51 protein-coding genes, 1 tRNA gene, 1 other RNA gene and 1 pseudogene (1 of these 54 only partly in view) are annotated in these 56,688 nt (G+C 55.2%); 37 read left to right on the forward strand and 17 right to left on the reverse strand.

Annotated features, from left to right (window positions below):
- Positions 1-135: 135 nt before the first annotated feature.
- The gene (locus tag B9Y90_RS19290) at positions 136-1,200 is read right to left on the reverse strand and encodes a hypothetical protein (protein ID WP_085542213.1); all 1,065 of its coding nucleotides are present in this window, start codon (positions 1,198-1,200) and stop codon (positions 136-138) included.
- Between the two features lie 92 nt (positions 1,201-1,292).
- On the opposite strand from B9Y90_RS19290, the gene B9Y90_RS19295 reads away from it, so the two are divergent.
- The 22 genes and pseudogenes from B9Y90_RS19295 (at position 1,293) to selO (ending at position 20,119) form a co-directional block, all read left to right on the forward strand.
- Positions 1,293-1,928 (forward strand): phage baseplate assembly protein V, encoded by a 636-nt coding sequence (locus B9Y90_RS19295; protein WP_085542261.1) that lies wholly within the window; start codon positions 1,293-1,295, stop codon positions 1,926-1,928.
- Complete coding sequence (locus B9Y90_RS19300; protein WP_085542214.1) at positions 1,925-2,272, forward strand: GPW/gp25 family protein; 348 nt, start codon at positions 1,925-1,927, stop codon at positions 2,270-2,272. Before B9Y90_RS19295 ends, B9Y90_RS19300 begins: the two co-directional genes overlap by 4 nt.
- A 5-nt stretch (positions 2,273-2,277) precedes the next feature.
- Complete coding sequence (locus B9Y90_RS19305; protein ID WP_085542215.1) at positions 2,278-3,186, forward strand: baseplate assembly protein; 909 nt, start codon at positions 2,278-2,280, stop codon at positions 3,184-3,186.
- Positions 3,179-3,724, forward strand: a complete 546-nt coding sequence (locus B9Y90_RS19310) for a phage tail protein I (protein ID WP_085542216.1) — start codon at positions 3,179-3,181, stop codon at positions 3,722-3,724. The genes B9Y90_RS19305 and B9Y90_RS19310 overlap by 8 nt, the downstream gene beginning before the upstream one ends.
- A pseudogene (locus tag B9Y90_RS27570) lies at positions 3,721-4,428 on the forward strand (phage tail protein); the annotation flags it as partial. The gene B9Y90_RS19310 and the pseudogene B9Y90_RS27570, both read left to right, overlap by 4 nt.
- Before the next feature lie 673 nt (positions 4,429-5,101).
- On the forward strand, positions 5,102-5,656 hold the full coding sequence (locus B9Y90_RS19320; protein WP_085542218.1) for a tail fiber assembly protein: 555 nt from the start codon (positions 5,102-5,104) through the stop codon (positions 5,654-5,656).
- Positions 5,657-5,786: 130 nt separating this feature from the next.
- The gene (locus B9Y90_RS19325) at positions 5,787-6,974 is read left to right on the forward strand and encodes a phage tail sheath protein (RefSeq protein ID WP_085542219.1); all 1,188 of its coding nucleotides are present in this window, start codon (positions 5,787-5,789) and stop codon (positions 6,972-6,974) included.
- Positions 6,975-6,987: 13 nt separating this feature from the next.
- On the forward strand, positions 6,988-7,506 hold the full coding sequence (locus tag B9Y90_RS19330; protein WP_085542220.1) for a phage major tail tube protein: 519 nt from the start codon (positions 6,988-6,990) through the stop codon (positions 7,504-7,506).
- A 64-nt stretch (positions 7,507-7,570) separates the two neighbouring features.
- Positions 7,571-7,870 carry a phage tail assembly protein gene (locus B9Y90_RS19335; protein ID WP_085542221.1) on the forward strand — a complete coding sequence of 100 codons (300 nt, stop codon included), beginning with the start codon at positions 7,571-7,573 and terminating at the stop codon, positions 7,868-7,870.
- Positions 7,867-8,022: a GpE family phage tail protein gene (locus B9Y90_RS19340; protein ID WP_085542262.1), complete on the forward strand. Its 156-nt coding sequence runs from the start codon at positions 7,867-7,869 to the stop codon at positions 8,020-8,022. The genes B9Y90_RS19335 and B9Y90_RS19340 overlap by 4 nt, the downstream gene beginning before the upstream one ends.
- Positions 8,015-10,483, forward strand: coding sequence for a phage tail tape measure protein (locus B9Y90_RS19345; protein ID WP_085542222.1), 2,469 nt, complete (start codon positions 8,015-8,017; stop codon positions 10,481-10,483). Before B9Y90_RS19340 ends, B9Y90_RS19345 begins: the two co-directional genes overlap by 8 nt.
- 15 nt (positions 10,484-10,498) lie before the next feature.
- The gene (locus B9Y90_RS19350; RefSeq protein ID WP_085542223.1) at positions 10,499-10,993 is read left to right on the forward strand and encodes a phage tail protein; all 495 of its coding nucleotides are present in this window, start codon (positions 10,499-10,501) and stop codon (positions 10,991-10,993) included.
- Positions 10,993-12,168, forward strand: a complete 1,176-nt coding sequence (locus B9Y90_RS19355) for a phage late control D family protein (RefSeq protein ID WP_085542224.1) — start codon at positions 10,993-10,995, stop codon at positions 12,166-12,168. Before B9Y90_RS19350 ends, B9Y90_RS19355 begins: the two co-directional genes overlap by 1 nt.
- A 78-nt stretch (positions 12,169-12,246) precedes the next feature.
- A complete protein-coding gene (locus tag B9Y90_RS19360) occupies positions 12,247-12,468 on the forward strand; it encodes a DNA-binding transcriptional regulator (RefSeq protein WP_085542225.1) in 222 nt (73 codons plus the stop codon).
- A gap of 232 nt (positions 12,469-12,700) precedes the next feature.
- Positions 12,701-13,654, forward strand: coding sequence for a bifunctional helix-turn-helix transcriptional regulator/GNAT family N-acetyltransferase (locus B9Y90_RS19365; RefSeq protein WP_085542226.1), 954 nt, complete (start codon positions 12,701-12,703; stop codon positions 13,652-13,654).
- A gap of 108 nt (positions 13,655-13,762) precedes the next feature.
- Positions 13,763-14,743, forward strand: coding sequence for a vitamin B12 ABC transporter permease BtuC (gene btuC, locus B9Y90_RS19370; RefSeq protein ID WP_085542227.1), 981 nt, complete (start codon positions 13,763-13,765; stop codon positions 14,741-14,743).
- A gap of 26 nt (positions 14,744-14,769) precedes the next feature.
- A complete protein-coding gene (locus tag B9Y90_RS19375) occupies positions 14,770-15,321 on the forward strand; it encodes a glutathione peroxidase (RefSeq protein ID WP_039292394.1) in 552 nt (183 codons plus the stop codon).
- Between the two features lies 1 nt (position 15,322).
- Complete coding sequence (btuD, locus tag B9Y90_RS19380) at positions 15,323-16,069, forward strand: vitamin B12 ABC transporter ATP-binding protein BtuD (RefSeq protein ID WP_085542228.1); 747 nt, start codon at positions 15,323-15,325, stop codon at positions 16,067-16,069.
- Positions 16,070-16,145: 76 nt separating this feature from the next.
- Positions 16,146-16,607, forward strand: coding sequence for a C40 family peptidase (locus B9Y90_RS19385; protein ID WP_039292396.1), 462 nt, complete (start codon positions 16,146-16,148; stop codon positions 16,605-16,607).
- Positions 16,608-16,734: 127 nt separating this feature from the next.
- Positions 16,735-17,709, forward strand: coding sequence for a LacI family DNA-binding transcriptional regulator (locus B9Y90_RS19390; protein WP_085542229.1), 975 nt, complete (start codon positions 16,735-16,737; stop codon positions 17,707-17,709).
- Between the two features lie 168 nt (positions 17,710-17,877).
- A complete protein-coding gene (locus B9Y90_RS19395; RefSeq protein WP_085542230.1) occupies positions 17,878-18,609 on the forward strand; it encodes an EAL domain-containing protein in 732 nt (243 codons plus the stop codon).
- A 64-nt stretch (positions 18,610-18,673) separates the two neighbouring features.
- Positions 18,674-20,119: a protein adenylyltransferase SelO gene (gene selO, locus B9Y90_RS19400; RefSeq protein ID WP_085542231.1), complete on the forward strand. Its 1,446-nt coding sequence runs from the start codon at positions 18,674-18,676 to the stop codon at positions 20,117-20,119.
- On the opposite strand, the gene B9Y90_RS19405 is transcribed toward selO, so the two are convergent.
- The 8 genes from B9Y90_RS19405 to ppsR all read right to left on the reverse strand — a co-directional run bounded on the left by B9Y90_RS19405 (position 20,120) and on the right by ppsR (position 28,231).
- The gene (locus tag B9Y90_RS19405; protein ID WP_085542232.1) at positions 20,120-20,899 is read right to left on the reverse strand and encodes a heme ABC transporter ATP-binding protein; all 780 of its coding nucleotides are present in this window, start codon (positions 20,897-20,899) and stop codon (positions 20,120-20,122) included.
- A complete protein-coding gene (locus B9Y90_RS19410; RefSeq protein ID WP_039296715.1) occupies positions 20,896-21,855 on the reverse strand; it encodes a FecCD family ABC transporter permease in 960 nt (319 codons plus the stop codon). Before B9Y90_RS19410 ends, B9Y90_RS19405 begins: the two co-directional genes overlap by 4 nt.
- 35 nt (positions 21,856-21,890) lie before the next feature.
- The gene (locus tag B9Y90_RS19415) at positions 21,891-22,706 is read right to left on the reverse strand and encodes a heme/hemin ABC transporter substrate-binding protein (protein ID WP_085542233.1); all 816 of its coding nucleotides are present in this window, start codon (positions 22,704-22,706) and stop codon (positions 21,891-21,893) included.
- Positions 22,703-23,734, reverse strand: coding sequence for a hemin-degrading factor (locus tag B9Y90_RS19420; RefSeq protein ID WP_085542234.1), 1,032 nt, complete (start codon positions 23,732-23,734; stop codon positions 22,703-22,705). The genes B9Y90_RS19415 and B9Y90_RS19420 overlap by 4 nt, the downstream gene beginning before the upstream one ends.
- A gap of 11 nt (positions 23,735-23,745) precedes the next feature.
- Positions 23,746-25,725 (reverse strand): TonB-dependent hemoglobin/transferrin/lactoferrin family receptor, encoded by a 1,980-nt coding sequence (locus tag B9Y90_RS19425; RefSeq protein WP_085542235.1) that lies wholly within the window; start codon positions 25,723-25,725, stop codon positions 23,746-23,748.
- Positions 25,726-25,828: 103 nt separating this feature from the next.
- Complete coding sequence (gene hemP / locus B9Y90_RS19430) at positions 25,829-25,993, reverse strand: hemin uptake protein HemP (protein ID WP_039292411.1); 165 nt, start codon at positions 25,991-25,993, stop codon at positions 25,829-25,831.
- A gap of 187 nt (positions 25,994-26,180) precedes the next feature.
- Positions 26,181-27,227 (reverse strand): 3-deoxy-7-phosphoheptulonate synthase AroH, encoded by a 1,047-nt coding sequence (gene aroH, locus B9Y90_RS19435; protein ID WP_085542236.1) that lies wholly within the window; start codon positions 27,225-27,227, stop codon positions 26,181-26,183.
- Positions 27,228-27,397: 170 nt separating this feature from the next.
- Positions 27,398-28,231, reverse strand: coding sequence for a posphoenolpyruvate synthetase regulatory kinase/phosphorylase PpsR (gene ppsR / locus B9Y90_RS19440; RefSeq protein ID WP_085542237.1), 834 nt, complete (start codon positions 28,229-28,231; stop codon positions 27,398-27,400).
- 327 nt (positions 28,232-28,558) lie between these two features.
- Here ppsR and ppsA point away from each other — a divergent pair, with 327 nt between their 5' ends.
- Complete coding sequence (ppsA, locus tag B9Y90_RS19445) at positions 28,559-30,937, forward strand: phosphoenolpyruvate synthase (RefSeq protein WP_085542238.1); 2,379 nt, start codon at positions 28,559-28,561, stop codon at positions 30,935-30,937.
- Between the two features lie 78 nt (positions 30,938-31,015).
- Here the strand turns inward: ppsA and B9Y90_RS19450 are convergent, their stop codons facing one another.
- Positions 31,016-32,578: an alpha/beta hydrolase-fold protein gene (locus B9Y90_RS19450; RefSeq protein ID WP_085542239.1), complete on the reverse strand. Its 1,563-nt coding sequence runs from the start codon at positions 32,576-32,578 to the stop codon at positions 31,016-31,018.
- 151 nt (positions 32,579-32,729) lie between these two features.
- On the opposite strand from B9Y90_RS19450, the gene B9Y90_RS19455 reads away from it, so the two are divergent.
- Positions 32,730-34,892: a TonB-dependent siderophore receptor gene (locus B9Y90_RS19455; protein WP_139827419.1), complete on the forward strand. Its 2,163-nt coding sequence runs from the start codon at positions 32,730-32,732 to the stop codon at positions 34,890-34,892.
- Between the two features lie 9 nt (positions 34,893-34,901).
- Complete coding sequence (locus B9Y90_RS19460; RefSeq protein WP_085542240.1) at positions 34,902-35,804, forward strand: alpha/beta hydrolase; 903 nt, start codon at positions 34,902-34,904, stop codon at positions 35,802-35,804.
- On the opposite strand, the gene rprA is transcribed toward B9Y90_RS19460, so the two are convergent.
- Positions 35,801-35,907, reverse strand: an RNA gene (rprA, locus tag B9Y90_RS19465) — antisense sRNA RprA. The two genes, B9Y90_RS19460 and rprA, sit on opposite strands and share 4 nt — an antisense overlap.
- Before the next feature lie 882 nt (positions 35,908-36,789).
- The gene (gene ydiK, locus B9Y90_RS19470; RefSeq protein ID WP_085542241.1) at positions 36,790-37,908 is read right to left on the reverse strand and encodes an AI-2E family transporter YdiK; all 1,119 of its coding nucleotides are present in this window, start codon (positions 37,906-37,908) and stop codon (positions 36,790-36,792) included.
- Between the two features lie 203 nt (positions 37,909-38,111).
- Between ydiK and ydiJ the strand changes: the two genes are divergently transcribed.
- The 3 genes from ydiJ (at position 38,112) to B9Y90_RS19485 (ending at position 42,533) form a co-directional block, all read left to right on the forward strand.
- The gene (gene ydiJ, locus B9Y90_RS19475; RefSeq protein ID WP_085542242.1) at positions 38,112-41,168 is read left to right on the forward strand and encodes a D-2-hydroxyglutarate dehydrogenase YdiJ; all 3,057 of its coding nucleotides are present in this window, start codon (positions 38,112-38,114) and stop codon (positions 41,166-41,168) included.
- Positions 41,165-41,575 (forward strand): 1,4-dihydroxy-2-naphthoyl-CoA hydrolase, encoded by a 411-nt coding sequence (gene menI, locus B9Y90_RS19480; protein WP_008456522.1) that lies wholly within the window; start codon positions 41,165-41,167, stop codon positions 41,573-41,575. The genes ydiJ and menI overlap by 4 nt, the downstream gene beginning before the upstream one ends.
- A 133-nt stretch (positions 41,576-41,708) precedes the next feature.
- Entirely contained in the window at positions 41,709-42,533 is an 825-nt protein-coding gene (locus tag B9Y90_RS19485) for a CPBP family intramembrane glutamic endopeptidase (protein ID WP_085542243.1), read from the forward strand.
- A gap of 42 nt (positions 42,534-42,575) precedes the next feature.
- On the opposite strand, the gene B9Y90_RS19490 is transcribed toward B9Y90_RS19485, so the two are convergent.
- Positions 42,576-44,216: an ABC1 kinase family protein gene (locus tag B9Y90_RS19490; RefSeq protein WP_085542244.1), complete on the reverse strand. Its 1,641-nt coding sequence runs from the start codon at positions 44,214-44,216 to the stop codon at positions 42,576-42,578.
- 385 nt (positions 44,217-44,601) lie between these two features.
- Here B9Y90_RS19490 and sufA point away from each other — a divergent pair, with 385 nt between their 5' ends.
- From sufA to ldtE, 7 genes are all read left to right on the forward strand, one after another.
- Positions 44,602-44,970, forward strand: coding sequence for a Fe-S cluster assembly scaffold SufA (gene sufA, locus B9Y90_RS19495; RefSeq protein ID WP_039292468.1), 369 nt, complete (start codon positions 44,602-44,604; stop codon positions 44,968-44,970).
- Between the two features lie 8 nt (positions 44,971-44,978).
- Positions 44,979-46,460, forward strand: coding sequence for a Fe-S cluster assembly protein SufB (sufB, locus tag B9Y90_RS19500; RefSeq protein WP_008456512.1), 1,482 nt, complete (start codon positions 44,979-44,981; stop codon positions 46,458-46,460).
- Between the two features lie 16 nt (positions 46,461-46,476).
- Positions 46,477-47,223: a Fe-S cluster assembly ATPase SufC gene (gene sufC, locus B9Y90_RS19505; protein ID WP_085542245.1), complete on the forward strand. Its 747-nt coding sequence runs from the start codon at positions 46,477-46,479 to the stop codon at positions 47,221-47,223.
- Positions 47,198-48,478 carry a Fe-S cluster assembly protein SufD gene (sufD, locus tag B9Y90_RS19510; protein WP_085542246.1) on the forward strand — a complete coding sequence of 427 codons (1,281 nt, stop codon included), beginning with the start codon at positions 47,198-47,200 and terminating at the stop codon, positions 48,476-48,478. Before sufC ends, sufD begins: the two co-directional genes overlap by 26 nt.
- On the forward strand, positions 48,475-49,695 hold the full coding sequence (gene sufS, locus B9Y90_RS19515) for a cysteine desulfurase SufS (RefSeq protein ID WP_085542247.1): 1,221 nt from the start codon (positions 48,475-48,477) through the stop codon (positions 49,693-49,695). The genes sufD and sufS overlap by 4 nt, the downstream gene beginning before the upstream one ends.
- An 11-nt stretch (positions 49,696-49,706) precedes the next feature.
- Positions 49,707-50,123 carry a cysteine desulfuration protein SufE gene (sufE, locus tag B9Y90_RS19520; protein WP_085542248.1) on the forward strand — a complete coding sequence of 139 codons (417 nt, stop codon included), beginning with the start codon at positions 49,707-49,709 and terminating at the stop codon, positions 50,121-50,123.
- A gap of 109 nt (positions 50,124-50,232) precedes the next feature.
- Positions 50,233-51,231: a L,D-transpeptidase LdtE gene (gene ldtE / locus B9Y90_RS19525; RefSeq protein WP_085542249.1), complete on the forward strand. Its 999-nt coding sequence runs from the start codon at positions 50,233-50,235 to the stop codon at positions 51,229-51,231.
- Between the two features lie 66 nt (positions 51,232-51,297).
- Here ldtE and B9Y90_RS19530 read toward each other — a convergent pair whose 3' ends face one another.
- From B9Y90_RS19530 to B9Y90_RS19540, 3 genes are all read right to left on the reverse strand, one after another.
- Positions 51,298-51,534: a major outer membrane lipoprotein gene (locus tag B9Y90_RS19530; protein WP_008456504.1), complete on the reverse strand. Its 237-nt coding sequence runs from the start codon at positions 51,532-51,534 to the stop codon at positions 51,298-51,300.
- A gap of 309 nt (positions 51,535-51,843) precedes the next feature.
- Positions 51,844-53,256: a pyruvate kinase PykF gene (gene pykF, locus B9Y90_RS19535; RefSeq protein WP_039292473.1), complete on the reverse strand. Its 1,413-nt coding sequence runs from the start codon at positions 53,254-53,256 to the stop codon at positions 51,844-51,846.
- 371 nt (positions 53,257-53,627) lie between these two features.
- Positions 53,628-53,704 (reverse strand) — tRNA-Val (locus tag B9Y90_RS19540).
- A 215-nt stretch (positions 53,705-53,919) separates the two neighbouring features.
- Between B9Y90_RS19540 and B9Y90_RS19545 the strand changes: the two genes are divergently transcribed.
- Positions 53,920-55,029, forward strand: coding sequence for an FAD-dependent oxidoreductase (locus B9Y90_RS19545; protein WP_085542250.1), 1,110 nt, complete (start codon positions 53,920-53,922; stop codon positions 55,027-55,029).
- Positions 55,030-55,057: 28 nt separating this feature from the next.
- Here B9Y90_RS19545 and B9Y90_RS19550 read toward each other — a convergent pair whose 3' ends face one another.
- Positions 55,058-55,981: a LysR family transcriptional regulator gene (locus B9Y90_RS19550; RefSeq protein ID WP_085542251.1), complete on the reverse strand. Its 924-nt coding sequence runs from the start codon at positions 55,979-55,981 to the stop codon at positions 55,058-55,060.
- 72 nt (positions 55,982-56,053) lie between these two features.
- Between B9Y90_RS19550 and B9Y90_RS19555 the strand changes: the two genes are divergently transcribed.
- On the forward strand, positions 56,054-56,688 hold the 5' portion of the coding sequence (locus tag B9Y90_RS19555; protein WP_085542252.1) for an alpha/beta hydrolase. 298 nt of this gene lie beyond the right edge of the window; only the first 635 of its 933 coding nucleotides appear in the window; its start codon is at positions 56,054-56,056; its stop codon lies beyond the right edge, outside the window.

Below are 56,688 nucleotides of genomic sequence, written 5' to 3' on the forward strand. Positions count from 1 at the left end.
GCATCGAATTTTAAAAATATTTTGCACTCCATTTTAAGCTTGTGTGAGTGCAAAATATTTTAGAAAAAAGTGCAAAAACGTTTTCCGCTCTACATGCGCCGAGTCGCTGCAAAAGGAAGTGAATGGGTTATCCACTCACTTCCCTTTTATAGATGCCACCAGGTTTGCTAGTTGCTCCAGTCCATCAAATGTCGAAGGTATCTTCTCTTCTGATGTCATAATATTAGAGAATACAACTTCTTCAAACTTTATGAGTAATTCTTTATCTTTTCCTTTAATATCTTGGGCATATTCAGCATAACTCTGGATGAATTGGCAAAGGCTTTTTCTTAATTCAATTTGAATGAGCTGTGCTCTTACTGAGTTAAAATTATTAAGTGATACCCGGAAGAAATAGGCAAGAATTACAGTGATCGAAAAAATAGGCACTAAAGCTATATAGTGATATATGTTGTTTTGAGCGGCGGAGTTAAAATACAAATAAATTGCTTCAATTAGCAAAGGGATTGGAAGGACAAAACCAAGAGTAAGCATTAGCCGTTTGCCTATATTAAGTTCGCCTTTCTTTTTCTCACCTAACTCTGAAAAGCCTTGATACAAACCTACAAAGTTAAATGCAGATGAGTGCTTCTCAAGTGTTTCTTTTAGTTTGTCGACCTTTTCTATCTTTGAATTCAGTTCTTTATCCCATTCAGACTGAATTGCATTTAGGTTTTTTATATTGTAATTATACTCATTATAGCTTTTTATGGCTTCGCTGCTTAATAGTTTCCTCATTACTGAGAGTGGCATTTCCTTGAGCGTGTATGTGATTTGTATTGATGCTTCTTCATCAAAATCATCTTGCCTGTATATAATAAAGTTCTTCACTGCATTAGTTAGTTGGTAGCTATCGTCACTCTCAAAAATGTAACTTTCCAGAAAAAATCTAGCGCACATTACAAATAAAATATTTGTACTTTTGGGACTGTTATCTCCATTGCTTAGCTCGTGCAAAAAAACACCATTGATATTTTCTATGTTGAACTGAGATAGGTCATCCCATTTTTGTGGGGCATGTAAAAAACTATCAATCATATGAGTGAGTAGTGTTATTTTTTCAAGCTCAAAGCCATGCTTAGATTGATCTTTGGATAAAACCTTCTCTCTATATGATGTTAGAGATATTTGGGTTGTTTTGTTTACAAAAAAACTAATCATCAAATTTTTCCTGAAAAAAGAGGTTTGTTGTGTGATTTACCACAAAGCATAACATGATTTTTTTTGAGGCATTGCCGAGTCATTATGCATTCATGAATATACAACTCAATGAAACTCTACGGCTTATTCGCAATCTCATCCGCACCGGTGTCGTTGTTGAAGTCGACACGGCAACGGGGCGATGTCGCGTCCAGACCGGAGGCAACGTAACAGACTGGCTCCAGTGGCTCACGTCCCGCGCCGGGCGATCCCGTACATGGTGGGCTCCCTCTGTCAACGAACAAGTCATGATTCTGGCCGTTGGCGGTGAGCTCGATACGGCGTTTGTGCTGCCCGGTATTTATTCCGACGACAATCCCGCCCCCTCGGCCTCTGCCGATGCGCTGCATATTTCGTTCCCGGACGGCGCGGTGATTGAGTACGAGCCTAAAACCAGCGCCCTGACCGTGAGCGGGATTAAAACCGCTGATATCACGGCATCTGAATCGCTGACCGCCTCGGTACCGGTGGTGACCATCAAAGCCGATACCCGCGTCACGCTCAATACACCGGAAGTGGTCTGCACCAATAAGCTGACATGTGCCACGCTGGACGTGCAGAAAGGCGGGAAAATGGGCGGCAACATCACGCATTCCGGCGGCTCGTTCACCTCCAACGGCGTGCAGGTTGATAAGCACGCTCACGGCGGCGTCCAGCGCGGCGGCAGTATGACGGAGGGCACCCAATGACCGCCCGTTATCTCGGCATGAATCAGACCACCGGCCTGAGCGTCAGCGACGCGGAGCACATCCGGCAAAGCATCCGGGACATTCTTATTACGCCGGTCGGCTCGCGGGTCATGCGTCGCCAGTATGGCTCGCTGTTGTCTGCCCTGACTGACCAGCCGCAAAACGAGGCGCTGCGCCTGCAAATTAGCGCCGCCTGCTATATGGCGATCCTGAAATGGGAGCCGCGCGTCAGGCTGAACGGCATCACCTTTGAAACCCGGTTTAACGGCGAAATGGTCGTCGATATCACCGGCGAATTTACCGACTCGGGCGCAAGCCTTTCCCTTTCCATTCCGCTGAGCTGATACCTATGCCAACCATTGACCTGAGCCAGCTCCCCGCGCCTGAAATCGTTGAGGATCTCGATTTTGAAACCATCCTGGCCGAGCGCAAGGCGACGTTAATCTCGCTTTACCCGGAAGATACACAGGACGCTATCGCGCGCACGCTCGAGCTGGAATCCGAGCCCATCGTCAAGCTGCTGCAGGAGAACGCTTACCGTGAGGTGATTCTGCGCCAGCGTGTGAACGAGGCCGCCCGCGCGGTCATGCTGGCCTACGCAAACGGCACCGATCTCGATGTGATGGCCGCAAACAATAACACTGCGCGCCTTGTGCTTACTCCGGCAGACGATACGACCATCCCGTCGACACCTGCTGTCATGGAGTCCGATAGCGATTTACGGCTGCGGGCGCAGCGGGCATTTGAGGGAATGAGCGTGGCGGGTCCGGTCGGGGCATATGAATATCACGGCCTGAGCGCCGACGGTCGGGTCGCCGATATTGCGGTTGAGAGTCCATCCCCGGCGTGTGTCACTGTGACCGTGCTGTCGCGCGAGGGCAATGGCACTGCAGGGGCTGACCTGATTGCCGTTGTGACCCGCGCGCTCAACGATGAGGACGTGCGCCCGGTGGCTGACCGTGTGACCGTGCAGGCCGCCGAGATTGTTCCCTACCAGATTGACGCCACGCTGTATTTTTTCCCTGGTCCCGAAGCCGCGCCGATTAAAGCCGCCGCCGAAAAACAAATCCAGCGCTATATCTCGGCACAACACCGACTCGGGCGGGATATCCGGCTGTCAGCCATTTACGGGGCGTTGCACGTCGAGGGCGTGCAGCGTGTCGAGCTGGCTTCCCCGCTGGCCGATATCGTGCTCGCAAAGCATCAGGCTTCTTACTGCACCGCCTACGTGCTGAAAGACGGGGGATCCGATGAGTGATAACCGCCTGCTGCCGGTCGGCTCGTCGCCGCTGGAGGTCGCCGCCGCCCGCGCCCTGGCTGATATCGCGCGAACGCCGATTCAGTTACGCACGCTATGGAACCCCAACACCTGCCCGGTGAGTCTGCTCCCGTACCTGGCGTGGGCGTTTTCCGTCGACCGATGGGACGAGAACTGGACGGCAGAGACAAAGCGGAACGTGGTGCGTACCGCGTATTTCATCCACCGGAGCAAAGGCACTATCGGTGCCATCCGGCGCGTGGTCGAGCCTCTGGGTTACATGATTAAGGTTACCGAGTGGTGGGAGACCGACGACGAGCCCGGCACTTTTCGCCTGGATATTGGCGTACTGGAAAGCGGTATCACGGAGGAAATGTATCAGGAAATGGAGCGCCTTATCGCTGATGCCAAAGCCGCAAGCCGTCACCTGATTGGCCTGAACATCATTCAGGAAATTGCGGGTGATTTGTACGTCGGCGGCACGACTTACGACGGCGAGATTGTGACGGTTTACCCCGAAATGGAGCTACTGAAATGAGTCAAAAATTTAAAACTATTCTCACCAATGCCGGGGTGCAAAAGCTGGCTGCCGGTTTACCACCTGACGGGAAGAAAGTTATTTTTACCGCAATGGCCGTAGGGGATGGTGGCGGCTCGCTGCCCGAGCCCAAACCGGAGCAAACCGCCCTGGTGCGTGAGGTGTGGCGCGCACTTATCAACACGATCACCCCGCACCCCAAATATGCTAACTGCGTGGTGGTCGAGCTGATTATCCCGCCGGAGGTGGGCGGCTTCTGGACGCGAGAACTTGGGCTTTATGACAGCGAGGGCGTGCTCATCGCGGTGGCTAACATGGCTGAGAGCTACAAACCGCTACTCGCCGAGGGATCCGGGCGCGCACAAACCGTGCGCATGGTGATTGCTGTCAGCAATATTGCCTCGGTCGAGCTGCAGGTCGACAGCTCCACGGTGATGGCGACTAAAGAGTACGTTGACGATGCGCTCGACAAACACGCCAAATCACGCAATCACCCTGACGGCACGCTGAAAGATAAAGGGTTTGTGCAACTGAGCAGCGCCACCGACAGCGACAGCGAGACGCTGGCCGCCACGCCGAAAGCCGTTAAAGCTGCTTATGCCCTGGCTAAACAGGCTGATGAAAATGCCGGTAAGCGCCTGCAGGCTGACAAGAATCTTTCTGATGTTAAGGACGCGGCTGAGGCGCGTAAAAATATTGGGTTGGGTGATATCGCCACGCATGACGTAAAAGAGTTTGTGGCTGTCGGGGGTGGTGATGCTGGTTATATCAATAATGCTGAGCATTACAACATCAAAGATAACGTCTGGCCTGGCGGGGGGATGTTTCAAAATCAAGTCAATGACCGCCGCGCGCTGCTTTATTCAGCTAACTTTGATGCAAGCGGCAATGTCTATTTGCCCATGACAAAGGCGACAGTGACAACAGCAGGAAAGGGCTACCGGGCAGCAATTAGTCAAGGCGTACTTGTATCGGGTAATGCTGATTATCCGAGCTATTGCATTCATGTATGCAAGCAGCTTGGGGACGGGTCATTTAGAGACAGCACGCTTGTATTTAACCCGAATGATAATTCGCTATCTTTCCCTGGTTCAGTTTATGCAGGCGACGGTATTCTCGAGAAAAATGGTGATGTTTACGGCCCGGTGTGGGGCGGCTGGTTGAGTCAATGGCTGGGTAACAACATGGCGACGACCGGCTGGGTTTATCAGAATTTTGTGCAGAACATCGACCTTACAGCCGCGACTGAAATTCAGTTTTGGGATGGCAGAGGTTACCCGAAGGGAACGGATGGCGGTGCTATGTATAACTTTTCTATGGTCGGCGGCGCGAACAACGTCGGCGCATTTCATATTCGCTATCTTCGCAAGCTGATAAATGGCCAATGGATTGTTATTAACTGAGGAAAAAATGATGCAGCAATTCGGGAAGTTTTCGCAGTACACGCCTAAAGGGAAAGCGCTTACTGTCGATGGTGGCAAGGTGATTTATTTGCAGGATGAACAGGGAAACGACTGGTACGACGTACAAAAGCAATTTAGTGAAAACACGCTTAAAGTTGGCTATGACGAAGATGGCCGGGTAAGAACATTTTGTACTGATGTTTATGCGTTCTTTCCGATGAACCTGAGCGCCGTTGAATTGCCCGCGACAAAAGCAAATATGCGTGTAAGCCTGGGCGATGACTGGTTTTATAAAGACGGTAAATTGCAGCAGATTCGCGATCAGCTTGCTATCGCCACAACTGAGCGTGACAACCGCATGAGTGAGGCGACAAGGCGCATTGACTGGCTCGCCGGTGCGCTCGAGGATGGCGATATTTCAGAAGATGAAGCTGTTGAGCTTGAAGCGCTTCGGACTTATCGCGCCGCGCTGCGTCGGTTAGACCTGACCGCCGCGCCTAAAATCACATGGCCTGTGCTTCCCGCCTGATAAAGCGCTCCCGACCGGGGGCGTTTTTTCTTTTCCCGGTTGTGTCACCGACAGCAAAACCCCAACCGCTCGCCCCCTCCCGCCCCGCGTCAGAAAATATCACTCACCCAACCACCACGGAGTAAACCGGATGAGTGACTACCACCACGGCGTCCAGGTCGTCGAAGTTAACGACGGCACACGCGTCATTTCCACTGTCTCGACGGCAATTATTGGCATGGTATGCACCGCCAGTGATGCCGACGAAAAAACATTCCCGCTCAATGAGCCGGTGCTGATTACCAAAGTGCAGGACGCGATTGCCAAAGCCGGTAAAAAAGGCACCCTGGCCGCGTCCCTGCAGGCTATCGCCGACCAGGCTAAACCGGTGACCGTTATTGTGCGTGTCGCCGAGGGAACCGGCGACGATGAAGAGGCCGCGCAGGCTGAAACCATCTCGAACATCATCGGCACCACGGATGAGAACGGCAAATACACCGGGCTTAAAGCGCTGCTGACCGCTGAGGCGGTGACCGGCGTCAAGCCGCGCATTCTCGGTGTGCCAGGGCTCGATACAAAAGAGGTGGCAATCGCGCTCGCGTCGGTCTGCAAAAAGCTCCGCGCGTTCGGCTATATCAGCGCCTGGGGCTGCAAAACCGTTTCAGACTGCATCAAGTACCGCGAGAATTTCAGCCAGCGTGAATTAATGCTCATCTGGCCGGACTTTATTGCCTGGGACACCGTGACCAGCACAAGCGCCACGGCATACGCCACCGCCCGTGCAATGGGGCTACGTGCTTACATCGACCAGACGGTCGGCTGGCATAAAACGCTGTCTAACGTTGGCGTCCAGGGCGTGACCGGCATCAGCGCGTCTGTGTTCTGGGATTTGCAGGAATCCGGCACCGATGCCGATTTGCTGAACGAGGCCGGGGTCACCACGCTGATTCGTAAGGACGGTTTCCGATTCTGGGGTAACCGCACCTGCTCTGATGATCCGTTATTCCTCTTTGAGAACTACACCCGCACCGCGCAGGTTATCGCCGACACGATGGCTGAGGGGCATATGTGGGCGGTTGATAAACCCATTTCCCCGACGCTTATCCGCGACATTGTGGACGGCATCAATGCCAAATTCCGCGAGATGGCCACGGCGGGTTATATCGTCGGCGCGACCTGCTGGTTTGACGAAAGCGCCAACGACAAAGAAACCCTGAAAGGCGGCAAACTCATTCTTGATTACGATTTTACGCCGGTGCCACCGCTCGAAAATCTGACGCTGCGCCAGCGTATTACCGACAAATATCTCGTCACCCTGGCCGCTGCGGTCAGCCGATAAGGAGCCCGATTAAATGGCAATGCCACGCACACTAAAAATGATGAATGTATTCATCAACAGTGTTAGCTACCTGGGCGTCGTAACCTCGCTGACGCTGCCGAAGTTGACCCGCAAACTGGAAATGTATCGCGGTGCCGGAATGAGCGGCGCAGCCCCGATTGATTTCGGCCTGGACGATGATGCGCTCTCAATGGAGCTGAGTCTCGGCGGTTTCCCGGATGAGGCGATCTGGACAATGTACGGCGCGGTTGGCACCGGTGAAGCACTGCGTTATGCAGGCTCCTACCAGCGCGACGACACCGGCGAAATTGTGCCGGTTGAGGTGGTGACCCGCTTCAAAATGAAGGAAATGGACACCGGCGAAAGCAAGCAGGGCGAGAAAGCCGAGAGCAAATTACCGGTTATCTGCACTTACTTCAAACTGACCATCAACGGGAAGGTAGTCATTGAAATCGACGTGCTGAACGGTATTGAGAAGGTGAACGGCGTCGACCGACTGGCCGAACACCGCAAAAATATCGGTCTGATTTAACCCCTGCACCGGCGGGAATAACTCGCCGGGAACCCCCAAAATTCTGACAAAAGAGAGCAACGACATGGGTAAAGCAAAAGAAGTATTAACCAATCCTGAAAATACGATCACCCTCGATACGCCGATTAAACGCGGTGAGCAGGTTATTGCCGCAGTTACGCTGATTAAACCCAATACCGGCACGCTGCGCGGCGTCTCGCTGGCTGATGTGGCTAACTCTGATGTGAATGCGCTGATTAAAGTGCTGCCGCGCATGACTTACCCGAACCTGACGGAGCAGGAAGTCGCGGCGCTTGAGCTGCCGGATATTCTGGCGATGGCCGGGAAGGTGGTCGGTTTTTTGGCACCGAATTCGGCGGCATAGTATTTCCTGAAAAATTCTCGGTCGACGATCTCATCGCAGATATTGCGGTTATCTTCCACTGGCCGCCGTCCGAGCTTTACCCGATGAGCGTGACCGAGCTCCTCTCATGGCGCGACAAAGCGCTCCAGCGAAGCGGAAACACAGATGAGTAATAACGTTAAGTTACAGGTATTACTCAAAGCTGTTGACCAGGCGACCCGCCCGTTTAAATCCATCCAGACAGCGAGCAAATCGCTGTCGGGTGATATCCGGGAATCACAGAAATCATTACGCGAGCTGAACGGCCAGGCCTCAAAAATTGAGGGATTCCGTAAAACCAGCGCACAGCTCGCGGTCACTGGTCAGGCTTTGAAGCAGGCTAAACAGGAAGCCGCCGCGCTGGCTATCCAGTTTAAAAACACCGAACAACCCACACTCGCGCAGACACGCGCAATGGATGCCGCGCGCCGCAGCGCTAACGAGCTACAGCTCAAACAAAACAGCCTTCGGCAATCGGTGCAACGTCAGCGCCAGGAGCTGGCGCAGGCTGGTATAAATACCCGCACCCTGGCCAGCGACGAGCGCCGCCTGAAAAACTCCCTCAGCGAAACAACGGCGCAGCTAAATCGACAGCGGGAGGCACTGGCGCGAGTCAGCGCGCAACAGGCCAAACTCAGCGCTGTCAAACAGCGCTATCAATCCGGCAAGGAGCTCTCAGGCAGTGCGGCTGCCGTTGGGGCTGCCGGGGTCGGTATCGCCACGGCGGGAACGATGGCCGGTGTGAAACTGCTGATGCCAGGGTATGACTTTGCGCAGAAAAACTCTGAGCTGCAGGCCGTGCTCGGGGTGGATAAACAATCCCCGGAAATGCAGGCGTTACGCAAACAGGCGCGCCAGCTCGGCGATAATACCGCGGCGTCGGCTGACGATGCGGCCGGAGCTCAGATTATTATCGCGAAGGGTGGTGGGGATGCCGCAGCCATTCAGGCGGCGACGCCGGTCACGCTGAATATGGCGCTGGCTAACCGCCGGACGATGGAAGAGAACGCCGGGCTTTTAATGGGGATGCGCTCGGCATTTCAGCTCTCTAACGATCAGGTGTCACACATCGGCGATGTGTTGTCTATGGCAATGAACAAGACCGCCGCCGACTTTGACGGCCTCAGTGATGCGCTGACCTATGCGGCACCGGTGGCGAAAAATGCCGGGGTCAGCATCGAGCAAACCGCCGCAATGGTGGGAGCTCTGCATGATGCAAAAATTACTGGTTCAATGGCGGGGACGGGTAGCCGTGCGATTCTGAGTCGCCTGCAGGCACCGACCGGGAAAGCATTCCAGGCAATTAAAGAGCTCGGCGTTAAGACGGCTGATAGCAAAGGCAATACACGACCAATCTTTAGCATCCTGAAAGAAATGCAGGCAAGTTTCATAAAAAATAATCTCGGAACGAGCCAGCGCGGTGAGTACATGAAAACTATTTTCGGCGAGGAGGCCAGCTCTGCCGCCGCCGTGCTCATGACCGCAGCGGCCAGCGGTAAGCTCGACCAGTTAACCGCCGCGTTTAAAGCCTCGGACGGCAAGACCGAGGAGTTGGTCAAAGTCATGCAGGACAACCTCGGGGGCGACTTTAAAGAGTTTCAGTCTGCTTATGAGGCGGTAGGCACTGACCTTTTCGACCAACAAAATGACTCGTTGCGCAGCCTGACCCAGGCCGCGACGGGCTATGTGTTAAGGCTCGATAAATGGATAACGGACAATAAAAAGCTCGCGCAAACCCTCGGCCTGATTGCCGGAGGCGCGCTGGCGCTGATTGGCACTATTGGGGCTATCGGTCTGATTGCCTGGCCGGTTGTGGCGGGTATTAATGCGATCATCGCGGCTGCCAGTCTGCTCGGGACAATTTTCAGCGTGGTAGGCGGTGCCATTGTCACGGCTATCGGGGCTATCACCTGGCCGGTGGTCGCCGTGGTGGCGGCCATCGTCGCCGGGGCTTTGCTAATCCGCAAATATTGGGAGCCCATCAACGCCTTTTTCGCTGGCGTGGTTGAGGGACTTAAAACGGCCTTTGCGCCGGTCGGTGAAATGTTTGCCCCTCTGATGCCGGTGTTTGACTGGCTGGGCGAGAAATTAAAGGCCGCGTGGGAGTGGTTTAAAAACCTGATTGCGCCGGTGAAATCCACGCAGGAAACGCTCGACTCCTGTAAAAGCGCCGGGGTGATGTTCGGTGAGGCGCTGGCTAATGCGCTGCTCGCCCCACTCAACGCCTTTAATCTGCTGAGGAAGGGCATTACGTGGGTGCTCGAAAAGCTCGGTGTCATCAACAAGGAATCGGGAGATATCAACAAAGCGGCGGGTGACCTTGCCACCGGCGGGGCAAATGCGCCGGGCGGGAACGGGAGTTACTCACCCGCCACCGGTAGCGCATACATCCCGGCCACCGCTGGCGGGGCATACCAACCCATCGGCGTGCCTGGTGGCCGTTCGTATGTCGACAACAGCCGGAGCGAATACAACATCACTCTGCAGGGCGGCGGTATGCCAGGGCATGACCTTGACCGCCAGATGCGCGAGGCGGTGGAAAGAATCGACCGGGAAAAACGTGCTAAACAGCGCTCTGGCATGCGGCATGACTGACAGGAGGAATTAACGATGATGCTCGCACTAGGTCTTTTTGTTTTTATGCGTCAGACGCTGCCGTACCAGTCGATGCAACATGATATTAGCTGGCGCTGGCCGTCAAACAGCCGCGTCGGTGAGCGCCCCGCGTTCCAGTTTCTCGGCGTGGAGGAGGAAAAAATCACGCTGAGCGGGACACTTTACCCGGAACTTACCGGCGGGCGGTTTTCGCTGCTGACATTAAAGCTCATGGCTGATGAGGGGAAAGCCTGGTCACTGATTGAGGGAACCGGCACGATTTACGGGATGTTTGTCGTTAACTCGGTGCGTCAGACCAATGCGGAATTTTTTAACGACGGCACAGCCAGAAAAATAGATTTTACGCTGGAGCTTACCCGCGTGGATGAGTCGCTCGCAAATATGTTCGGGGATATTGGTAAGCAGGCCGAGAGCCTGGTCGGGAAAGCCCGCGATGTGGCCGGGGATGTGGTTTCGAAAGTGAGTGGCGCAGCCGGAGGCTTATTCTGATGCTCAATACAGTTTTATCTGATGTCGGGGCAACCGCGACACCGGCCTTTTTACTCCGGTTGGAAAATAAAGACATTACGCAGAATATCAGCGACCGACTCATCAATCTGAGCATGACTGACAACCGCGGATTTGAAGCCGACCAGCTCGACATTGAGCTCGATGACAGTGACGGCCTGATTGAGCTCCCGTTACGTGGCGCGGTGCTGACTTTATTCCTCGGCTGGAAAGGTGAGGCGCTTATCGGTAAGGGGCAATTTACGGTTGATGAGATTGAGCACCGGGGCGCGCCGGATGAAGTTACGATCCGGGCGCGTAGTGCTGATTTTCGTGGCTCGCTTAACTCGCGCCGGGAAGCCTCATATCACGATACAACCCTGGGGGAAATTGTGGCGACCATTGCCGGGCGAAACAAACTGGAGCCAGCGGTCGCCGATGTACTGAAAGGGATTAAAATTCCGCATATTGACCAGGCGCAGGAATCCGACGTCAAATTCCTTACCCGACTGGCCGAGCGGAACGGCGCGGAGGTGTCAGTCAAGGCCGGTCGCCTGATGATGCTCAAGGCCGGGAACGGGGTCACGGCCAGCGGCAAACCTATTCCGGCCATTACCATCAAGCGCAGCTCTGGCGATCGTCACAGTTTCTCTATCGCTGACCGGGGCGCATACACCGGTGTTACGGCTAAATGGCTGCACACCAAAGACCCGAAGCCGGAGAAGCAAAAGCAGCAGGTGAAGGTGAAGCGCAAACCCAAAGAGCGGCATTTGCGCGCGCTGGAGCACCCGAAAGCGACGCCGGTGAGCAAGGCTAAGGTGAAGAAAGTCAAAGAGCAGGAAGCCCGCGAAGGGGAATACATGACCGGCACCGAGGATAATGTTTTCGCTCTGACCACGATTTATGCGTCAAAGGCGCAGGCCATGCGCGCCGCCCAGGCAAAGTGGGACAAGCTGCAGCGCGGGGTCGCCGAGTTTTCTATCTCGCTGGCTTTGGGGCGGGCTGATATTTACCCGGAAACCCCGGCGCGTGTCTCGGGCTATAAGCGCGTTATAGACGAGCAGGACTGGACGATCACAAAGGTAACTCACTCATTAAGCAATAGCGGCTACACGACGTGCTTAGAGCTTGAGGTGAGGTTAAAGGACGTTGATTACGAAGTTGATGATGAATATTAGAGGGGTTGTTTTAATTCATTGTTTTTGAATGTTATTTTGTTAAAATAAAGTCATCAAGCTAATCACCCGAGGTGTTAGATGTTTCATTGTCCATTATGCAAAACTGCCGCCCATGCCCGAACCAGCCGCTATATGGGGGACACGACCAAAGAGCGTTATCATCAATGCCAGAACGTGAATTGTAGCGCTACCTTTGTAACGTTTGAGACCGTAAAGCATTACATCGTAAAACCAGGGGAAATAAACCCGGTGCTGCCTCATCCAGCGACTGGCGGCCAGCAACAAATTCACTGGATGTAAAAATGAAACCCCTCAGAAGAGGGGTTTTATGCTGATGTGGTCAGTATGTGGACGTGACCAGAAATAAATCCTTTTATTTCAATTTGCTAAGTTTAAAAATGAAGACCGCATTCGCGGCCTTTTTCTTTTTCTTTTTCTTTTTCTTTTAAGCTCTATTGCTTAACGACATACGCTTGACAAACATTCTCGTCAAATGGTTGTATTGTACAACCATATTTCAACGGTATCGATTATGTCTGACAGCACCCTTATCGAATCTATTCGCGCCTCGTCGCGCCAGGTTGTGCGCGAGCTTGGTTTCCTGAACTCAACGCTTGCCGCGACGAACTACTCGGCTTCTGCGGTTCATGCCCTACTGGAAATTGATACGCGAGAGAAGGTCACTGCCGCCGATCTGGTTCAGATACTTGGCCTGGAAAAGTCGAGCGTCAGCCGAATGATAGGCAAACTGCGAAAGGCGGGAGAACTGTTCGAGAGCGTTTCAGACGAAGATGCCAGAGCCAGGCGGCTCCAGTTGACTCCCCAGGGTAAACAAACGGTCAGGGAAATCCACCGATACGGCAGAATGCGCGTAGAGAAGGCGCTGGTGCACCTGAATGCTCAGGCGCAGCAATCTGTAGCGGATGGCTTGTTCAACTATGCTCAGGCGCTGAAAGCCTGTCGTGGTGAGTTGACGGGCGACGAGGGAAGAAAAAACTTCGAGATAATGACGGGATACCAGCCGGGTGTAATTGGCCGCGTGGCGGAAATGCACGCTAACTATTACTCAAAGCACTATGGCTTTGGCCATTTTTTTGAGGGGAAAGTCGCCGCCGGGCTGGCGGAGTTTTCAGGGCGGCTGGATCGCCCGTGTAACCGCATCTGGGTGGTGTTCCGCAATGGCAAAATAGTAGGCTCTGTATCCATCGATGGCGAGGACCTGGGCAATCACGAAGCCCATTTACGCTGGTTTATTCTCGACGATGAGTGCCGTGGCAGCGGTATCGGGCGGGCGCTATTACACGAGGCCATGTGCTTTTGCGATGAGTATGGGTTTTCCGCCGTGCAGCTGTGGACTTTTAGCGGCCTGAATGCGGCTCGCCATCTTTATGAATCGATGGGATTTGAACTAACCCGGCAATGGCAGGGTGAGCAATGGGGAAGCTCAATGCTGGAGCAGCAGTTTACGCGGAAACGACCGGCATAAGAGTAATTCGGGACAAGCGTGCTATTACGGTCTTTTCTTTGCTTGTTCTCTTCGGCGAACTCCCCGTAAAATCAGGCGCATAAACGGGGCAGGGGGAGCCTTTACGGAATGCTGAATTTTGTAACCAGACAACGCCGCTTTGAGCGACACTGGCTAATAGCCCTGGTCTTTGCCACGGTGGCTATGCTTGTCCTGAGCCTGTGCGCCGGGGATGTCTGGTTTTCACCTCTTTCCTGGTGGAGTGACGAAGCTAAGCTCTTCATCTGGCAAATCCGATTGCCGCGAACGCTTGCGGTCCTGCTGGTGGGGGCAGCGCTGGCCGTGACCGGCACGGTTATGCAGTCGCTGTTTGAAAATCCTCTGGCAGAACCCGGTTTACTGGGCGTTTCCAATGGCGCTGGCGTCGCGCTGGTTATCGCTCTGCTGCTCGGGCAGGGGATGCTGCCAGGTTGGGCGCTGGGGCTGTGTGCCATTCTCGGTGCCTTAGCGATCACTCTTATTCTGTTACGTTTTTCCCGTCGTCATCTCTCTACCAGTCGTCTATTACTTGCAGGTGTCGCGCTCGGCATTATTTGTAGCGCCCTGATGACCTGGGCGGTCTACTTTAGCTCCAGCCTCGACTTGCGTCAGTTGATGTACTGGATGATGGGCGGTTTTGGCGGCGTGGACTGGCGGCAGAGCTGGCTGATGCTGACGCTGCTGCCGGTGGTGGTCTGGCTGTGTCGGCAGCATGCGCCGCTCAACCTGATGGCGCTGGGTGAAAACTCAGCTCGGCAGCTGGGGCTTTCCGTCTGGCTTTGGCGCAATATTTTGGTTGTAGTGACCGGCTGGCTGGTTGGTGTGAGCGTCGCGCTTGCCGGCGCGATTGGATTTGTCGGTCTGGTGATCCCGCACATGCTGAGGCTTGCCGGGTTAACCGATCATCGCGTTTTGCTGCCTGCCAGCGCGCTGGCAGGGGCCGCGGTCTTAACTGGTGCGGATGTGGTGGCAAGGCTTGCGCTAAGCTCTGCCGAGCTGCCCATTGGCGTAGTCACCGCTACGCTCGGCGCGCCGGTGTTTATCTGGCTATTATTGAAAGCCGGACGTTAATTCGGCTCACAGAGGAAGAGGATGATATGCAAAGCAATGTTCTGAATACCGAAGTCACTACCATTGACGGCGAAAACACCACGCTGGAGAGCTGGCAGGGAAAAGTGCTGCTGGTGGTGAACGTCGCGTCTAAATGCGGCCTGACGCCGCAGTATGAGCAACTGGAAAACCTGCAAAAAGATTTTGAAGCCCAGGGGTTCAGCGTGCTCGGCTTCCCATGCAACCAGTTCCTGGGGCAAGAGCCGGGCAGCAGCGAAGAGATCAAAACCTTCTGCAGCACCACCTATGGCGTGACGTTCCCGCTGTTCAGCAAAATCGATGTCAACGGCGAGCACCGCCATCCGTTTTATCAAAAGCTGATTGACGCGCGTCCGGCCGCTGTTGCCCCGGAAGGTAGCGGTTTCCTGGAGCGAATGAGCAGCAAAGGGCGTGGCCCGCTTTACCCTGACGACATCCTATGGAACTTCGAAAAATTCCTGATTGGCCGTGATGGCAAAGTGATTCAGCGTTTCTCACCGGACATGACGCCGGAAGATCCTGTGGTGCTGGACGCCATTAAACAGGCTTTGGCGAAATAATTTGTCCCTGCTGCAGCTGACAGGCGTCACCGTCGCGGGTCGGGTTGGGCCGATATCTGCGGCGGTGGAGCCCGGGGAACTTATCCATCTTGTCGGGCCAAACGGGGCAGGCAAGAGTACGCTGCTCACGCGGATGGCAGGATTAAGCGCCGGGCAAGGCAGCCTTTTGTTTAAACAGCAACCGCTTGACGGCTGGTTGCCTGCCGAGCTTTCCCGGCGTCGGGCCTGGCTAAACCAGCACCAGCTTCCTCCGTTTGCGATGCCTGTCTGGCATTACCTGCAACTGCATCAATCTTCGCCTGAATCCGAAGCGGCAATGCTGTGCCTGGCGGAGTCGCTTTGGCTCTCAGACAAACTGACCAGAGCGGTCAACCAGCTTTCCGGTGGTGAATGGCAGCGTGTTCGTCTTGCGGCCGTGCTGCTACAGGTTGATCCCTCGGTCAATCCAGAAGGGCAACTTTTGCTGTTGGATGAGCCGATGAATAGCCTCGATGTGGCCCAGCAGGCCGCGCTGGATCGTCTTCTGCACGCATTTTGTGAAGCCGGCATCGCGATAGTAATGAGCAGTCATGATTTGAACCACAGCCTGCGTCATGCCCACAAGGTATGGCTTCTGCGTGAAGGCAAAATGGTTGCTCAGGGTGCCAGGGATGAAGTGTTAACGCCGAAAAATTTAGAGGCTGCCTATCAAATGCCGTTTCGGTTATTGCGTGTCGAAGGGCACAGTATGCTGATAAGCCCGTTATAACATCGTGGAAAGCTTGCAATAATTCCGGGCGACAGGCTAAATTACTGGAAACAGTAAGACCGGGAGTTGTCTGAAAATGCGTTTGTGGCTTATTGCAGTGGCATGCATAGTGTTGGTGGGGTGTAGTCATAATGCCCCTCATCCGAACGCCAGGCTTTCCGATTCCATTACCGTTATCGCTCAGCTAAACGATCAGCTCCGCAGCTGGCATGGTACACCGTACACCTACGGCGGCATGAGTCGACGCGGCGTGGACTGCTCCGGCTTCGTGCTGATGACCTTCCGCGATAAGTTTGACCTGATGCTGCCGCGGATGACCAGCGAGCAGGCAGAAATCGGGACAAAAATTGACAAAGACGAGCTGCTACCGGGTGACCTTGTGTTCTTCAAAACCGGCTCGGGTGAAAGCGGCCTGCACGTTGGCATTTATGATACCGACAACACGTTCATTCACGCGTCCACCAGCCGCGGCGTAATGCGTTCCTCTCTGGATAACGTCTACTGGCGTAAAAAATTCTGGCAAGCCCGCCGTATATAGCCTTTTCTGATTTTACCTAAGTTGAAAAACCGTGACCGTTCCCGCAAATCTGCGGGCAACGTCAACGGTATTGGCAATATCAGGTAATATCGGGAGGCATTGTGCTTTTCCCGCTAAGGATTGTTTCATGGTCACCCTCGAAGATGTTGCTGCCCACGCCGGCGTCTCCCGCGCCACCGTATCCCGCGTGGTGAATGGCGACACTAAGGTTAAATCGCAAACCCGCATTAAAGTGGAGGCCGCGATTGCTGAACTTGGCTACTCCCCCAATCCTGCAGCCAGAGCGCTGGCGTCGAGCCAGAGCCATTCCATTGGTCTGGTGACCACGTCATACACCGGGGGTTTCTTCGGGGCGCTGATGGATACGGTGCAAAGCGAAGCGGAATCCAACGGGAAACAGCTTCTGGTGACGCAGGGGCGTGGCGTAGAAGAGAACGAGCGCAATGCTATTCAGCGACTCTACAACTTGCGCTGCGATGGGCTGATCCTCCATGTCCGTGCCATTGCCGACGAAACCCTGATTCAACTGGCGGAACGCGGTAACCGGTTTATCGTGCTCGACAGAGACGTGCCCGCATTAAGCTCACGCTGCGTGGTCTTCGATCATCGCCTGGCTAGCCACATGGCCACCCGCTATTTGCTGGATGCGGGCCATCTGGCAATAGCCTGCCTGCATGGCCCAACTCAGCGTGCCTCAAGTCTTTTACGGCGTCAGGGCTTTCTCGATGCCATGGAAGAGCAGGGGATTACTCCGGTTGCGGTGGTGGAAGGGGAGTACGATATGCCCAGCGGCTATCGGCAAACCTCGGCCTTGCTGGATGAATATAAAATCAGCGCCCTTTATTGTTGTAACGAAGAGATGGCCGTTGGGGCGATGCTGGCCATTACCGAGCGGGGGTTACGCATTCCTCTGGATATATCCCTTATTTGTTATGACAGTGGCGATCGCGCGGCATTTGTTCGCCCGGCGTTAACCAGCGTTTATTTCCCAATTGGTGATATGGCCCGCTACGCGACGCGTAAATTACTGAATGAGCAGTGTGAGAATGAATCTTTTTTACCTTGCATCATTGCTCGTGATTCCGTTCGGAATTTACGTTAAAAACTGGCTATGTACGGATATCCAGGATAAGCTAAAAGTTATTAAAACATAAAGCTTAAACGTTTCAGGGATGAGTGTGAAATTCACAGCGATAGCTGCTATCCGACTATTTTCGGATTGGCGCCGTATCTCTCTGCCGTCCAACCAGAAATCTACAGGGCTGGCAAAATGATTGTTTCACTTGATAGTGTTTATTGTTCTCACCTCTACTATCGCCCCGTCGTCAGGCCGGATGATAGCATTTTGGGCGTCGAAATCGTTGCAAACTTCGTGGGGGCCAGTGCGCCAGTTCGTATTCCAACCGAATTGTTAATTCCTCACCTTGCTCCGGAACAGCATCTCGAACTGTTTAGAGAAAAATTAACGCAAATAGAAGAACATCAGAATTTCTTTATCACCCGGCAACTTGTTGTCTGGGTTCATATTAATGAAACTATTATTGACGCGTTAATTAGCAATCAGGATTTATTTATCCGGCTAAAGGCTTTGCCGTTTATTGAATTAACGATCGGTGAAAGCTTTCCTGATTTAAATAGCGGTAAAACGAATTTAAGACTGGCCTGGCTGGCTGAACGTTTCTCGCTCGGTCTGGCTGACTTTGGTGCAGGCCATGCCACCACAAAATCTATTTTTGATGGCCTGTTTCGGCATGTGATTCTGGACCGTTTTTTTGTTCAGAAACAGCTTCCGGGTCGCACGTTCTCACCCTTTATGCTTGCCATTCTTGGGCAGGTTTCACCGTATTGTCAGGCTTTGCTGATTGCCGGGATAGACTCCGCCAGCGCACGGCGTAAAGTGCAGGGTTTGGGCTTTGCCGCTATGCAGGGTAAACTCTGGCCGCTGGTGCCGCCGGAGGAACTGGCCTCACTTTTCCCCCCTCATGAAGGTCTGGTTCACTAAAGCCCCTGCTGCTCGACCGTGTTTAAAATGCATTACTGGGGCTACACTGTCGGGCGGAGGAACCATGACCAATACTTTAGCTTTTCTGAATACCTGGCACGATGAGCTGCCGGGGTTCTACAGCGAATTAACCCCCACGCCGCTGAAAAATGCCCGGCTGCTTTATCACAGCCAGCCGCTGGCTGACGATCTGGGGATTAACGCCTCGTTTTTTGCCGCGTCGCAGCAGGGGATCTGGAGTGGCGAAACGCTACTGCCCGGCATGCAGCCACTCGCCCAGGTTTATAGCGGTCACCAGTTCGGCGTTTGGGCTGGGCAGTTGGGAGACGGGCGGGGTATTTTGCTGGGCGAGCAGCAACTGGCGGACGGACGCAAGGTTGACTGGCACCTCAAAGGTGCTGGCTTGACGCCATACTCACGCATGGGCGATGGCCGGGCCGTGCTGCGTTCCACGATTCGGGAATTTCTCGCCAGCGAAGCCATGCATGCTTTAGGCATCCCGACGACGCGAGCATTAACGATAGTCACCAGCGATACGCCGGTACAGCGTGAAACGGTTGAGCAGGGGGCAATGCTGCTGCGGGTGTCCGAAAGCCATCTGCGTTTCGGGCATTTTGAGCATTTCTACTATCGCCGCGAGCCGGAAAAAGTCCAGCAGCTTGCCGATTACGCCATTCGTCACCACTGGCCGCATTTTCAGGGGCTTGAAGAACGCTATGAGTTGTGGTTCAGCGACGTGGTGGCGCGTACCGCTGCGCTAATTGCAAGCTGGCAAACGGCAGGCTTTGCCCACGGGGTAATGAACACCGACAACATGTCGATTCTTGGCCTGACCATGGACTACGGCCCGTACGGCTTCCTCGACGACTACCAGCCTGAGTTTATCTGCAACCATTCCGACTACCAGGGCCGGTATGCCTTCGACAATCAGCCCGCGGTGGGGTTCTGGAACCTGAAGCGCCTGGCGCAGACACTGTCTCCGTTTATCAGTGCCGACAAGCTGAACGCGATTCTGGACGGCTATCAGCCGGCCATCATGCGTGCTTTTGGCCAGCGGATGCGTGCCAAACTGGGACTGTTTACCGAACAGCAGGCCGATAACCAAATCCTGAGTGAACTCTTCGCCCTGATGAGCAAAGAAGGCAGCGATTACACGCGCACCTTCCGTATGCTGAGCGTGACGGAGCAGCTCAGCGCGGCGTCGCCGCTGCGGGATGAGTTTATCGACAGGGCAAGTTTTGATGCCTGGTTCGGGCGCTATCGTGAACGGCTTCAGGCGGAGCAGGTGAGTGACGCAGAACGCCAGCAGAAAATGCAGGCGGTGAACCCGGCGCTGGTGTTACGCAACTGGCTGGCGCAGCGGGCAATCGAAGCCGCGGAGCAGGGCGATACTCGTGAACTGGCGAAACTCCACGAGGCGCTGCTCCAGCCGTTCTCCGATCGTGAGGACGAAATGACGCAACGTCCACCGGACTGGGGAAAACGGCTGGAAGTCAGCTGCTCAAGCTGATCACTGGCGCAGGCCTACCTGAGGAACCGGGTGTTCCGGATGTCGGAACACCCGCAGATCGGCCTGGTACCAGCGCTGTAACGTTTGCTCTTCCAGCACTTCATCAGGCGTGCCGTTCGCCACCAGCCTGCCTTTATGCAACAGCACGATACGGTCAGCCCAGAGTGCCGCCAGATTTAAATCATGCAGCACCACGCACACCGACAGCGTTCCCTGCTGCGCCAGGCGGCGCAGCAGGCGAAGCACGTGTTGCTGGTGGTAGAGATCCAGCGCCGACGTAGGCTCATCCAGAAACAGCCAGCCGTGAGGTTGTCCGTCGCACCAGAGCTGCGCCAGCGCCCGGGCAAGCTGCACCCGCTGCTGCTCACCGCCGGATAAGCGGCAAAAATCTCTGCCGCTAAGATCTTCACACCCGGTCAGCGCCATGACTTCCGCCACGACGCTGGCCGTTGACGCCTGCGGCCAGGGTGCGCGACCCATGGCAATCACATCTTCTACCGTCCAGCTAAATGCCATGCTGCTTTGCTGGCGCATCACCGCGCGTTTGCGGGAAAGCGCTTCGTTGGACCACTGATTTAAATCCTGGCCCGCCAGGGCAACGTGCCCGCTGTCAGGCTGTTGAAACCCGGTTAACAGCCGCAACAGCGTGGATTTGCCCGCGCCGTTTGGGCCAATCAGCGCCACAACTTCACCCGGCTTCAGGCTGACATTGACGTTATCAATCAGATAACGGTGGCCCAGCTTCAGTGAAATATCGTGCGTGGACAGAACTTCATTCATCTCGCGCTCTCCTTGCTGCGAAAGATCATCGCCAGGAACCAGGGGCCGCCTATCAGGCTGGTCAACAGGCCCACCGGCATTTCTGCTGGCGCGACAATCGTTCGCGCCAGCGTATCGGCTACTAACAGCAACATGGCACCGGCCAGCACGGAGCCGGGCACCAGCCAGCGATGATCGGATCCAAGCCACATGCGCACCAGATGCGGAACCACCAGACCAACGAAGCCGATAACGCCGCTGATGGCCACCGCAGCGGCAACCAACAAGGCGCTCAGGATTAGCAAATGCCGCTGCGTTGTTTTGACATCCACGCCCAGGTAATGTGCCTCTTCATCGCCAAGCTGGAGCAGGTTCAGGCGCTTTGAAAGCAGCCAGATGCCCACGCTTGCGGGAAGAATAAGCGACGCGGTGGCAAGCAGTGTTGACCATTGTGCCTGGCCTAGGCTACCCATTCCCCATAAAGAGAGCTGGCGCAGTTGAGCGTCATTGCTTATCCACGACAGCACGCCAACCGCCGCGCCGCACAGCGCATTGATGGCGATGCCCACCAGCAGCAGACGAGACAAACTGTTGGTGCCTTTCCTGCTAAGCAGGAAAATCGCCAGCGTCACCGCCAGGCTGCCGACAAACGCCGCCAGCATAGGGACATAAAGCGCCAAAACCGCCGGCAGAGCCAGCGGCATGACAATCGACAGACCCACCGCCAGCGCGGCCCCGCTGCTGATCCCAAGCAGACCCGGGTCGGCAAGCGGGTTACGGAACAACCCCTGCATCACGCAGCCCGACAGCGCCAGAGCGCCGCCGATCAGCGCCGCCAGCAGCACCCGTGGCAAGCGGATGTTAAGCCAGATGTCGCGCAACGCCTCGTCATGCGTCTGCCACAGCACGGCCACGGACAGCCGCATGGCGCCGAGATTAGCGGCAATAAGCGCCATTGCCAGCAGAACCAGCCCCATCAGACACAGGGCATGGTGAGGCAGAGGTCGGCGTATCACGGCAGTTGCTCCGCTTTTTTGCGCAGGGCGAGGATCGTTTGTGGGGTATCAATCCCAAAACCGAGTAGCGCCATGTCATCGACGACCATCAGCTGCTTATTTTTCCCGGCTGGCGTTTGTGCAAGCCCTGGTAACGCCCAGACGTTAGCTTCCCCGCCGAGGGTTTTCACCCCATCGGTGGTGACCAGGATCAGATCAGGTTTGCTGGCGATCACGCCTTCCTGGGACAGAGGCTGGTAGCGCTTGAAGCCCTGCATGGCATTGTCCAGCCCGGCGGCATGAATCGCAGCATCCGCAGCGGTTTCCTGCCCGGCAGCCATAGCGGTCATTCCGCCGTGGCTCATAATGAACAACACTTTTTTGCCCAAGGGTTTAGCCAGGATCGCCGCTAGCTGGTCGTGAAGCGTTTTGCGGAGTTTGTCGCCTTCGGCCGTTTTACCTAGCGCGGTAGCCACTGCGGCCACTTTGGCATCAATGCTCTCGAGAGTATTTTCCGCCGGGACGGTAACCACCTTCACTTTGCTGGCTTCTACTTGCTTCAGCGCCATGGAAGGCTGAGCCTGAGCGCTGGCGAGGACCAGCGTTGGGCGCATGGCGAGAATGCCCTCGGCATTAAGCTGGCGCAGGTAGCCCACATCCGGCAGTTTTTTCACGGCATCGGGATGGAGGCTCGTGCTATCACGAGCCACCACATCCTGACCCGCACCCAGAGCCCAGGCAATCTCGGTGACATCGCCACCGATGGTTACCACGCGCTCTGCCGCACCTGCCATTAATGGCAGGGCGAGGATGGCGAGTAGCAGGCGTTTCATGCCGCTAACCCTTTGCCGATCAGCGCTTCAATTTGCAGGCGCCACTGCTCTTGCTCAGGCTGGCCTTCAGTGCGCTGGCCGTACAGCTGGGCAATTTGCGTGCCGTCGGCGGCGAACAACTCAAGGCTGGTCACGTGGCCGTCGGCGGTTGGTTTGCGGGTTACCCAGCTTTCGGCGATGGTGTCGCCCATCAGGTGCAGGGTGAATTCCGGGTTGAAAACGTTGACCCAGTTTTCCATCGGCACCACTTTGCGGATTTCACCGGTGAAGATCTGCACGCAGCCGCGGTTGCCGACGAAAATCATGATCTCATTACCGTCTTCTTTCGCCTGGTTCAGTAACTGGGAAAGCGCTTCGTTGTCTACGCGACAGGCCAGATCGTCTTTCACCAGGCGGAAAGCCTGCTGACGAGTCAGCTGGTGGCGTTTCAGCAACTGGAAGAACTGGTGCACGTCGGTCATCGCGCGCCATTCAGCATCCACTTTGTCGGCTTCGACGGTTGGGGTCATCACCGCTTCTTCAGCGGCTTTGATCTCTAGCGCCGGGTTGTCGGTGTGGATGAAGCGGGTCAGGACTTCGCTCCAGGCTTCAACATGGGTGTTGTCGGTGGTGTACACCTTCAGCAGTGCGTCACCCTGATGGTCAAAGAATTGAATGCTTTGACGCTCACCGCGCGAAGTCTCTTCACGGACGTGGAACACGCTTGCCCACTGATTCAGGAACAAACGCAAATCCAGCGCGCGTGGGTTCAGCACCAGCCCGGCGTGGCCGTTCAGGTGCTGGTTCTCAAAGCGGCCTACCTGCTCGTGAACGGCATATTCGTTGCGGCAGATACACTTGGTTTCACCCACGGCTTCCAACGCGGCGAAGATCTCTTTCACATCGCCATTCAGGCGCCATGCGTCGTGTCCGACGCGGGCATGGGTCAGTTCCGCTTCACTGATTTGCATCAGTTTGGCGATATCCCGGGCATATTTCTTCGGGTGTTCTTGCTTAAGCTGGATCCAGCTGTCGTAACGCTGACTCATGAAAAACTCCTTTACCATTGATAGCTCACGAAAATTTTACCGTTACGGCCATCCTGCGGGAGACCCTGCGGTGACCAGTACTCTTTATCGAAGGCGTTGCCAAACACCAGCGTGGTGGTTAAACCCCGCAGCTGCTGCTGCCCTTTATAGCTGACATAAAAATCACTGACCGCGTAGCCCGGCTGCTGTGCATAGGAGCTGCTGATGTGGGTGGAACGCTCGGCGAAGGTGCCGACCCAGCCCACAGAGAAGCCGCTGTGTGACACAGGGATGTCCAGGGTGGTGGTGACGGTGTCCGGGTTCAGGCTGGAAATGTACTCGCCGGTATCTTCATCTTTACCGCGAGTGCGGTTATAGGCGGTATCCAGGCTGAACAGATCGGCGGTGTACTTCGCGGTTACGTCCCAGCCCCAAATTTTGGCTTTTGGCACGTTATAGGACATGGTGGTCGCTTTGGCGAAGTCCACGGTGGTAGAGATGTAATCTTTCGCTTTGGTATCGAAATAGCTGGCTTTGAATTCCAGGCCGTCGTTAGCCATCGCCAGATTGTCGAAGCGCAGACCGAAGCCGTATTCCTGCGTTTCATTGGTTTCCGGACGCAGGTTCGGGTTTGGTACCCAATAGTTGGTGTAACGAGTGCCGATAGAGAAGTGCTTGGAGTCGTTGTACATCTCGCCCATGGTCGGCGCACGGAACGCCTGCGCATAGGAACCAAACAGCATCAGCCAGTCGGTTGGCGTGACGGAAACCGCCCCGCGTGATGACCACTTGTCGGCATCCACGTCTTTATAGCCCTGGCTGCTGCCGCTGTAGTTGTCATAGCGCGTCCCGGCCAGGATAGAAATCGGCAGGTCGCGCAGGGTGATTTCATCCTGCAGCCAGCCGGAACCAAAGTTGATTTTCGCCTGTGGGAAGCCGGTCGTCAGGCCACCAGGAGCCTGCTCCTGACGGTAATATTCGCTGCCGTAGGTCAGCAAGTTGGCCGCGAAGCTGTCGTTAAACAGGCGGCTGCGGTTTTCGAGCTTGCCGCCTTTGGTCGTCTGTTTACGGAATTCACCGCCCTGGTTCGGGGTTTCGGCGTTGATACGAGCTTCAGACCAGTAGGCAGTTGCGGTGGCGTTCAGCCAGTCGTTATCCTGCGGGCCGAGGTGGTATTTCAGCTGCGCGTCACGCTGAATGGTGGAGCGATTGGTCATTGGGTTGCTGGAGGCTGAGGCATCCGGCGTCTGCGGGTTTTTCGGTTCCTGGGCATTATTATTGTAGTAACGCAGGGAGCCGGACAGCGACTGAGCCGAATCGATATACCAGGTGCCTTTGGTCAGCAGGTTGCCGATGTTTTCGTCATTCGGTGCGGTTTCGCCGTTGCTCTGGCGCAGATTACCGCGATCGCGGCTGGACCAGGCGACAACGCCGTCCAGGTTATCGGTACGGCCAAAGGCGCTGGCGCCCATGCCGATACTGTGGTCGCCGGTACCGCCGGTGCCGAAGACGCGGAAGCCGCTGTTTTGGCCGTCAAATAACAGATCGGCCGCATCGGCGGTTTCATAGGAAATAACGCCGCCCAGCGCGCCGCTGCCGTACAGCAGAGCTGCCGGGCCACGAACCACTTCAATACGTTTAATCAGCGCAGGATCGAGGAACGTGCTGTTCAGGTGGCCGGTGTCGGTGCCCTGACGAATGCCATCGACCAGAGTCAGCACGCCGCGGCGGTCGTAACCGCGCATATTGATGTCCTGGCCGTTGGTACGTCCGGTGCCGTCGATGGTGATCCCCGGTACTTTACGCAGCATGTCAGCGGCGGAAGTGGACGTCTGGCTCTCCGGTGAATTTGCGTCGATAACGCTCACCATCATCGGGGCTTCGAAAGTGCTGCGTTGGTTACCGGTGGCAACCACGGTCATTTGCTCGTCTTTCGCGAAAGCGGGCAGGGCGGTAAATACGGCTAACGTGAGTACAGACAGACGAAAACCTGCTGTGTTGGTGCAAGGCATAGCGCAACTCTCCTAAGGAATTTCGAAAGCGCTGGCTGCCTGGGGATGACCTGGGTGGCTGGCTAATTTCCCCTTTTTTGATTTGGGGAACGGTTTGTTTAATTTATTTGGTCAGGATCAGTTTCCCGGCCTGAGTCTGGCGTAACAGATATTGTTGCCCTTCATGGACGATAACAACGCGGCCTTCAACGCCGAGCAGCGCTTTGCTGTCCACCTGACGAGGCTCTGTCGCGGGCTGCGGGCGGGCGGGGGTGAATGGTTTGTCCATACGCTTCACTCTGTTTACAAATGACAATCAGTGTAACAATGAGAATCATTATCAGAAAAAGCCGAATCAGCAGCAAGCATTATTTGTAATAATTATGTGAATCAGGGAATTTCCTGGCGGGCGAGTTGTCGTGAGGCGTAATGCTATGATATCCGGCGGGTTATTCCGTTCCCGCCGGTAGCCTGAATTAGAAGCGTCGGTCAGTAGCCTGCGACAGCATAGCGACCAGCGTTTCCGTATCTTCCCAGTTAAGGCAAGGATCGGTGATCGACTGCCCGTAAGTCAGGGGCTGGCCGGCAACGATTTGCTGCGTCCCTTCTTTCAGGAAGCTTTCCGCCATGATCCCGGCAATTGCCCGAGAACCATTGCGAATTTGCGTGCAAACATCCTCGCAAACATCCAACTGGCGGCGGTGCTGCTTCTGGCAGTTTCCGTGGCTGAAATCAATCACCAGATGTTCAGGCAAGTCAAACGCGCTCAGCGTGTCGCAGGCGGCAGCAATGTCTTCCGCGTGGTAATTCGGCTGCTTGCCCCCGCGCATAATGATATGGCCGTAAGGGTTACCGCTGGTCTGGTAAATCGTCATCTGCCCTTGTTTATCTGGGGAGAGGAACATGTGGCTGGCACGCGCGGCGCGAATGGCGTCCACTGCTATGCGGGTATTGCCATCGGTGCCATTTTTAAAGCCGACCGGGCAGGAGAGTGCGGACGCCATTTCGCGGTGGATCTGGCTTTCGGTCGTGCGTGCGCCAATCGCGCCCCAGCTAATCAGGTCGGCGATATACTGCCCGGTCACCATATCCAGGAATTCTGTCGCGGTAGGGACACCCAGTTCGTTGACCTGCAGCAGCAGGCGGCGGGCCTGTTCGAGGCCATAGTTAATGCGGTAGCTGCCGTTCAGATCAGGATCGGAAATTAACCCTTTCCAGCCAACCACGGTGCGCGGTTTTTCGAAATAGGTGCGCATCACGATCTCAAGGCGATCCTGATGTTTTTCACGCAGCGTTTTGAGGCGGCGAGCATAGTCCATCGCGGCGTCAAGATCGTGGATCGAGCAAGGGCCGACGATCACCAGCAGGCGTTTGTCTTCGCCGGTCAGGATCTTTTCTATCCGGCGGCGGGCAGCGGTAACGTGCTGGGCAACCTCAGCGGAAACCGGGAAGCGCTCGGTTAACTCAGCCGGTGTCACCAGGCTGTCGATGCGCGCGGTTCGCAATTCATCTGTTTTGTTCATTGGGTGTCTCAGAAATTTTGTCTTCTCTGCGGCAGATTTACCGGGAAGTGATGGGGATCACAATAAACCAAAGCTGACCGATTTCAACATCAGGCCTGCTTTGGCGAAAGGATTGCCCCACCGCAGTCTGTACACCCTAGCATACACGCTTGATCTTTTGTACTAGTTTCTTAGTACATGCGGCGATTCAGTCCCATAATGTCGAGAATTTTGGTCGCCATCTCTTCAACAGAGTAGTTGGTACTGTTGAGGTAGCGAATCTGGTTTTTACGGAACAGGGCTTCCACTTCGGCGACTTCCAGACGGCACTGGCGGAGAGAGGCATAGCGGCTGTTTTCACGGCGTTCCTCTCGAATGGCGGACAGGCGCTCAGGGTTGATGGTCAGGCCAAAAAGCTTGTGCTGCAGCGGTTTAAGCACCGCAGGAAGCTGAATGTTGTCCATATCATCGGCAATAAAAGGGTAGTTCGCGGCGCGAATGCCAAACTGCATCGCGAGGTAGAGGCTGGTCGGGGTTTTGCCACAGCGTGACACGCCCAGCAAAATGACCTGCGCCTGATCGAGATTGCGCATCGAAATCCCGTCGTCGTGCGCCAGCGTGTAATCAATGGCGGCAATACGGGCGTCGTATTTCGTCAGGTTGCCTGGGTTAAGGCCATGCGTTCTGTGGGCCACTGGAGTCGGATCGAGTTTTAGCTCCTGCTGCAGCGGGGCTACCAGCGTTTGCACGATATCCTGACAGAAGCCTTCGCTCTGCATAATGATGTCGCGGATATTGGGCAGCACGATGGAATAAAACACCAGCGGACGCACTCCGGTTTGCTGATAAATAGCGTCAATCTGCTCTTTTACCGCTTTGGCGCGACTTTCATTTTCAACAAACGGCAACGTAATACTGTTGATAGATACCGGGAATTGTGACATCACCGCGTGACCGAGTACTTCAGCGGTAATGGCAGTGCCATCGGAAATACAAAATACCTGACGATCGACTAAATTATCCATTTTTATTCCTGAACGGGGAACCGGTTTCCCTAAAGCATAAAGTAAAACAAGGGATTCCGAGTAGCGCTAATCTTAATTTAAAAAGTGAAATAGCGTTTTTAAATTTAATAAACCATCGGAAATATATTCAAATCAATACTATACCCATTATCATTGTGAGGATTATATGATAATCAATGGTTTATGAAATGAGCGGATCTATCCGAAAATGTCATATTTTATTTTGCTTGAACGATTCACTGGTTTCATTCCCCCCTAAGAATATGCAAAGCTAAATACGAAGTCTGGTGTTTCTTGTACCCATTCATTTAAAAAAGGATTGTTTCGATGTCCAATAACGGCTCGTCACCGCTGGTGCTTTGGTATAACCAACTCGGCATGAATGATGTAGACAGGGTCGGAGGCAAAAATGCCTCCCTGGGTGAAATGATTACCAATCTTTCGGGTATGGGCGTTTCCGTCCCGAACGGTTTTGCGACCACCGCCGAGGCGTTTAACCTGTTTCTCGACCAGAGCGGCGTGAACCAGCGTATCTACGAGCTGCTGGATAAAACCGATATTGACGATGTGAGCGAGCTGGCGAAAGCCGGGGCGCAGATTCGCCAGTGGATTATTGACACGCCTTTCCAGCCTGAGCTGGAGCATGCCATTCGTGAAGCCTACCAAACGCTTTCCTCCGATGATGCCGAAGCCTCTTTTGCGGTGCGTTCTTCTGCCACTGCGGAAGATATGCCGGACGCTTCCTTTGCCGGGCAACAAGAAACCTTCCTCAATGTGCAGGGCTATGATGCCGTGCTGGTGGCGGTGAAACACGTTTTCGCCTCGCTGTTTAACGACCGTGCAATTTCCTACCGTGTGCATCAGGGCTACGACCATCGTGGCGTGGCGCTCTCGGCTGGTGTTCAGCGCATGGTGCGCTCCGACCTTGCTTCTTCCGGGGTCATGTTCTCCATTGATACCGAGTCCGGTTTCGACCAGGTGGTGTTTATCACCGCCGCGTGGGGCCTGGGTGAAATGGTGGTGCAGGGCGCCGTAAACCCGGATGAATTCTACGTCCATAAGCCAACGCTTGAGGCAGGCAATCCGGCCATCGTTCGCCGTACCATGGGCTCGAAAAAGATCCGCATGGTTTATGCCCCAACTCAGGAACACGGCAAGCAGGTACGAATTGAAGACGTGCCGGAAGCTGACCGTGACCGTTTCTGTATTACTCAGGAAGAGATTCAGGAACTGGCTAAACAAGCTGTACAAATCGAAAAGCATTATGGCCGCCCGATGGACATCGAGTGGGCCAAAGACGGCCACACCGGCAAGCTGTTCATCGTTCAGGCTCGCCCGGAAACAGTGCGTTCTCAGGGCCAGGTAATGGAACGCTACCAGCTGCATGCGCAGGGGCAGATCGTGGCGGAAGGCCGCGCGATTGGGCACCGCATCGGCGCTGGCCCGGTAAAAGTGATCCACGACATCAGCGAAATGAACCGCATCCAGCCGGGCGACGTGCTGGTCACCGACATGACCGACCCGGACTGGGAACCGATCATGAAAAAAGCGGCGGCGATCGTCACCAACCGTGGCGGACGTACCTGCCACGCGGCAATTATCGCGCGTGAGCTTGGTATTCCAGCCGTTGTAGGCTGCGGCGATGCCACCGAGCGCATGAAAGATGGTCAGAACGTGACCGTTTCCTGTGCCGAGGGCGACACCGGCTACGTTTACGCGGAGCTCCTCGACTTCACCGTGAAAAGCTCTACGGTTGATACCATGCCGGATCTGCCGCTGAAAATTATGATGAACGTCGGCAACCCGGATCGTGCGTTTGACTTCGCCTGCCTGCCGAACGAAGGCGTTGGCCTGGCGCGTCTGGAATTTATCATTAACCGCATGATTGGCGTGCACCCGCGTGCGCTGCTGGAGTTCGACCAGCAGGAGCCCGCGCTGCAGGCGGAAATCCGCACGATGATGAAAGGCTATGACGACCCGGTTGAGTTCTACGTGGGCCGCCTGACTGAAGGGATCGCGACCCTGGGCGCGGCGTTCTGGCCGAAGCGCGTGATCGTACGCCTGTCTGACTTCAAATCTAACGAATACGCCAACCTGGTGGGCGGCGAGCGTTATGAGCCGGAAGAAGAGAACCCAATGCTGGGCTTCCGTGGGGCAGGTCGCTACGTGGCGGACAGCTTCCGCGATTGCTTCGCGCTGGAATGCGCGGCCATGAAGCGCGTACGTAACGAAATGGGCCTGACCAACGTCGAAGTGATGGTGCCGTTTGTGCGTACCGTTGCCCAGGCCAAAGCAGTGGTTGAGGAGCTGGAGCGTCAGGGCCTGAAGCGCGGTGAGAACGGGCTGAAGATCATCATGATGTGTGAGATCCCGTCCAACGCCCTGCTGGCGGATGAATTCCTGCAATACTTTGACGGCTTCTCCATCGGCTCGAACGACATGACGCAGCTTGCGCTGGGGCTGGATCGCGACTCTGGCGTGGTGTCTGAACTGTTTGACGAGCGCAACGACGCGGTGAAAGCGCTGCTGTCGATGGCAATCAAAGCGGCGAAGAAGCAGGGCAAATACGTCGGGATCTGCGGCCAGGGGCCGTCCGATCACGAAGACTTTGCCGCCTGGCTGATGGAAGAGGGGATTGACAGCCTGTCCCTGAACCCGGACACCGTGGTGCAAACCTGGCTAAGCCTTGCCGAACTGAACAAGTAACGTTTAACCCTTCTCTTCAACAAAGAGAAGGGAGCCGGGCCGGTGCCTGCCTGCTTTATGCGGGCACCGGGCCGACACTTATCCCCGCCTAATCAAATCCTTCATGCCGGTAATAATGGCCTCGCACCAGGCGGCGTAATCATGCCCGCTCGACCAGGGATTAAAACTCACCTCATAGCCCTTTTCACGCAGCACAGCTTCAAGCTGTTGCGTATTGCGGTAAATGCCGCCGTCTGCGCCTTTGCTTTCAAAGCGCCCCGCCTGCAGCCAAAAACGCACTGGCAGGCGCGGTGACGCCTGATACTGCCGGGTTAACCATCCGGGCGCTTCGCCCTCGGGTGCCCACCAGTAAGAGCCGGACAAACTCAGCACGTTGCCAAACGCTTCTGGATGGCGCAGCGCCACCCAGGCCGAAGCCAGGCCGCCGTAGCTGGAGCCTGCCACGATGGTTTTTTGTGCCGGAGTGGTGATGCCCTGTCGGCGCAGCCACGGCACCAGCTCTTCGGCCATAAAATCGGCGAAATCGGGATTGGGCGGCAGCTCTTTTTCCCGTCGCTCACCGTCGAGGCTGTCGATAAACACGGCGTTTACCGGCGGCAGGGCATGACGGGCTATCAGGCCATCCAGCACATTGGCGAGGTGATAACGGTCCTGGTACATGCGGCCATCGAACAGCATCAGCGTCCAGCGGGCGGGCTGCCCGCCGCGTGGCCGGTAGACGGTGACTTCCCGACGGTTTGCCAGCTTTTTGCTTTCTACCTGATAGCGAACCAGGGAGCCTTGCCGAATCGGCTCGGTGGTGGCCTGCGGGGTAAAATAGCGGTGGGTGGTCAGGTCCAAAAGTGAGAAACGACTCCAGCGGTCGCCTTTGCCTGCGGGGCTGAATTGCGGGTTGAGCGGGTCGGTCTGGGCCGACACCAGAATCGCCCGACGCTGGTCGCGCGCGGTGCCTTCCACAAGGGGAACGTCGGGGGCAAGTTTGTACTGCATAAGCGTATCCGCCGGTACCACATAGCTGCGGTACCAAACGTCGGAGTGGCCGAGGCGGAACATTGGGTCATGGTCACCGGCCGGTGAACCGAGCACAAACACGTTGCCCTGTGCGCCTCGCCACAGGAACGTCACGCGTTTGCGAGTGGCATCGATGGGCTCGATCAGTGGCGTCCCCTGTTCACGTCTTTCCTGCCAGAAGGCTTCGGTGCTTGCGCCGTGGCTTAACGCTTGCTCAAGCGCCAGTAGCGCCGGACTTTCCGGGGATTGTTCGTCGTTACGCTTGAGCGGGACGGTTTCACGAATCTGCCAGCGGAACAGCCAGCGCCTTCCGGGTTCACCGCGAAGCACCAGCGTAGAAGGCTGGCCGACGGGCAGGGCAAAAAGCGGATTATGCTTGCCATCCACCGGCCCGTTTTCCACCAGGGAGCGCCAGAGCCTGCCTTTGCTGTCCACCAGGCTGGCGTCGGTTACGCCGCTCAACCGGACATTGGCGTAGTTTTCACCCAGTGCCGGAAGCCCAAAGCAGATTTCGCCGCTGGCGTCGAACTTCCCATCCTGCTCACCCTGGCTGCCGGTAAAAGTACAGGTCGCGGCCACCGCCGACGCTGAACAAAGTCCCAACATTAATGCGCTCCACGCGGCTCTCATCGTGCTTATCATTCCTGATAAAAAAGTGCATACACGCTAATGCAAATGAGATTGATTTTCAATAACATTGCGAGTCGTTGCGTTTTACGACAAAACGTAACAGGAGAGAAAGGCGAACTTAATTCACCTAATCACATGGGATGTTACGGTCATGCACTTTAAAAATAATAAGGTAACCCACGGCCTTTGGCTGATGGGATTCAGTGCCCTGGGGATGGGAAACGGCGTTCAGGCGCAGGAGCGGCAGGTCAGCGAGGAAACTCTGGTGGTCACCGGCTCGGTTAGTGAGGATCCTTCCGCGCCGCTTAAGGGGATGGTGGCCACCAAAACGCTGTCCGCCACGAAAACTGCGGCTGATTTGCTCAAAACGCCGCAGTCGGTTTCGGTGATTACCCGCGACCAAATGAACGCGCAGGATGTCACCTCCGTGTCACAGGCTTTACGCTACTCGGCCGGGGTGCTGACGGAGTATCGGGGCAGTTCGAACCGCAACGATGAGGTGTTTGTGCGGGGCTTCAGCTATGTACCGAAGTATCTCGACGGACTGAGCTATGGGGCGACGGCGTCTTCCCAGACCGGGACGTTTGACCCGTGGTTGCTTGAGCGAGTGGAGCTGGTGCGCGGCCCGGCGTCCGTGCTGTTCGGCCAGGTAAACCCCGGCGGGCTTATCAGCATGACCAGCAAGCGCCCGACAAGGGAAGCGATACATGAATTGCAGTTCCGCTCAGGCAACCAGCATCTGGCCGAGGGGGCTTTTGATTTTGGCGGCTCGCTAAGCGACGATAATCGGGTACTTTATCGCTTAAACGGGATTGCCCGCACGCAGCACAGTCAGGTTGCCGATTACAAAGAACAGCGCATCGCGATTGCGCCAGCGTTGACCTGGTATCCCAACGATCAAACTCGCTTTACTTTGCTGACCAGCTACCTGAAAGATCCGAAGGCGGGCTATCGGAACTTCTTGCCTGCCGCAGGCCTGGTGACGGAAACCGCGGCGGGGTATATCCCGCTGGACTTTAACGTCAGCGATCCCAGTTACGACCAGTCGTGGCGTGAGCAAACGATGGTGGGCTATGAGTTCGAGCACAGCTTCAACGATATCTTCACCTTCCGCCAGAATGCCCGTTACGCCAGCATCAAACAAAAGTACCGTTACCTCGTGTACTCCACCTCGAAGAGCGACACGTTACTTTCGCGCCGTGCGCAGCGAGAAACGCGTGATACCGATGAGTTTGGCATCGATAACCAGCTTGAGGCGCAGTTTGATACCGGCGCGTTGGGGCATACGCTGTTAGGCGGCCTGGATTACAAGTCTAACCATGACCGGCAGCAGCTCAGCCGGGGCACCGGAGCGAAATACGATCTGTACTGGCCGAACCCGGTGTATGGCCTCAATGTGGACGAAAGTACCTTCAGCGCGGTGAACGACGACCAGCAGAATCTCGACCAGACGGGCGTCTACCTGCAGGATCAGCTCAGCTGGAATAACTGGCAACTGCTGCTTTCCGGGCGTTACGACTGGGCCGAAGTGCGCACGACGGACAGGTTAAAAAGCAAAACGACGCAGCAGAATGACAGTAAATTCACCTGGCGCACCGGGCTGCTTTACGCCTTTGATTTCGGCCTGTCGCCGTATATCAGCTACAGCACCTCATTTGAACCAAATCTGCAGACCAACCGCGCGCCAGGCGCTGCGCCGTTCGACCCAAGCCTGGGCAAGCAGACCGAAGTGGGCCTGAAGTATCAGCCGCTGAAAGAGACCTTCATGACACTGGCGCTGTTCGATCTTCGCCAGACAAACGTTGGAACCTATAACAGCGCGCTGGGCTGGTTCGAAAACGCCGGTGAGATCCGTTCTAAAGGGCTGGAGGCGGAGGTGCATTCCACGCTGTTTAACAGCCTCAACCTGATAGGGTCTTACACCTGGACGGATACGGAAACCGTGAGCACCACGGTGGCGGGTACCGAAGGAAAAACCCCCGCTCGTGTTCCAACGCATATGGCGTCGGCGTGGGGCAGTTACACTGTTCCTGAAGGTATGCTGAAAAACCTGACGGCAGGTGTCGGGGTTCGCTACATCGGCACCAGCTATGGCGATGCGAAAAATACCTTTAAAGTGGCGGCCGTGGATCTCTATGACGCCATGCTGCGTTACGAGTTAGGTGAAGTTAGCCCTGATTTGAAAGGGGCAGCCTTGCAATTCAACGTCAACAACCTTGCGGACACAAAATACGTGGCATCCTGTGCATCGGATTCGGCCTGTTTCTACGGCATTGGCCGCACCTTAACCGCCACCGTCAGCTATCGCTGGTAAGGAGAACTTTTGCGCTATCTGCTTATGGCGCTTATCGCACTTGCTGCCCCCTCGGGGGCAACGGTCATCGAAGATAAGCCCTACACGCTGGCGAATACGCTGGTACACAGTCTGCATTCGCCGGAAAACGGTGAATATAAAATTATGGTTTCCTGGCCTGAAGGCGAAGCCCCGTCAGAGGGCTGGCCGGTGATTTATCTTCTGGACGGCGAGTCCGTCTTCCCCGGTGCGGTGTCGCTGATGCAGCGCCTGACCTGCGAACGTTGCCCGTTAACACCGGGCGTCGTGGTGGCGATTGACTACCCGGGAAACAGCCGTCGGGAGCGCGATTATCGCCCTGCGGTGGATAAAGTCGTGCTGGAGCCTAATCCGGCGGGAGGCACTTATCCGCCAGGTACACCCGGTGAAGCGCAGAAGTTCTGGCAGTTTATTGACGCTGAGCTTCGGCCCTGGGTCGAAAAGAAATGGAAAATTAATCTGCAGCGGCAGGCTCTGTTTGGTCATTCCTATGGTGGACTTTTCACTACCTGGCTGTTTATGACCTCGCCGGGCGCTTTCCAGCATTATTACGCCTCAAGCCCTTCGGTGTGGTGGAACGACCGCTATCTGCTGCGAATGGCAAAAAACTGGCGGCCTGATGAGGGAAATGCTCAGCTATCGCTCTCTGTGGGAAGTTATGAACAGTCACTGCAGCCGCAGGAGGCCAGGCTGTCGGAAGAGAAGCGTGCCGCGCTATTAAAACATCGTGGGCAGAGAGCGATGGTGGATGGCAATCGTGAAATGGCTAATGCCTTGATAGCTAAGGCCCCGACTCGGGTTGATTTTACGCTGGTAGAAGGGCAGAGCCACCTGACCGTTGCGCCGCTGGTTCTACATGGGGCGCTTATCAATCACTTTGCGAAATCAGAATAAAAAAAAGCCCATCTTCAAGATGGGCAAAGACTACACACAGCAATTCGTTGTTTCACTCAGGGGATTTCGATGTTTATAAATCAACGTGTTGATTCATAACCGTGAGTTAAATAGTAGGCATCTCGCTAAGTGGCGTCACTCAGATTCGTCTCAATCGTTAACAGAAGGTAAATAACTTGAGACAGCATAGCCCGGAGTGGGGGCTTCAATGGCTGGAATAGCGAGGGAAAAAGGCGTTATTGATTAGACTTATTAACCATTTGCGTTAAGTCACTGCTTTAGGCGCGAGTTATCGCATGGTCACATTATGCTAGCTGGATTAGGCTCCGTTCACCTCAAGTACGAATTTATATGCCATCACAGAGAGGGTGAACGGCTCGGGGGAGTCACCGTCACTCCCCCGAGCCCCCGGACTCCCGGCGAAATAAATCGACCGCTGAAGCGGCAGACCTCCGTTTTATCTCCCAGTCCTGGGTCGGCTGAGATGCGTTCCCGACGCTCTCAACCTCCGGCCGTTCCCGACGGCCGGCCCCTGGCCAGTCGGAGAGAAAACGGAGGCGATTTAAGCCGGAACCGTGCCTCGCTTTTAGCCCACAGCCATTCTGAAAGTCATAGTTGCTTCAAGTCCTACAGCCACGCCCTTGTTCCCGGCTCTCAGCGCCCCCGGTTATGACCCAACTCAGGCGGGGTTGAGCTGTCGGGAACAGCGAAAGAGAGCGATCGTCGGGAACGAATCGCGAACGACCCCGAATGTTTGGGTGATAGCCGGTGGGTTTACCGCTTCAGCGGCGATGAGCTCGCCGGGCGTCGGGGGTTGTCAGGGGGCATGGCGTAATGCCCCCTGACACGTTACCGGTTTACGGTCGTCGCATAGAGAACTGAGCTTGTGGTGAACGGAAAACCTGGGGCTGATAAATACCAACGCCAGACAGTGGCAAAAGGAGCTGTTGGCCAAAAAACACCCCAATCCCTCCCAGCCCTTTATTTATTTCTTCACATTCAGCGTCTCCTGCTCCTCAAGCAGTTCGACCACTTCATGCGGATCGTCCTGCGGGGCAGGTGCTTCATGCATCCAGACTGAAATCAGCCGATAAGAAACCGCCAGCAGCACCGGGCCGATAAACAGACCAATCATCCCGAAGGCAATCAGGCCGCCGATAACGCCGGAGAGAATCAGGATCATCGGCAAGTCCGCGCCCATGCGGATAAGGACCGGACGAATCACATTGTCCATGGTGCCGACGACGCAGCTCCACACCAGCAGCACTGTTCCCCAGGTGGTATCCCCGCTCCAGTACAGCCAGATTATGGCGGGCACCAGAATCACCAGCGGGCCAAGCTGAATCAGGCAGCTAAGCACCATCAGTACGGTGAGCAATGCGGCGTAAGGAATGCCGGACACTGCGAGGCCAATACCGCCCAGCACGCCCTGCGCGAGCGCAGTGACAACCACGCCCAGCGCTACGGCGCGAATCGCCTGGCCAGCCAGCAGCACGGCAGCATCGCCACGTTTGTCTGCCAGACGGAAGGCGAAGTGGCGAATGCCGTTCCCCAGCGTTTCACCTTTGGCATACAGCAGCACGCTGAACAGCAGCATCAGGCCGAGATGCACCAGCAGGGTGCCAATATGCACAGCCTGGCCGAGAAACCAACTGGTCGTCGTGCCGATATAAGGGCGGACTTTTTCCATAATCGCGCTGCCGCCGCTGCTCACCAGCGTGTTCCAGCCGCTGTAAAGCTTATCGCCGATAAGCGGGATGCTGTGCAGCCATTCGAAGGCGGGCAGCGCCATGTGCCCTTTGGTTGCCCAGTTAATCACCGGGCCGCTGTTGTCCACCAGGCTGTTCACTAACATAGCGACCGGGATGACAAACAGCATTAGCAGCAGCAGCGTCATCACCAGCACCGCAAGGGAGCGTTTGCCCCACAGCAGCTTTTGCAATTTGATGAGCAGCGGCCAGGTTGCAATGACGATGGTTCCGGCCCAGGCGAAGCCTAAAACAAATGGGCGGACAATCCACAGACAGGCGAGAATCATCACGGAAATAAACAGCACGGACAGCAGGATCTGCAGCAGATCCTTTGGCTGACTGACTTTGATCATAGGAAGAATCACCTCAATAAAATGCACCCGCGCTAAATTCGCATGGCGATAATTTAATGATGATGTATTTCCTCGATTATTGACAGGCGCATTTCGCTTCGCGTTATCTGAAATAACAGCCGCAAATCGCGACGGAATATGATAAAAACAAAACAGACACGCAAACGATAACTCTTACTAAGCAACACAGGGTCGACCCGTCAATGATCCCACAAATTTCTCAGGCACCTGGCGTCGTTCAGCTGGTGCTCAGCTATTTAGCATCACTGGAGCAACAGGGCTTTACCGGCGATACCGCCACCAGCTACGCAGACCGCCTGACCATGGCGACCGATAACAGCATTTACCAACTGCTGCCGGATGCGGTGCTTTTCCCTCGTTCAACCGCAGACGTCACGTTGATTACCCGCGTGGCCGCCGAAGAGCGCTTTAAATCCCTGGTGTTTACCCCGCGCGGCGGCGGCACCGGCACCAACGGGCAGTCGCTTAACGGCGGCATCGTGGTGGACATGTCCCGCTACATGAATCGCATCATCGAAATTAATCCGGAGCAAGGTTGGGTGCGGGTGGAAGCTGGGGTCATTAAAGATCAGCTCAACCAGTTCCTGAAGCCGCACGGCTACTTCTTTGCCCCGGAACTGTCGACCAGTAACCGCGCCACGCTGGGCGGGATGATCAACACCGATGCCTCCGGGCAGGGGTCGCTGGTGTACGGTAAAACCTCCGATCATGTGCTGGGTGTGCGCGCCGTGCTGATGGACGGCGAAATTCTGGACACGCACCAGATGGCAACCGGGCTTGCCGAAGAACTGGGTCGCGAAGAGACCACCAGTGGGAAAATCTACCGCACCGTGCTTGAGCGCTGCCGCGAACAGCGCGAGCTGATTATCGATAAATTTCCCAAACTTAACCGTTTCCTCACCGGCTATGACCTGCGCCATGTTTTTAATGACGACCTGAGCAAGTTCGATTTAACCCGTATTCTTACCGGCTCCGAGGGGACGCTGGCGTTCATCACCGAGGCGAAGCTGGACATCACCCGCTTGCCGAAGGTGCGCCGGCTGGTGAACGTCAAGTACGACTCCTTCGATTCCGCCCTGCGAAACGCACCCTTTATGGTGGACGCTCGGGCGCTGTCGGTGGAAACCGTCGATTCCAAAGTCCTGAACCTGGCGCGGGAAGACATCGTCTGGCACTCGGTCAGTGAGCTGATCACCGACGTGCCAAATAAAGAGATGCTCGGGCTGAACATCGTTGAATTTGCCGGGGACGACCAGGCGCTTATCGACGGCCAGGTCACTGAGCTATGTGCTCGCCTTGATGCACTGATGGCCGAAGGCGAGGGTGGGGTGATTGGCTGGCAGGTCTGTGATGAGCTGGCCGGTATAGAAAAAATCTACGGTATGCGGAAAAAAGCCGTTGGCCTGCTGGGGAACGCCAAAGGTCAGGCTAAACCGATTCCGTTTGCTGAAGACACCTGTGTGCCACCTCAACATCTGGCGGACTACATTGTGGAGTTCCGCGCGCTGCTGGATAGCCACAACCTGAGTTATGGAATGTTTGGCCACGTTGATGCTGGCGTATTGCATGTTCGCCCCGCGCTGGATATGTGCGACCCGCAGCAGGAAATGTTGATGAAAAGCATCTCCGACGATGTGGTAGCGCTGACGGCAAAATACGGCGGTCTGCTGTGGGGTGAACACGGTAAAGGGTTCCGCGCCGAGTACAGCCCGGCCTTTTTCGGTGAAACGCTGTATGAAGAGCTGCGCCGCATTAAGGCCGCGTTTGACCCGGCTAACCGGCTCAATCCTGGCAAAATTTGCCCACCGCTCGGCGTGGACGACCCGATGATGCAGGTCGATGCCGTTAAGCGCGGGACGTTTGACCGGCAAATCCCGATTGCGGTGCGCACTTCCTGGCGCGGCGCGATGGAGTGCAACGGCAACGGCCTGTGCTTTAACTTCGATGTGAAAAGCCCGATGTGCCCGTCGATGAAGATCTCCAGCAACCGCATTCACTCCCCGAAAGGACGGGCCACGCTGACCCGTGAATGGCTGCGGCTGCTAGCCGAGCGCGGCGTTGACCCGCTTGTGCTTGAGAAACAGCTGCCGGAGCAGCGCGCCAGCCTGCGGGGGCTGATCGAGCGTACCCGCAACTCGTGGCACGCCAGCAAAGGCGAATACGATTTTTCCCACGAAGTGAAAGAGGCGATGTCCGGCTGCCTGGCCTGTAAAGCCTGCTCTACCCAATGCCCGATTAAAATCGACGTGCCGGAGTTCCGCTCTCGTTTTCTGCAGCTTTACCACACGCGCTATCTGCGCCCGCTGCGCGATCACGTCGTGGCCTCGGTGGAGAGCTATGCACCGCTGATGTCGCGTGCGCCGAAAACCTTTAACTTCTTTATGCGTCAGCCGTGGGTGCAGAGTTTGTCCCGCAAGCACATCGGCATGGTCGACCTGCCTATGCTGTCTACGCCGACGCTGCAGCAGCAGCTGGTCGGGCACCGCTCCGCCAACGTCACGCTGGAACAGCTGGAGCGTTACTCCGATGAGCAGCGGGCTAAAACGGTGCTGGTGGTGCAGGATCCGTTCACCAGCTATTACGATGCTCAGGTAGTGGCAGATTTTATTAAGCTTGCAGATAAGCTAGGCTTTGAGCCTGTGGTGCTGCCGTTCTCGCCGAACGGTAAGGCCCAGCACATTAAAGGATTCCTGCAGCGTTTTGCGCGCACGGCGAGTAAAACGTCTGAGTTCCTGAACCGCATCGCGAAACTGGGTATGCCGATGGTTGGCGTCGATCCGGCGCTGGTCCTGTGCTATCGCGATGAATACAAACAGACATTAGGCGAAGAACGCGGAGATTTTCAGGTTCAGCTGGTGCACGAATGGCTCCAGACTGCGCTGAAAGAACGGGAAGTGCAGGGCGCGGGAGGAGAAGCTTGGTACCTCTTTGGCCACTGCACCGAAGTGACGGCGTTGCCGGCGGCACCGAATCAGTGGGCCGGTATTTTTGCTCGTTTTGGTGCGAAACTCGAAAGCGTAAGTGTTGGCTGTTGCGGCATGGCTGGCACTTACGGTCACGAGGTGAAAAATCTCGCCAATTCATTGGGCATTTATGAACTCTCCTGGCATCAGGCGATGCAGCGCCTGCCGCGCAACCGCTGTCTGGCAACCGGCTACTCCTGCCGCAGCCAGGTCAAGCGCGTTGAGGGCAACGGCGTGCGGCATCCATTACAGGCTCTTCTGGAGATTATCGGATGATTTGGCGACGTGAAGCCACGCTTGCCGCGCTCAACAAAATGGGCGCGAACAATATGGTCGGCCATGTAGGCATTGAATTTACGCGTTTTGACGACAACGAAATTGAGGCCACCATGCCGGTGGATGAGCGCACCCGGCAGCCGTTTGGCCTGTTGCACGGCGGCGCGTCGGTCGTGCTCGCGGAAACGCTGGGTTCAGTGGCGGGCTACCTGTGCACCGAAGGCGATCAAAAGGTGGTTGGGTTAGAGGTCAATGCCAACCACATTCGCTCGGCGCGAGAAGGCGTGGTGCGCGGCGTTTGTCGCGCAGTACATGCGGGGCGTCGTCATCAGGTGTGGCAAATTGATATCTACGATCAGCAAGACCAGCTGTGCTGTACCTCCCGTCTGACCACGGCGGTGGTGTAGCCTAATCCCACGTTCAGCCTTCAGGGACGTGGGATTGTTTTAATTTGTTATTATTTCCTTAAAAAACTATATATCCACAACACATTTTGCTAAAAAGCCTTCCTCCGGATATTTTCAGGCTTAAGGAAAAACGATGTGGATATTGCTGGCAGCCGCCTTACTGGTTTTACAATTTAATAAAAAGATTTCCCTGGGATTGCTACTCGCGACCGTACTATGGGGTGCCGTTGATGGCGTACTCGACTGGTGGGCACTGGCTTCACTGGCGGTAATCGCCATGCTTGCCGTCGCTTATTTAAAAGCCGCAAACGGAAAACCCGTTCGTTACGTGCTTGAGTTTTTGCTGGTCGCCGCCTCGGTAGCGCTGACTATCCATGTTATTCCTGGTTTCCATAATCCAAAGGTGCTGGACTCGGTGAGTGCCGGGCCGCAAAGCGCGCCTTTCTCGATGTATTACAATTTCGACAAAGCGCTGGTGCCGTTTATTTTGCTGGTGGTAATGAAATCGCTGTTTGTCAGCGAGCCGAAGTCCCGGCCTGCTAAGTTCGGGTGGATCCTGCTGGTTGCGTTGATCCCTGGGCTATTGTTGCTGGCGGTGGCGCTGGGTGGCTTAAAAATTGAGCCTCATTCCCCGCAGTGGCTGGTGCAGTTCCTGTTCGCGAATATTTTCTTTGTTTCCCTGGCGGAAGAAGCGTTATTTCGGGGTTATCTCCAGCAACGTTTATCCGGCTTTATGCCTCCGGTTATGGCGCTGATTATTTCAGCTGTGATATTCGGCGGGCTGCATTTTGCCGGTGGGCCGCTGCTGATTATTTTTGCCGCGCTGGCGGGGCTTATTTACGGTCTGGCGTGGATGTGGAGCGGGCGGCTGTGGGTTGCCGTGGCGTTTCACGTCGGGCTGAATATGGCCCATTTATTGCTGTTTACCTATCCGGTGCTGCAGCATACTGTGCATTAATTGTTCTACGACATCGGAACTTGACTCCGATGTCGTAAAAGCTCATCGCCTGAGCAGACGAAATACCAGCCATATGCTCCCTGTAATGGCGCACAACAAGCCGAGCACAGGGAAAAATGGGATGCCAAACAGCGTCCAGTTCAGCCCGAACAGCCACGGCGCGATTGCCATCGTCAGAGCGGATAAAACAAGGGCCAGCGCCAGCGTAGAAGCCGCACGTTCAAGCGACTTTCCAAGTTGGTTAATATTCTCTACGTTAATGTCCGCGTGCAATTTGCCGTGACGAAGCCTTTGCATCACCAGGCGGAGGGTCTGTGGCAACGAATCACCTCCCTCAAGAAGCTGGTTGCCGAGTTTAAGCAGGCGTCTGCGGCTCCCGAGGCGGGTATAGCGCTTTAACAGCTCCCGCTTAATCACCGGACGAAGAATGCGAAGGATGTCAAACTGCGGATCCATTCTCAGCAATACGCCGTCCGCGGTGATCAGCGCCTTAAACAACAAAACCAAATCCGGCGGCAGCGCCAGCTGGAATTCCCTGACGGTGGAAAGCATATCGGTCAGCGCTTTTCCCAGCTGTAGCGGGAGGTTGCCCTGTTTTTGCAGGAAATAGCTGGCCGCCAGCTCTAATTCGGTAAGTTCTAATGCCTCCTTGCCACTCCAGGCGATGAGGGCATCGACAATGCCGCTGGCGTCATGCTCGCTGATGGCATAAATCAGCGACAACAGCTCGTCGCGCCGCGCCTCGCTCAGGCTTCCCACCATGCCGAAATCAATAAAACCGACCCGGTTACCCGCCAGGGCCATGACATTACCGGGATGAGGATCTGCGTGGTAAGTCCTCAGTTCAAAGAGCATATTGATAAACGCCGTCGCGCCTTTACGTGCCAACAATGGGCCGTCAAATCCTGCGGTGGCAAGCTGCTGGCCGTCAACCGGCGCCACACCGGGCAAAAAGGCCTGCACCATCAATGTGGGATGACACCAGTCCCAATAAATCCTGGGGATGACAATATCGTCGTTGTCGGCGAAAAACTGATAAATCTTTTCCCCGTTGGCCGCCTCATGGCAAAAATCCAGTTCCTGATTCAGAGCGTTTTCCAGATAACGCACCAGCATCACTGGCTGAAAGCGCGCGAGCGCCACGCTCTGCTGGGCCAGGCTTTCTGCCAGATAACGCAGTAAACGCAGGTCGGCTTTGAGGGTTGTTTCAATCCCGGGGCGCTGAATTTTGACGATAACCTCGTCGCCGTTTTTCAGCGTGGCCCGGTGAATTTGCGCTATAGAGCCACTGGCTAGCGGGGTTTCATCAAAGGTGGTGAAAACCTCAGCAGGCGCAGCCCCGAGTGCCGCCACAACGCTCGGTTCAAGCTGCGGCCAGGGCAGAGGGCTGGCGCTCGAATTTAACTGGCTAAGCGCTTCCGTCCAGGCGGGTTCAAGCAGGTCGCTGCGGGTCGAGAGGATTTGCCCGAGCTTAACAAACGTCGGACCCAGTTCTTCCAGTGCCGCGCACAGGCGCTGCGGCATCGGCAAAGCATCGTGTTGGCTGCCGCCACGCATTTTGTCATGCAGCGAGGACAGGCCCAGCAAGCGCACAATGTCCTGCAATCCATAGCGGAGAAAAACGCCGGTGATTTCCTGCAGCCTCACGCGATCGCGGGCGGTGACCATAATCATTTTTAGCATCAGGCTAAGCTCCCTTTTCTTTATCAGGAGGATAGTTGATAAATCAGAACAGGGAGTTTCGCCGTGGAATGTCTGAAAATTACTGGTACTTTTCGTGGTGAATTTCGCATTCAGTGCGTTTCCAATCACATAAATAGATATTTTCTATACATCTTTTGCCTTGCCCGGCTCAGCCGTTTTTCATCTTTGATATTTCCTTTTACACCAGTGGGTTAAACAGCTCTTTTCGCTATCTGCAAGAGTTTCATGACGGTCTATCCTTAGTAAAGACGCCCAAAAAACCAGCGTTTCGCGAATACCCCTGTTTTCATAACGTTGTATTGATAATTGTTATCATTAACATAAGGGTATCGGCCTTCGGGCGCAGAGAATAATGAGGTGAAGAATGGATGTGCAAACCGGTTCCTTTGATCCCAATGATTTTGCCTGGCAGGGGCTGACCCTGACCCCGGCCGCCAGCGCGCATATCCGCGATCTGGCCGCAAAACAACCCGAACTCAAGGGCATCCGCCTGAGTATCAAGCAGACAGGCTGTGCTGGCTTTGGCTACGTGCTGGACACGGTTACCGAGCCGAAGCCGGACGATCTGGTCTATGAGTTTGACGGCGCGCGCCTTTGGGTGCCGCTCTCCGCCATGCCTTTTATCGACGGCACGGAAGTGGATTACGTGCGTGAAGGCCTGAATCAGATCTTTAAATTTAATAACCCGAAAGCGCAGCACGAGTGCGGCTGCGGCGAAAGCTTTGGGGTATAGGCGGTACTATGTCTCGTAATACTGAAGCAACTGACGATGTCAAAACCTGGACCGGCAACCTCAATTATAAAGAGGGCTTTTTCACCGAGCTGCAAACTGAGCAGCTGGCGAAGGGCATAAATGAAGAGGTGGTTCGGGCAATCTCTGCCCGTCGTAACGAACCCGAATGGATGCTGGAGTTTCGTCTCAACGCCTTCCATGCATGGCTAAAAATGGAAGAGCCGCACTGGCTCAAGGCGAATTACGACAAACTGAATTACCAGGATTACAGCTATTACTCCGCGCCTTCCTGCGGGAGCTGCGACGATACCTGTGCCTCACAGCCCGGCGCGGTTCAGCAGCCGCCTAACGCCTTCCTGACTAACGAAGTCGAAGACGCGTTTAAGCAACTGGGCGTGCCGGTGCGCGAAGGCAGCGAAGTGGCGGTTGACGCCATTTTTGACTCGGTGTCCGTCGCAACCACTTACCGCGAAAAACTCTCTGAACAGGGCATTATTTTTTGCTCCTTCGGCGAGGCCATTCACGATTACCCGGAGCTGGTCAAAAAATACCTGGGTACTGTCGTGCCGTCTAACGACAACTTCTTCGCCGCGCTTAACGCCGCGGTGGCCTCTGACGGCACCTTTATTTACATCCCGAAAGGCGTACGTTGCCCGATGGAGCTGTCCACTTATTTCCGTATCAACGCGGAAAAAACCGGTCAGTTCGAACGCACTATTTTAGTGGCGGATGAAGGCAGCTACGTGAGCTACATCGAAGGTTGTTCCGCGCCGGTGCGCGACAGCTACCAGCTCCACGCCGCCGTGGTGGAAGTGATTATTCATCGCGATGCGGAAGTGAAGTACTCCACGGTGCAAAACTGGTTCCCGGGGGATAACAACACCGGCGGCATCCTGAACTTCGTCACCAAACGCGCTCTGTGCGAAGGTGAGAACAGCAAAATGTCGTGGACGCAGTCGGAAACCGGCTCCGCTATCACCTGGAAGTACCCGAGCGTGATCCTGCGTGGCGATAACTCCATCGGCGAATTCTTCTCCGTGGCGCTGACCTCCGGCCATCAGCAGGCGGACACCGGCACCAAAATGATCCACATCGGCAAGAACACCAAATCGACGATCATTTCGAAAGGGATCTCCGCCGGTCATAGCCAGAACAGCTATCGTGGCCTGGTGAAAATCATGCCTACCGCGACCAACGCCCGCAATTTCACCCAGTGCGACTCGATGTTGATCGGGCCGGACAGCGGGGCGCACACCTTCCCGTACGTGGAGTGCCGCAACAACACGGCACAGCTGGAGCACGAAGCCACCACGTCGCGCATTGGTGAAGATCAGCTGTTCTACTGCCTGCAGCGTGGGATCAGCGAAGATGACGCCATCTCGATGATCGTCAACGGGTTCTGCAAAGACGTGTTCTCAGAGTTACCGCTCGAATTCGCGGTGGAAGCACAAAAATTATTAGCCATCAGCCTCGAACACAGCGTCGGTTAAGGATTAAGGGAAAATTATGTTAAGCATTAAAGATTTACAGGTCAGCGTTGAGGACAAAGAGATCCTGCGTGGCTTAAACCTTGAAGTGAAGCCGGGCGAAGTCCACGCCATCATGGGGCCAAACGGCTCCGGCAAAAGTACCTTATCCGCGACGCTTGCCGGGCGCGAAGACTATGAGGTAACCGGCGGTTCGGTGCAGTTCAACGGCAAAGACTTGCTGGAGTTGTCGCCGGAAGACCGCTCCGGCGAAGGTATTTTTATGGCCTTCCAGTACCCGGTGGAAATTCCCGGCGTCAGCAACCAGTTCTTCCTGCAAACCGCGCTGAACGCGGTGCGGGAATACCGGGGCCTTGAGTCGCTGGATCGCTTTGATTTTCAGGATCTGATGGAAGAGAAAATCAAGCTGCTGCAAATGCCGGAAGATTTGCTGACTCGTTCGGTGAACGTTGGCTTCTCGGGCGGTGAGAAAAAGCGCAACGACATTCTGCAAATGGCGGTGCTGGAGCCCGAGCTGTGTATTCTCGATGAAACCGACTCCGGGCTGGATATTGATGCCCTGAAGATTGTTGCCGAAGGCGTTAACTCGCTGCGTGACGGCAATCGTTCATTTATCGTGGTCACCCACTACCAGCGTATCCTCGACTACATCAAGCCGGACTTTGTTCACGTGCTGTATCAGGGGCGCATCGTTAAATCTGGCGATTTCAGCCTGGTGAAACAACTGGAGGAGCAGGGTTATGGCTGGCTTACCGAACAGCAGTAACGGCAACGCGCTCCAGCAGTGGCATCATCTGTTTGAAGCTCCGGGAACCGGCCGCTCGCAGGTGGCCCAGCAGCATATGCAGCAGCTCCTGCGCCTGGGGTTACCGACGCGCAAGCATGAAAACTGGAAATACACGCCGCTCGACGGGTTGCTGAACAACCAGTTTGTCTTTGCGCCTCAGTTGCCTTTAAGTGCACAGCAGCGTGACGAACTTGCTCTGCCGGTCGATGCGCTGCGGCTGGTGTTTGTTGACGGGCGTTTTAGCTCCGAACTGAGCGATAACATCGCCGACAGCGGTTTTGTGATTAGCATCGACGATAACCGCCAGACGCTGCCCGCGCCTGTTCAGGGCGAAGTATTTCTGCACCTGACTGAAAGCCTGGCGGAGACCGTGACGCATATCCGCGTGGCGCGTAATACGCAGCCTGAAAAAGCGCTGTTGCTAATGCACGTCACACGCGGCAGCACCGCGCAGGAGATGGCAACGGCGCATTATCGTCACCATTTGATTCTTGAGCAGGGCGCTCAGGCCACGGTGATTGAGCACTTCGTCAGTCTTGACGAGGCGGCGCATTTTACCGGCGCACGGTTTACCGCCGAAGTGGCCGCCAACGCGCAGCTTAGCCACTACAAGCTGGCGTTTGAAAATGCCGCCAGCTACCACTTTGCGCACAACGACCTGCTGATTGAGCAGGACTCGACGGTGAGCAGCAACAGCTTCCTGTTGGGGGCTGCGGTGCTGCGCCACAATACCAGCACGCAGCTCAATGGCGAAAACAACCAGCTGCATATCAACAGCCTGGCGCTGCCGGTAAATAACGAAGTGTGCGACAGCCGAACCTGGCTTGAGCACAACAAGGGCTACTGCAACAGCCGCCAGCTGCATAAAACCATCGTGCGTGATAAGGGCCGGGCGGTGTTTAACGGTATGATCAAAGTGGCACAGCACGCGATTAAAACCGACGGGCAGATGACCAACAACAACCTGTTGCTTGGCCGCCTGGCGGAAGTGGACACCAAGCCACAGCTTGAAATCTACGCCGATGACGTGAAGTGCAGCCATGGCGCGACCATTGGGTGCATTGATGACGAGCAGATGTTCTACCTGCGCTCCCGCGGTATCAGCGAACAGGCTGCGCAGCAGATGATAATCTTCGCCTTTACCGCAGAGCTTACCGAAAGTATTCGCGACGAGGCCTTAAAACAGCAGGTGCTGGCGCGTATCGCTCAGCGCTTTGCAGGGGGCGAGGCATGAGTTTTTCCATTGAGCAGGTCAGGGCCGATTTCCCGATTCTGAGCCGCGAGGTCAACGGTCAACCGCTGGCTTATCTGGACAGCGCGGCCAGTGCCCAGAAACCTCAGTTTGTCATCGACACCGAGCTTGAGTTCTATCGAAATGGTTATGCCGCAGTGCACCGTGGCATCCACACTCTGAGTGCGGAAGCGACCACCCTGATGGAAAACGTGCGCAGTCAGGCGGCAAGGTTTATCAACGCGGCGAAACCGGAAGAAATTGTCTTTGTGCGTGGCACCACCGAGGGGATAAACCTCGTGGCCAATAGCTGGGGTAGCGCTAATGTCCAGGCCAGTGATAACATCATCATCAGCGCCATGGAGCACCACGCTAACATCGTGCCGTGGCAGATGCTGTGTGAGCGTACCGGTGCAGAACTGCGCGTTATCCCGCTGAATCAGGACGGCACGCTGCAGCTTGATGTCTTCCCGACGCTGATTGACGAGCGCACAAAACTGCTGGCGATTGCCCACGTTTCTAACGTGCTCGGCACCGAAAACCCGGTGAAGGAAATGATCGCTACCGCACATCAGGCGGGCGTCAAAGTGCTGGTGGATGGCGCTCAGGCGGTGATGCACCACGTCACGGATGTTGCGGCGCTGGACTGCGATTTTTATCTTTTCTCCGGGCACAAGATTTACGGGCCAACGGGGATTGGCGTGTTGTATGTGAAAGAAAGCATCCTGAAGGATATGCCGCCGTGGGAAGGCGGTGGGTCGATGATTGCTACCGTCAGCCTGACGGCAGGGACAACTTACGCCGCAGCCCCGTGGCGCTTTGAAGCCGGGACGCCAAACACGGCTGGGATCATCGGCCTTGGGGCAGCGCTGAGCTACGTTGAAGGGCTGGGCATGGACGCGATTGGCGAGTATGAACGCAACCTGATGCGCTATGCTCAAAACGCGCTGCAGGCCGTGCCAGATCTTACCGTATATGGCCCGGCAGAACGCCGTGGCGTGCTCGCGTTTAATCTCGGGAAACACCATGCCTATGACGTCGGCAGCTTCCTCGACAACTACGGCATTGCGGTTCGCACCGGACACCATTGCGCCATGCCGCTGATGGCGTTCTACAGCGTGCCGGCCATGTGCCGCGCCTCCTTTGCCATGTACAATACCGAACAAGAAGTGGATCGCCTGGTCGCCGGCCTGCAGCGTATCCACAGCCTGTTAGGATAACGGAGACGGTCATGGCCACGCTGCCGGATAAAGACAAACTGCTAAAAAACTTCAGCCGCTGCGCGAACTGGGAAGAGAAGTATCTCTACATCATTGAACTGGGCAGCCGCCTGCCGGAACTGGCGGCGGAGCAGCATAAGCCGGAGCATATTATTCAGGGCTGCCAGAGCCAGGTATGGATAGCCATGCACCAGCAGCCCGACGGGGTGATTACGCTTGAGGGCGACAGCGATGCCGCTATTGTTAAAGGGCTGATCGCCATCGTATTTATTCTCTATCAGCAGATGACGCCGCAGGATATCGTGGCGTTTGACGTGCGCCCGTGGTTTGAAAAAATGGCGCTCGCTCAGCATCTGACGCCGTCCCGCTCTCAGGGGCTGGAAGCGATGATTCGCGCAATTCGCAACCAAGCCTCCAATCTCATTTAAGTTAGCTAAACTTAATCATACCTATGGTCCTGTTTTGCGAGGCGGTTTTCTGCCTCGCTTGTCTTTCAGCCTGCTGGTGTCCGCCAGCGCGACTACAGGAATAAAAAGTATGAAATACGCGTCTTTACTCACACTAGCTATTATCGGCGCCCTGAGCGCCATTCAGCCCGCTTTAGCCCTTGATTATCCCTTACCGCCGGAAGGCAGCCGTCTGATTGGTCAAAACCAGACTTATACCGTGCAGGAAGGGGATCGTAATCTGCAGGCCATTGCCCGGCGTTTTGATACCGGAGCGATGCTGCTGTTGGAAGCCAATAACACCATTGCGCCGGTGCCCAAACCAGGCACGGTACTGACTATTCCCAGCCAACTTCTACTACCGGACGTGCCGCGCGAGGGGATTGTGGTGAATCTTGCCGAGCTGCGGCTGTATTACTTCCCGCCAGGCCAAAACATCGTGCAGGTTTATCCGATTGGGATTGGCCTGCAGGGGCTGGAAACGCCGCTGATGACCACCAGAATTGGGCAAAAGATCCCGAACCCGACCTGGACACCTACCGCCGGCATTCGCCAGCGATCTCTTGAGAAAGGGATCAAACTGCCGCCTGTCGTGCCTGCCGGGCCGAATAACCCTCTGGGGAGATTCGCTATGCGGCTGGCCTACGGCAATGGTGAGTACCTGATCCACGGCACCAGCGCGCCGGACAGCGTCGGGCTGCGCGTCAGCTCGGGCTGCATAAGGATGAACGCCCCCGACATTAAAGCGCTGTTTGAGCAAGCGAGAACCGGTACGCCTGTGCGGGTGATTAACGATCCGGTGAAATTCTCCGTTGAGCCAAACGGTATTCGCTATGTCGAAGTCCATCGGCCGCTTTCTCAGGATGAGCAGCAGAATACGCAAACCATGCCTTACGTGCTTCCTGCCGGCTTCAGCGAGTTTAGGACCGATAGCGGTGTGGAGAAAGCGTTAGTGGAGAAAGCGCTTTACAGACGAGCGGGTTATCCCGTCGTGGTTTCTGCGGGGCAAACACCTGCGGCATCGGCGGCGGTGCAGTCGGCCAGTAATGGCGCGGTAAATGCTGAGGAGGCTACGAGTGCGACACAGTAGCAGGCGGAGATAAATGACAGGCAAAAAAAATGGCGCACATTGTGCGCCATTTTATACCAGTGACTCTTACTTACGGTAAGAGTGAGCCTGGTTGTCCAGACGCTGGTTAGCGCGAGCGGCGTCGTCTTTAGCAGCCTGAACGTCAGAACGCACTGCGTTCACGTCGTTGCTCAGCTGATCAACTTTAGCGTTCAGAGTCTGAACGTCAGAAGACAGTTGATCGATTTTAGCGTTAGAAGAACAACCTGCCAGCATAGTAGAAGCCAGGATTACCGCGCCCAGTACCAGTTTAGTACGATTCATTATTAATACCCTCTAGATTGAGTTAATCTCCATGTAGCGTTACAAGTATTACACAAACTTTTTTGTGATGAGAATAATTTTTTGTCGGGAATACCCCTAAATTTGATCGTTCGCTCAAAGAAGCACCGAACGGAGACGGAAAGTTAAAAAAAAGAGAGAAAACAGGGGAATTTCATCGGATTCATCTTAATTAAGAGTAAGCTTAAATAGTAAAATTCGATTTGCTTTTTGATTAAGATCCGCGAACAAGTGATATAAAAAAAGCGCCCTCAGGCGCTTTTTTAGTAATTAAACTTGTTAACAAGTCAATTACAAAACATGGACTGAAGCGGTGTTAGTGGTGCCGCTTGGAACCAGTGCACCGGAAACCATCACCACGATGTCGCCTTTACGCGCCAGGCCACTTTCCAGAGCAACTTCTTTACCCAGACGGTAGAAGTCGTCAGTGGAGGCGATTTCTTTCACCATCTGCGGCACAACGCCTTTGCTCAGCACCAGCTGACGTGCAGTCACTTCGTTGGTGGTCAGCGCAAGAATGGTCGCGTTCGGGAAGTATTTACGCACGGCTTTAGCGGATTTACCGCCCTGGGTCGCAACCACGATCAGCGGTGCTTCCAGTTTTTCTGCGGTTTCAACAGCGCCACGGCAAACGGCTTCGGTGATGCGCAGTTTACGGCTGTCGTTGTTGTTGTCCAGACGGCTGGTCATCACGCGGTCGGTACGTTCGCAGATGGTTGCCATGATGGTCACGGCTTCCAGTGGGTATTTACCTTTTGCAGACTCACCGGACAGCATTACTGCATCGGTGCCGTCGATGATGGCGTTAGCAACGTCACCGGCTTCCGCACGGGTAGGGCGCGGGTTTTTGATCATGGAGTCGAGCATCTGGGTCGCGGTGATAACCACTTTACGTGCACGAACGCATTTCTCGATCATCATCTTCTGCGCGAAGATAACTTCTTCAACCGGGATTTCAACGCCCAGGTCGCCACGAGCAACCATGATGCCGTCAGACGCTTCGAGGATCTCGTCGAAGTTGTTCAGGCCTTCCTGGTTTTCAATTTTGGAGATGATCTGGATCTTCTCGCCACCGTGGGCTTTCAGGTGCTCACGAATTTCAACTACGTCAGAACGCTTACGGATGAACGAGGCTGCCACGAAGTCAACGCCCTGTTCGCAGCCGAAGATCAGATCCTGTTTATCTTTCTCAGCCAGTGCTGGCAGCGCGATGGACACGCCCGGCAGGTTAACGCCTTTGTTCTCACCGAGGTCGCCGTTGTTCAGCACTTTACAGATAACTTTGTTGCCTTCGATGGCGGTGACTTCCATGCCGATCAGGCCATCGTCCACCAGAACGGTGTTGCCCACGGTCAGGTCATTGGTGAAGCCTTCGTAGGTCACTGCAACGATTTCGCTGTTGCCAACCACGGACTTGTCGGTGGTGAAGGTAAAGGTCTGGCCTGCTTTCAGGGAAACATCGTTACCGCCTTCCAGCTTGATGGTGCGGATTTCTGGCCCTTTGGTGTCCAGCAGGATAGCGGCTTTTTTACCGGTTTTAGCGACGACATTGCGCAGGTTCTTGATGCGCTGGCCGTGTTCTGCATAGTCACCGTGAGAGAAGTTCAGACGCATAACGTTCATGCCCGCGTCGAGCATTTTAGTCAGCATCTCTTCGGATTCGGTTTTTGGACCGATGGTGCAAACGATTTTAGTCTTTTTCATGACAGTCTTATCTATAAGTTGAGGAGGATTGTTGAAACTCGGTTCCGGGAGACAGGGCTGCCGGAGCTTAAAAGAATACTGTGGTGTTGAAAGTGGCACCTGGTAAGGATAGGTGACAGAAATAAAGCGTGCAGAGGAAAGTGTGCTTGTGGTTCAGCAGGGGAAAGTGTTAGACAATGTTGTTGTATAAAAAAGGAGTCCAATGAGCTGAAACCATTCAAGTTAAGAACGCGCGTAGTATAGATAAATCTGGCTGGAAAAGGAATCAAAACCGTTGATTCAGCGACGGAGTGCACAGTTTTACAGCGAGTTGTTATCAGGCCGTTGCCAGATGTTTGAGAGTTTTAATAGATGATGAAAAGAAGAAGGAATGGTGCGTTCAATTGGACTCGAACCAACGACCCCCACCATGTCAAGGTGGTGCTCTAACCAACTGAGCTATGAACGCATTTAATACGATTAATAAAACGTTAACCGACTGAATTGATTATTGTTTTATCTTCTTAAACAAGAAGTGACAACATTATGACGGGCGATTGGGGTGTTGACAAGCCCTGTTGATACTGTCTGGTGAATGTTTGAGCTTTTTATTGCTTGCTCCGGCTGGCTTTTTAATCTGGCTGCTGATAAAACCGTTTCCTTTCCGATATTCAGGGATATTTTATGATAACCATTATTGGCGCTGGTGTGGCAGGGCCGCTGCTGGCCTACATGTTGCACCGCCAGGGTATTGCGGTCTGTATTCTTGAGGCTGATGCTTCTCTGGATTCACGCCATCAGGGCGGCATGCTCAATTTGAACGAAGGCACGGGTAAACCTGCTCTCCGGGCGGCAGGCTTGTATGAGGCCGCCATGGCTCTGGTGCTGGAGGGTGCAGATGCAACTCTGATGCGCGATAAGCAAGGCCATGTCCTGTATCAGGATGACGGGGACGGCTCCCGGCCGGAAGTTGACCGTGGTGCGTTGCGCAAACTAGTGGTAGAGGCCTTGCCTGAAGGGATTATCCGCTGGAACAGCCGGGTCACGTCCATTGAACCAAAGGGGACAGGCTTTCATCTTAAGTTGGGTGACGGCAGCACGCATATTTGCGATGCCCTGGTGGGAGCGGACGGTGCGTGGTCGAAGGTCAGGCCTTTGTTAACGGCTCAGAAACCGCTTTATTCCGGGATAACTTTTGTTGAGTTGCGCTACCCGAACGTAAGCCAGCAATATCCTGCCGTGAAAGCGCTGTCAGGCAAGGGCTCGTTGTTTGCTCTGAGTGAAGGCCGGGGCATCATGGCTCACTGTGAACCTGGAGATGAGGTTTCAGCCTATGCCGCCATTCCCGTACCGGAAGCGCAATCGCGCAGAACCTTTACTCTTGATGTATTGGCTGAACACTTCCGTGACTGGGGCGAATGCTACCGCGAGATGTTAGTGCAGAGTGAGGGGCCACTGGTTGCCAGGCCGATCTATGTGTTACCTACCGGAGCGTTCTGGGAGGCAGAGGGAAATGTGACCCTGATTGGCGATGCCGCGCATGTTATGTCGCCTTTTGCCGGGGAAGGTGTGAATCTGGCGATGGCGGATGCCGTCGATCTCGCCCATGCCATCATTTCCCAGCCTTCCAGCCTGGCGGATGCTTTTAAGGTATATCAGGAGGCAATGGCTGCCCGAACCGTTCGTTTTCAGCAGGAGTCTGCAGCGAATTTTGCCATGGGGTTTGCGGCTGACGCGCCGCGGGAACTGCTGGCGTTATTCACCGGGTTAGGAGCGCAGGACGAGGGCCAGTAATCCCCAAAATCACTTCATCGGGATGTTGTTAATGGTTCATATGCTTCACCAGGCTGTCGATAAACAGCCTGACTTTGGCTGCCAGATGTTTTCGATTAGGATACACCAAGTTCACGCTCAGTGGCGTGCCGCCTAATTCAGGCAGCACGGGCACCAGTGTGCCCTCTGCGACATGCCCGGCAACGAGAAAAGCAGGCAGAAAAGCGATACCTAAGCCTGCAACAGCGGCGGCGCAAATAGCTTCTCCGCTGTCGAAGCGGATCCTGCTGTGCCCTTCGACCACCACGCTCTCATTGCTGGCCGTGAACAGCGTCCAGTTTGCCGTTTGAGGACTCAGGCCGTAAATCAGCCGCTGGTGCAGGCGAAGATCTTCTGGCGTGCCGGGTATCCCTGAAGTGGCCAGGTAGGCTGGAGAAGCGAACAGATGAGGGCGAATGCGCTGTACGGTTCGTGCAATAAGCTGCGAATCTTTCGGTAAATCACCCAGTCGGAGGCTGAGATCGAACCCCTCCGTGACGAGGTCCACCACGCGGTCGGTGAAATTAACTTCGATATCCAGCCTCGGGTAGGTTGCCATGATGTGCTTCAGAAAAGGCAGCAGCACTACCTTGCCCCACGTTTCCGGGACGCTGAGCCGAAGCACTCCGCTGGGGCTGGAAAAATTCTGCCGGACACTGGCTTCTGCTTCTTCAATATCCTGCAAAATCTGCGCACAGCGCTCATAAAAACCGTAGCCGTCGCGGGTCAGAGCGACGCTCCGCGTTGTGCGATTAAAAAGCCGTGTTTCCAGCTGTGCTTCAAGGCGTGCAATCGCTTTACCTGCGGCGGAACGGGTTAATCCCAACGCCTTTCCTCCGGCGACAAAGCTCCCGCTTTCCGCGATGGCTACGAAAACTCGCAGGCTGCCGAGATCGAGCTCTGAATGGCTTTTAGTGCCTGGGCGGAGTGGCATTGGCGAACCTCTTTCGTCAAATAATTAAGCATAATCTTTTTTGTTTAATCACAGTAGACAATGGAGAAAGAAATGCTTCCTGATAATGCACAGCTAGCCCTTAAGGGCTGGATAAAAGCTGCCGGGCCGGTGGTGAAGAAGGTATATGGCCAGTCTGATGCCGACTGGAAAGCGGTTCGGGCTGACTATGTGAAGCAGCTGGATAAGTTATTCCCTGCCGTGGAGGGCGTAACCTTTGCTGATGTCAGCCTGGGCGGTGTTGGTGCGATGTTGGTCACGCCTGAGGAAGTCATTGAGGGTCGGGTGATGATTTATATTCATGGCGGAGGCTACGTTCACGGTGGGGTAGAAGCTTATCGGGGATTAACCGGGCGCTATGCTCGTGCCTTGAAGGCTAAAGTGTATGCGGTAGATTATCGTCAGGCGCCTGAGTTTCCTTTTCCGACGCCAATTGATGATGTCTTTCAGGCTTACCGAACCTTGCTTGAGGAGGGGGCAAGCCCGCGATCGCTGATGATTTCGGGGGATTCTGCCGGAGGGGCGATGGTTGTCACGCTGATGCGTAAAGCGCGCGATGCTGGCCTGGCATTACCCGCCGCCGCCGTGGCTATTTCACCGTGGGCTAACTTAACGCATAGCGGCGCATCTGCAACGGTGCGGGATGGGTTGGACCCTTTATGCAGCGTAGCTTTCCTGAACCACCTGGC

It is taken from the genome of Cedecea sp. NFIX57, assembly GCF_900177785.1.
GTDB classification, from domain to species: domain Bacteria; phylum Pseudomonadota; class Gammaproteobacteria; order Enterobacterales; family Enterobacteriaceae; genus Cedecea; species Cedecea neteri_C.

What these genes read in the sequence shown, in the direction of transcription:
- B9Y90_RS19390 (WP_085542229.1), top strand. Translation starts at nt 16,735, where the DNA reads ATGGTCACCCTCGAAGATGTTGCTGCCCACGCCGGCGTCTCCCGCGCC.
- B9Y90_RS19545 (WP_085542250.1), top strand. Translation starts at nt 53,920, where the DNA reads ATGATAACCATTATTGGCGCTGGTGTGGCAGGGCCGCTGCTGGCCTAC.
- B9Y90_RS19425 (WP_085542235.1), bottom strand. Translation starts at nt 25,725, where the DNA reads ATGCCTTGCACCAACACAGCAGGTTTTCGTCTGTCTGTACTCACGTTA.
- B9Y90_RS19485 (WP_085542243.1), top strand. Translation starts at nt 41,709, where the DNA reads ATGTGGATATTGCTGGCAGCCGCCTTACTGGTTTTACAATTTAATAAA.
- sufC (WP_085542245.1), top strand. Translation starts at nt 46,477, where the DNA reads ATGTTAAGCATTAAAGATTTACAGGTCAGCGTTGAGGACAAAGAGATC.
- sufA (WP_039292468.1), top strand. Translation starts at nt 44,602, where the DNA reads ATGGATGTGCAAACCGGTTCCTTTGATCCCAATGATTTTGCCTGGCAG.
- B9Y90_RS19415 (WP_085542233.1), bottom strand. Translation starts at nt 22,706, where the DNA reads ATGAAACGCCTGCTACTCGCCATCCTCGCCCTGCCATTAATGGCAGGT.
- hemP (WP_039292411.1), bottom strand. Translation starts at nt 25,993, where the DNA reads ATGGACAAACCATTCACCCCCGCCCGCCCGCAGCCCGCGACAGAGCCT.
- B9Y90_RS19360 (WP_085542225.1), top strand. Translation starts at nt 12,247, where the DNA reads ATGTTTCATTGTCCATTATGCAAAACTGCCGCCCATGCCCGAACCAGC.
- sufS (WP_085542247.1), top strand. Translation starts at nt 48,475, where the DNA reads ATGAGTTTTTCCATTGAGCAGGTCAGGGCCGATTTCCCGATTCTGAGC.
- btuC (WP_085542227.1), top strand. Translation starts at nt 13,763, where the DNA reads ATGCTGAATTTTGTAACCAGACAACGCCGCTTTGAGCGACACTGGCTA.
- B9Y90_RS19335 (WP_085542221.1), top strand. Translation starts at nt 7,571, where the DNA reads ATGGGTAAAGCAAAAGAAGTATTAACCAATCCTGAAAATACGATCACC.
- B9Y90_RS19455 (WP_139827419.1), top strand. Translation starts at nt 32,730, where the DNA reads ATGCACTTTAAAAATAATAAGGTAACCCACGGCCTTTGGCTGATGGGA.
- B9Y90_RS19310 (WP_085542216.1), top strand. Translation starts at nt 3,179, where the DNA reads ATGAGTGATAACCGCCTGCTGCCGGTCGGCTCGTCGCCGCTGGAGGTC.
- B9Y90_RS19350 (WP_085542223.1), top strand. Translation starts at nt 10,499, where the DNA reads ATGATGCTCGCACTAGGTCTTTTTGTTTTTATGCGTCAGACGCTGCCG.
- B9Y90_RS19345 (WP_085542222.1), top strand. Translation starts at nt 8,015, where the DNA reads ATGAGTAATAACGTTAAGTTACAGGTATTACTCAAAGCTGTTGACCAG.
- B9Y90_RS19490 (WP_085542244.1), bottom strand. Translation starts at nt 44,216, where the DNA reads ATGCTAAAAATGATTATGGTCACCGCCCGCGATCGCGTGAGGCTGCAG.
- ldtE (WP_085542249.1), top strand. Translation starts at nt 50,233, where the DNA reads ATGAAATACGCGTCTTTACTCACACTAGCTATTATCGGCGCCCTGAGC.
- B9Y90_RS19330 (WP_085542220.1), top strand. Translation starts at nt 6,988, where the DNA reads ATGGCAATGCCACGCACACTAAAAATGATGAATGTATTCATCAACAGT.
- B9Y90_RS19325 (WP_085542219.1), top strand. Translation starts at nt 5,787, where the DNA reads ATGAGTGACTACCACCACGGCGTCCAGGTCGTCGAAGTTAACGACGGC.
- B9Y90_RS19530 (WP_008456504.1), bottom strand. Translation starts at nt 51,534, where the DNA reads ATGAATCGTACTAAACTGGTACTGGGCGCGGTAATCCTGGCTTCTACT.
- sufB (WP_008456512.1), top strand. Translation starts at nt 44,979, where the DNA reads ATGTCTCGTAATACTGAAGCAACTGACGATGTCAAAACCTGGACCGGC.
- B9Y90_RS19375 (WP_039292394.1), top strand. Translation starts at nt 14,770, where the DNA reads ATGCAAAGCAATGTTCTGAATACCGAAGTCACTACCATTGACGGCGAA.
- aroH (WP_085542236.1), bottom strand. Translation starts at nt 27,227, where the DNA reads ATGAACAAAACAGATGAATTGCGAACCGCGCGCATCGACAGCCTGGTG.
- ppsA (WP_085542238.1), top strand. Translation starts at nt 28,559, where the DNA reads ATGTCCAATAACGGCTCGTCACCGCTGGTGCTTTGGTATAACCAACTC.
- B9Y90_RS19355 (WP_085542224.1), top strand. Translation starts at nt 10,993, where the DNA reads ATGCTCAATACAGTTTTATCTGATGTCGGGGCAACCGCGACACCGGCC.
- B9Y90_RS19410 (WP_039296715.1), bottom strand. Translation starts at nt 21,855, where the DNA reads ATGGGGCTGGTTCTGCTGGCAATGGCGCTTATTGCCGCTAATCTCGGC.
- B9Y90_RS19295 (WP_085542261.1), top strand. Translation starts at nt 1,293, where the DNA reads ATGAATATACAACTCAATGAAACTCTACGGCTTATTCGCAATCTCATC.
- ydiK (WP_085542241.1), bottom strand. Translation starts at nt 37,908, where the DNA reads ATGATCAAAGTCAGTCAGCCAAAGGATCTGCTGCAGATCCTGCTGTCC.
- selO (WP_085542231.1), top strand. Translation starts at nt 18,674, where the DNA reads ATGACCAATACTTTAGCTTTTCTGAATACCTGGCACGATGAGCTGCCG.
- sufE (WP_085542248.1), top strand. Translation starts at nt 49,707, where the DNA reads ATGGCCACGCTGCCGGATAAAGACAAACTGCTAAAAAACTTCAGCCGC.
- ppsR (WP_085542237.1), bottom strand. Translation starts at nt 28,231, where the DNA reads ATGGATAATTTAGTCGATCGTCAGGTATTTTGTATTTCCGATGGCACT.
- B9Y90_RS19550 (WP_085542251.1), bottom strand. Translation starts at nt 55,981, where the DNA reads ATGCCACTCCGCCCAGGCACTAAAAGCCATTCAGAGCTCGATCTCGGC.
- B9Y90_RS19395 (WP_085542230.1), top strand. Translation starts at nt 17,878, where the DNA reads ATGATTGTTTCACTTGATAGTGTTTATTGTTCTCACCTCTACTATCGC.
- B9Y90_RS19385 (WP_039292396.1), top strand. Translation starts at nt 16,146, where the DNA reads ATGCGTTTGTGGCTTATTGCAGTGGCATGCATAGTGTTGGTGGGGTGT.
- B9Y90_RS19290 (WP_085542213.1), bottom strand. Translation starts at nt 1,200, where the DNA reads ATGATTAGTTTTTTTGTAAACAAAACAACCCAAATATCTCTAACATCA.
- B9Y90_RS19300 (WP_085542214.1), top strand. Translation starts at nt 1,925, where the DNA reads ATGACCGCCCGTTATCTCGGCATGAATCAGACCACCGGCCTGAGCGTC.
- B9Y90_RS19405 (WP_085542232.1), bottom strand. Translation starts at nt 20,899, where the DNA reads ATGAATGAAGTTCTGTCCACGCACGATATTTCACTGAAGCTGGGCCAC.
- sufD (WP_085542246.1), top strand. Translation starts at nt 47,198, where the DNA reads ATGGCTGGCTTACCGAACAGCAGTAACGGCAACGCGCTCCAGCAGTGG.
- B9Y90_RS19305 (WP_085542215.1), top strand. Translation starts at nt 2,278, where the DNA reads ATGCCAACCATTGACCTGAGCCAGCTCCCCGCGCCTGAAATCGTTGAG.
- ydiJ (WP_085542242.1), top strand. Translation starts at nt 38,112, where the DNA reads ATGATCCCACAAATTTCTCAGGCACCTGGCGTCGTTCAGCTGGTGCTC.
- B9Y90_RS19420 (WP_085542234.1), bottom strand. Translation starts at nt 23,734, where the DNA reads ATGAGTCAGCGTTACGACAGCTGGATCCAGCTTAAGCAAGAACACCCG.
- B9Y90_RS19450 (WP_085542239.1), bottom strand. Translation starts at nt 32,578, where the DNA reads ATGAGAGCCGCGTGGAGCGCATTAATGTTGGGACTTTGTTCAGCGTCG.
- pykF (WP_039292473.1), bottom strand. Translation starts at nt 53,256, where the DNA reads ATGAAAAAGACTAAAATCGTTTGCACCATCGGTCCAAAAACCGAATCC.
- menI (WP_008456522.1), top strand. Translation starts at nt 41,165, where the DNA reads ATGATTTGGCGACGTGAAGCCACGCTTGCCGCGCTCAACAAAATGGGC.
- B9Y90_RS19365 (WP_085542226.1), top strand. Translation starts at nt 12,701, where the DNA reads ATGTCTGACAGCACCCTTATCGAATCTATTCGCGCCTCGTCGCGCCAG.
- B9Y90_RS19320 (WP_085542218.1), top strand. Translation starts at nt 5,102, where the DNA reads ATGGCCAATGGATTGTTATTAACTGAGGAAAAAATGATGCAGCAATTC.